At 29.5% G+C, this 57,671-nt stretch carries 56 protein-coding genes, 1 pseudogene and 1 riboswitch (2 of these 58 cut by a window edge); of the genes and pseudogenes, 39 read left to right on the top strand and 18 right to left on the bottom strand.

The genetic code is table 11. The features are described 5' to 3' along the window. Positions 1-889, bottom strand: the 5' portion of a protein-coding gene (locus tag KEC93_RS18685; protein ID WP_077868785.1) for a FecCD family ABC transporter permease. 134 nt of this gene lie to the left of the window's left edge; only the first 889 of its 1,023 coding nucleotides appear in the window; the start codon lies at positions 887-889; the stop codon falls past the left edge of the window. Continuing rightward, positions 882-1,796, bottom strand: coding sequence for an ABC transporter substrate-binding protein (locus tag KEC93_RS18680; protein WP_077868786.1), 915 nt, complete (start codon positions 1,794-1,796; stop codon positions 882-884). The genes KEC93_RS18685 and KEC93_RS18680 overlap by 8 nt, the downstream gene beginning before the upstream one ends. 330 nt (positions 1,797-2,126) lie before the next feature. Beyond that, a riboswitch (cobalamin riboswitch) is annotated at positions 2,127-2,343 on the bottom strand. Positions 2,344-3,124: 781 nt separating this feature from the next. Here KEC93_RS18680 and KEC93_RS18675 point away from each other — a divergent pair. Beyond that, a complete protein-coding gene (locus KEC93_RS18675; RefSeq protein WP_077868787.1) occupies positions 3,125-4,171 on the top strand; it encodes an FAD:protein FMN transferase in 1,047 nt (348 codons plus the stop codon). Positions 4,172-4,244: 73 nt separating this feature from the next. Continuing rightward, entirely contained in the window at positions 4,245-5,486 is a 1,242-nt protein-coding gene (locus KEC93_RS18670) for a DUF445 domain-containing protein (RefSeq protein WP_238892878.1), read from the top strand. 306 nt (positions 5,487-5,792) lie between these two features. Here KEC93_RS18670 and KEC93_RS18665 read toward each other — a convergent pair whose 3' ends face one another. Further along, the gene (locus KEC93_RS18665) at positions 5,793-7,238 is read right to left on the bottom strand and encodes a serine hydrolase (RefSeq protein WP_077868788.1); all 1,446 of its coding nucleotides are present in this window, start codon (positions 7,236-7,238) and stop codon (positions 5,793-5,795) included. A 26-nt stretch (positions 7,239-7,264) separates the two neighbouring features. Continuing rightward, a complete protein-coding gene (locus tag KEC93_RS18660) occupies positions 7,265-7,813 on the bottom strand; it encodes a MarR family winged helix-turn-helix transcriptional regulator (protein WP_077868789.1) in 549 nt (182 codons plus the stop codon). A 188-nt stretch (positions 7,814-8,001) separates the two neighbouring features. Here KEC93_RS18660 and KEC93_RS18655 point away from each other — a divergent pair, with 188 nt between their 5' ends. Beyond that, positions 8,002-8,397, top strand: coding sequence for a methyltransferase family protein (locus tag KEC93_RS18655; protein ID WP_168982553.1), 396 nt, complete (start codon positions 8,002-8,004; stop codon positions 8,395-8,397). Between the two features lie 93 nt (positions 8,398-8,490). Here KEC93_RS18655 and KEC93_RS18650 read toward each other — a convergent pair whose 3' ends face one another. Then, on the bottom strand, positions 8,491-8,913 hold the full coding sequence (locus KEC93_RS18650; RefSeq protein WP_077840974.1) for a DUF3842 family protein: 423 nt from the start codon (positions 8,911-8,913) through the stop codon (positions 8,491-8,493). Positions 8,914-9,256: 343 nt separating this feature from the next. Here KEC93_RS18650 and hypB point away from each other — a divergent pair, with 343 nt between their 5' ends. From hypB to KEC93_RS18610, 8 genes are all read left to right on the top strand, one after another. Then, positions 9,257-9,916 (top strand): hydrogenase nickel incorporation protein HypB, encoded by a 660-nt coding sequence (gene hypB, locus KEC93_RS18645; protein ID WP_077868791.1) that lies wholly within the window; start codon positions 9,257-9,259, stop codon positions 9,914-9,916. Between the two features lie 323 nt (positions 9,917-10,239). Next, positions 10,240-11,229 (top strand): cobalt transporter CbiM, encoded by a 990-nt coding sequence (gene cbiM, locus KEC93_RS18640; protein ID WP_077856777.1) that lies wholly within the window; start codon positions 10,240-10,242, stop codon positions 11,227-11,229. 167 nt (positions 11,230-11,396) lie between these two features. Further along, positions 11,397-12,191, top strand: a complete 795-nt coding sequence (locus tag KEC93_RS18635; RefSeq protein ID WP_077856776.1) for an energy-coupling factor transporter transmembrane component T — start codon at positions 11,397-11,399, stop codon at positions 12,189-12,191. Positions 12,192-12,195: 4 nt separating this feature from the next. Beyond that, on the top strand, positions 12,196-12,924 hold the full coding sequence (locus tag KEC93_RS18630; RefSeq protein ID WP_077868792.1) for an energy-coupling factor ABC transporter ATP-binding protein: 729 nt from the start codon (positions 12,196-12,198) through the stop codon (positions 12,922-12,924). Positions 12,925-13,623: 699 nt separating this feature from the next. After that, a complete protein-coding gene (locus KEC93_RS18625; protein ID WP_077868793.1) occupies positions 13,624-14,724 on the top strand; it encodes an ABC transporter permease in 1,101 nt (366 codons plus the stop codon). Positions 14,725-14,729: 5 nt separating this feature from the next. After that, positions 14,730-15,953, top strand: coding sequence for an FtsX-like permease family protein (locus KEC93_RS18620; RefSeq protein WP_077868794.1), 1,224 nt, complete (start codon positions 14,730-14,732; stop codon positions 15,951-15,953). Then, a complete protein-coding gene (locus KEC93_RS18615; protein ID WP_077868795.1) occupies positions 15,950-16,627 on the top strand; it encodes an ABC transporter ATP-binding protein in 678 nt (225 codons plus the stop codon). Before KEC93_RS18620 ends, KEC93_RS18615 begins: the two co-directional genes overlap by 4 nt. A gap of 14 nt (positions 16,628-16,641) precedes the next feature. Further along, complete coding sequence (locus tag KEC93_RS18610) at positions 16,642-16,983, top strand: hypothetical protein (RefSeq protein ID WP_077868796.1); 342 nt, start codon at positions 16,642-16,644, stop codon at positions 16,981-16,983. Positions 16,984-17,199: 216 nt separating this feature from the next. On the opposite strand, the gene KEC93_RS18605 is transcribed toward KEC93_RS18610, so the two are convergent. The 8 genes and pseudogenes from KEC93_RS18605 to KEC93_RS18580 form a co-directional block, all read right to left on the bottom strand. Continuing rightward, entirely contained in the window at positions 17,200-17,517 is a 318-nt protein-coding gene (locus KEC93_RS18605) for a hypothetical protein (RefSeq protein ID WP_023974571.1), read from the bottom strand. Positions 17,518-17,574: 57 nt separating this feature from the next. After that, the gene (locus KEC93_RS18600; protein ID WP_023974570.1) at positions 17,575-17,889 is read right to left on the bottom strand and encodes a hypothetical protein; all 315 of its coding nucleotides are present in this window, start codon (positions 17,887-17,889) and stop codon (positions 17,575-17,577) included. 348 nt (positions 17,890-18,237) lie between these two features. Then, on the bottom strand, positions 18,238-18,456 hold the full coding sequence (locus tag KEC93_RS18595) for a DUF2922 domain-containing protein (RefSeq protein ID WP_023974569.1): 219 nt from the start codon (positions 18,454-18,456) through the stop codon (positions 18,238-18,240). Positions 18,457-18,565: 109 nt separating this feature from the next. Next, positions 18,566-18,697 (bottom strand): annotated as a pseudogene (locus tag KEC93_RS18590) (DUF1659 domain-containing protein); the annotation flags it as partial. 108 nt (positions 18,698-18,805) lie between these two features. Beyond that, positions 18,806-19,600 (bottom strand): HNH endonuclease, encoded by a 795-nt coding sequence (locus KEC93_RS26960; RefSeq protein ID WP_474259556.1) that lies wholly within the window; start codon positions 19,598-19,600, stop codon positions 18,806-18,808. 11 nt (positions 19,601-19,611) lie between these two features. Further along, complete coding sequence (locus tag KEC93_RS26955) at positions 19,612-20,619, bottom strand: reverse transcriptase domain-containing protein (RefSeq protein ID WP_474259555.1); 1,008 nt, start codon at positions 20,617-20,619, stop codon at positions 19,612-19,614. Positions 20,620-20,905: 286 nt separating this feature from the next. Next, complete coding sequence (locus KEC93_RS26770; RefSeq protein WP_274597745.1) at positions 20,906-21,034, bottom strand: hypothetical protein; 129 nt, start codon at positions 21,032-21,034, stop codon at positions 20,906-20,908. Between the two features lie 278 nt (positions 21,035-21,312). Next, positions 21,313-21,438, bottom strand: a complete 126-nt coding sequence (locus tag KEC93_RS18580; RefSeq protein WP_077869949.1) for a DUF1659 domain-containing protein — start codon at positions 21,436-21,438, stop codon at positions 21,313-21,315. Between the two features lie 493 nt (positions 21,439-21,931). Here KEC93_RS18580 and KEC93_RS18575 point away from each other — a divergent pair, with 493 nt between their 5' ends. Beyond that, positions 21,932-22,477, top strand: coding sequence for a sigma-70 family RNA polymerase sigma factor (locus tag KEC93_RS18575; RefSeq protein ID WP_023974567.1), 546 nt, complete (start codon positions 21,932-21,934; stop codon positions 22,475-22,477). A gap of 1 nt (position 22,478) precedes the next feature. After that, positions 22,479-23,597 carry a DUF4179 domain-containing protein gene (locus KEC93_RS18570; RefSeq protein ID WP_077869950.1) on the top strand — a complete coding sequence of 373 codons (1,119 nt, stop codon included), beginning with the start codon at positions 22,479-22,481 and terminating at the stop codon, positions 23,595-23,597. A 218-nt stretch (positions 23,598-23,815) separates the two neighbouring features. Here KEC93_RS18570 and KEC93_RS18565 read toward each other — a convergent pair whose 3' ends face one another. Continuing rightward, positions 23,816-24,808, bottom strand: coding sequence for a bile salt hydrolase (locus tag KEC93_RS18565; RefSeq protein WP_077869951.1), 993 nt, complete (start codon positions 24,806-24,808; stop codon positions 23,816-23,818). Positions 24,809-25,333: 525 nt separating this feature from the next. On the opposite strand from KEC93_RS18565, the gene KEC93_RS18560 reads away from it, so the two are divergent. The 13 genes from KEC93_RS18560 (at position 25,334) to KEC93_RS18505 (ending at position 41,375) form a co-directional block, all read left to right on the top strand. After that, positions 25,334-27,799 carry a GxGYxYP domain-containing protein gene (locus KEC93_RS18560; RefSeq protein WP_077869952.1) on the top strand — a complete coding sequence of 822 codons (2,466 nt, stop codon included), beginning with the start codon at positions 25,334-25,336 and terminating at the stop codon, positions 27,797-27,799. A gap of 297 nt (positions 27,800-28,096) precedes the next feature. Then, positions 28,097-30,094 (top strand): methyl-accepting chemotaxis protein, encoded by a 1,998-nt coding sequence (locus tag KEC93_RS18555; RefSeq protein WP_012059837.1) that lies wholly within the window; start codon positions 28,097-28,099, stop codon positions 30,092-30,094. Positions 30,095-30,688: 594 nt separating this feature from the next. Next, positions 30,689-31,603: a group II intron reverse transcriptase/maturase gene (ltrA, locus tag KEC93_RS18550; protein ID WP_012059836.1), complete on the top strand. Its 915-nt coding sequence runs from the start codon at positions 30,689-30,691 to the stop codon at positions 31,601-31,603. A 180-nt stretch (positions 31,604-31,783) separates the two neighbouring features. Continuing rightward, entirely contained in the window at positions 31,784-32,032 is a 249-nt protein-coding gene (locus tag KEC93_RS26585) for a hypothetical protein (protein WP_238953652.1), read from the top strand. 800 nt (positions 32,033-32,832) lie between these two features. Next, on the top strand, positions 32,833-33,513 hold the full coding sequence (locus tag KEC93_RS18545) for a response regulator transcription factor (protein WP_065417733.1): 681 nt from the start codon (positions 32,833-32,835) through the stop codon (positions 33,511-33,513). A gap of 146 nt (positions 33,514-33,659) precedes the next feature. Then, positions 33,660-34,580 carry an ABC transporter ATP-binding protein gene (locus KEC93_RS18540; RefSeq protein WP_077869458.1) on the top strand — a complete coding sequence of 307 codons (921 nt, stop codon included), beginning with the start codon at positions 33,660-33,662 and terminating at the stop codon, positions 34,578-34,580. After that, on the top strand, positions 34,573-35,298 hold the full coding sequence (locus tag KEC93_RS18535) for an ABC transporter permease (RefSeq protein ID WP_077869459.1): 726 nt from the start codon (positions 34,573-34,575) through the stop codon (positions 35,296-35,298). The genes KEC93_RS18540 and KEC93_RS18535 overlap by 8 nt, the downstream gene beginning before the upstream one ends. 15 nt (positions 35,299-35,313) lie before the next feature. After that, the gene (locus KEC93_RS18530; RefSeq protein ID WP_077869457.1) at positions 35,314-36,048 is read left to right on the top strand and encodes an ABC transporter permease; all 735 of its coding nucleotides are present in this window, start codon (positions 35,314-35,316) and stop codon (positions 36,046-36,048) included. A gap of 24 nt (positions 36,049-36,072) precedes the next feature. Beyond that, positions 36,073-36,954: a sensor histidine kinase gene (locus KEC93_RS18525; RefSeq protein ID WP_077869456.1), complete on the top strand. Its 882-nt coding sequence runs from the start codon at positions 36,073-36,075 to the stop codon at positions 36,952-36,954. 301 nt (positions 36,955-37,255) lie between these two features. Next, complete coding sequence (locus tag KEC93_RS18520) at positions 37,256-37,945, top strand: M15 family metallopeptidase (RefSeq protein ID WP_077869455.1); 690 nt, start codon at positions 37,256-37,258, stop codon at positions 37,943-37,945. A gap of 20 nt (positions 37,946-37,965) precedes the next feature. Further along, entirely contained in the window at positions 37,966-38,655 is a 690-nt protein-coding gene (locus tag KEC93_RS18515; protein ID WP_077869454.1) for a response regulator transcription factor, read from the top strand. Then, entirely contained in the window at positions 38,645-39,748 is a 1,104-nt protein-coding gene (locus tag KEC93_RS18510) for a sensor histidine kinase (protein ID WP_077869453.1), read from the top strand. The genes KEC93_RS18515 and KEC93_RS18510 overlap by 11 nt, the downstream gene beginning before the upstream one ends. 982 nt (positions 39,749-40,730) lie before the next feature. Beyond that, on the top strand, positions 40,731-41,375 hold the full coding sequence (locus KEC93_RS18505) for a YidC/Oxa1 family membrane protein insertase (RefSeq protein WP_012059827.1): 645 nt from the start codon (positions 40,731-40,733) through the stop codon (positions 41,373-41,375). Positions 41,376-41,700: 325 nt separating this feature from the next. On the opposite strand, the gene KEC93_RS18500 is transcribed toward KEC93_RS18505, so the two are convergent. Next, positions 41,701-42,534, bottom strand: a complete 834-nt coding sequence (locus KEC93_RS18500) for a helix-turn-helix transcriptional regulator (protein WP_077829746.1) — start codon at positions 42,532-42,534, stop codon at positions 41,701-41,703. A 140-nt stretch (positions 42,535-42,674) separates the two neighbouring features. On the opposite strand from KEC93_RS18500, the gene KEC93_RS18495 reads away from it, so the two are divergent. The 6 genes from KEC93_RS18495 (at position 42,675) to KEC93_RS18470 (ending at position 48,303) form a co-directional block, all read left to right on the top strand. Next, positions 42,675-43,526 carry an NAD-dependent epimerase/dehydratase family protein gene (locus KEC93_RS18495; RefSeq protein WP_077829747.1) on the top strand — a complete coding sequence of 284 codons (852 nt, stop codon included), beginning with the start codon at positions 42,675-42,677 and terminating at the stop codon, positions 43,524-43,526. Between the two features lie 439 nt (positions 43,527-43,965). Next, positions 43,966-45,348, top strand: coding sequence for an NAD(P)H-dependent oxidoreductase (locus KEC93_RS18490; RefSeq protein ID WP_077869451.1), 1,383 nt, complete (start codon positions 43,966-43,968; stop codon positions 45,346-45,348). Next, positions 45,341-45,871, top strand: a complete 531-nt coding sequence (locus KEC93_RS18485; RefSeq protein ID WP_012059822.1) for a hypothetical protein — start codon at positions 45,341-45,343, stop codon at positions 45,869-45,871. Before KEC93_RS18490 ends, KEC93_RS18485 begins: the two co-directional genes overlap by 8 nt. Positions 45,872-46,145: 274 nt before the next feature. Next, positions 46,146-46,694, top strand: coding sequence for a LytTR family DNA-binding domain-containing protein (locus KEC93_RS18480; protein ID WP_077869450.1), 549 nt, complete (start codon positions 46,146-46,148; stop codon positions 46,692-46,694). A gap of 12 nt (positions 46,695-46,706) precedes the next feature. Further along, entirely contained in the window at positions 46,707-47,141 is a 435-nt protein-coding gene (locus KEC93_RS18475; RefSeq protein WP_012059820.1) for a hypothetical protein, read from the top strand. Between the two features lie 319 nt (positions 47,142-47,460). Further along, the gene (locus tag KEC93_RS18470) at positions 47,461-48,303 is read left to right on the top strand and encodes an ABC transporter substrate-binding protein (RefSeq protein ID WP_077869449.1); all 843 of its coding nucleotides are present in this window, start codon (positions 47,461-47,463) and stop codon (positions 48,301-48,303) included. Positions 48,304-48,617: 314 nt separating this feature from the next. Here the strand turns inward: KEC93_RS18470 and KEC93_RS18465 are convergent, their stop codons facing one another. Then, on the bottom strand, positions 48,618-49,862 hold the full coding sequence (locus KEC93_RS18465; RefSeq protein WP_077869448.1) for an MFS transporter: 1,245 nt from the start codon (positions 49,860-49,862) through the stop codon (positions 48,618-48,620). Positions 49,863-50,160: 298 nt separating this feature from the next. On the opposite strand from KEC93_RS18465, the gene KEC93_RS18460 reads away from it, so the two are divergent. The 4 genes from KEC93_RS18460 to KEC93_RS18445 all read left to right on the top strand — a co-directional run bounded on the left by KEC93_RS18460 (position 50,161) and on the right by KEC93_RS18445 (position 52,838). Next, positions 50,161-50,760 (top strand): TetR/AcrR family transcriptional regulator, encoded by a 600-nt coding sequence (locus KEC93_RS18460; protein WP_077869447.1) that lies wholly within the window; start codon positions 50,161-50,163, stop codon positions 50,758-50,760. A gap of 305 nt (positions 50,761-51,065) precedes the next feature. Next, the gene (locus KEC93_RS18455; RefSeq protein ID WP_077869446.1) at positions 51,066-51,533 is read left to right on the top strand and encodes a MarR family transcriptional regulator; all 468 of its coding nucleotides are present in this window, start codon (positions 51,066-51,068) and stop codon (positions 51,531-51,533) included. 26 nt (positions 51,534-51,559) lie between these two features. Then, positions 51,560-52,135 carry a methyltransferase family protein gene (locus KEC93_RS18450; RefSeq protein ID WP_077869445.1) on the top strand — a complete coding sequence of 192 codons (576 nt, stop codon included), beginning with the start codon at positions 51,560-51,562 and terminating at the stop codon, positions 52,133-52,135. A 247-nt stretch (positions 52,136-52,382) separates the two neighbouring features. Further along, the gene (locus KEC93_RS18445; RefSeq protein ID WP_077869444.1) at positions 52,383-52,838 is read left to right on the top strand and encodes a DUF1453 domain-containing protein; all 456 of its coding nucleotides are present in this window, start codon (positions 52,383-52,385) and stop codon (positions 52,836-52,838) included. Between the two features lie 260 nt (positions 52,839-53,098). On the opposite strand, the gene KEC93_RS18440 is transcribed toward KEC93_RS18445, so the two are convergent. Then, entirely contained in the window at positions 53,099-53,665 is a 567-nt protein-coding gene (locus tag KEC93_RS18440; protein WP_077869443.1) for a TetR/AcrR family transcriptional regulator, read from the bottom strand. A 116-nt stretch (positions 53,666-53,781) separates the two neighbouring features. Between KEC93_RS18440 and KEC93_RS18435 the strand changes: the two genes are divergently transcribed. From KEC93_RS18435 to KEC93_RS18425, 3 genes are all read left to right on the top strand, one after another. Further along, complete coding sequence (locus KEC93_RS18435) at positions 53,782-54,540, top strand: EFR1 family ferrodoxin (protein WP_077869442.1); 759 nt, start codon at positions 53,782-53,784, stop codon at positions 54,538-54,540. Positions 54,541-54,880: 340 nt separating this feature from the next. Then, complete coding sequence (locus tag KEC93_RS18430; RefSeq protein WP_077869441.1) at positions 54,881-55,459, top strand: TetR/AcrR family transcriptional regulator; 579 nt, start codon at positions 54,881-54,883, stop codon at positions 55,457-55,459. Positions 55,460-55,858: 399 nt separating this feature from the next. Then, positions 55,859-56,665, top strand: coding sequence for a nitroreductase family protein (locus KEC93_RS18425; protein WP_077869440.1), 807 nt, complete (start codon positions 55,859-55,861; stop codon positions 56,663-56,665). Between the two features lie 160 nt (positions 56,666-56,825). On the opposite strand, the gene KEC93_RS18420 is transcribed toward KEC93_RS18425, so the two are convergent. After that, positions 56,826-57,671 carry the 3' portion of a 2-oxoacid:ferredoxin oxidoreductase subunit beta gene (locus KEC93_RS18420; protein ID WP_077869439.1) on the bottom strand. 3 nt of this gene lie beyond the right edge of the window, so the window shows 846 of its 849 coding nt (coding positions 4-849); its start codon lies beyond the right edge, outside the window; the stop codon is at positions 56,826-56,828.

Here is a 57,671-nt window from a genome sequence, read left to right as displayed (position 1 = left end):
AACAGCCGCCTAAAATTACACAGACTGGAATTACATATTTATGCTTTGCTCCAATGATCCTTCTTACTAAGTGAGGAATTATTAAATCCACAAAACCAATAATTCCACTTAAGGCTACAGCAGAACCCGTTAATATAGCAGAGAAAATAAGAAGTCTAGTCTTTATTGTATTAACATCTACTCCAACTGATTTTGCTTGATCTTCACCAAAAGATAATATATCCATTTCAGTGCAGTAGCGCATAACACCAATTATTCCAACTATAAAGAAGGGAACTCCCATTTGTACATATGACCATCCCTTCATGGAAAAGGAACCCATCTCCCAAAGAGCTATGCTTTTTATATCTTCACTATATAAGGCTGTTACAGTTGTAAGTATTGCACTGCAAAATAAAGAAAAAACCATGCCAGATAAAATTATAGTTGAAGTTGACATACTGTTATCAACTTTGTAGGCAAATTTTATGATAATAAATACAGTCAAAAGCCCACATAAAAAGCCTGTTAAAGGAAGAGTAAGCCTGCCGAGCATAGGTATTGAAAAACCAGATATTATAAGAAATCCAACTCCAAGAGAAGCACCAGAAGATACTCCTAAGGTATATGGTGAAGCAAGTGGATTTCTAAGTAATGATTGAACCACAGCACCACTAACTGATAAGGAACTACCTACAAGAAAAGCTAAAAAAACTCTAGGCAATCTTAAATTCCAAATTATCGCCACATCATTAGGGTTAATCTCTTTAAGTAGTGGAATTCCTAAAACTTTATATCCAATTATCGATGCAATATGGATTAAGCTGGTATCAGAACTTCCAATAGAAGTCCCGATACATAAAATTAAAAATGTTAAGGGGATTAATAATATAATAATTTTCTTATACATTTGCATATTCCTCAGGATAAATAGCCTTTGCTATTTGTTTAAGTGCTTTCAGTATATTTTGTGATGGTCTGGAAGAGGGATTATTATCAATAGCAAAGACTTTATTGTTTTTAATTGCAGTAACCTCTTGGAAGCCTTCGCGAGTCTTTATATTATCGATAGCATTACTTGTAGGTTCATTTGTAAGTATTACATCAGGATTAGCTTTTACTACAGCTTCAGGACTTGGAGATATCCACGAATTTTCATTAGCAAAGATATTTTTGGCGCCTACAATTTCAATCATTTCATTTAAAAATGTATTATTACCAAAACTATATAAACCTGAAGTTGATCCTATTTCAAAATATACATTTTTCTTATCAGTAATAGTGTCTCCAATTTTCTTTATTGAACTTATTTCATCCTTTAAATTAGCTGTCATCTCATCACCTTTTTTCTCAGTGCCAGTGATTTTTGATATAAAGTCAATATCTTTATAAAGGTCTTCCATGCTTGAACTTGTAGGTATGTATACAACAGGAATTCCAGCTTCTTTAACAGCTGCAAAGGGGTCTTCACTCCCAGTTTTATTATGTCCTGAAGCTATTATTATGTCAGGCTTTAAACTCACAAGAGTTTCAGCATCTGGATTCTTAAAGTCAATCTTAGGTAAATCTTTATTGATACCATCCACATCTGACGAATATTTATCTATAGCTACTAGCTTATCTGAAAGTCCCAGCCCAACTAATATTTCGGTATTTGATGGGGCTGTAGATATTATAGTTTTTACTTTTTCAGGAAGCTTAAAGCTGTTACCTTCTCTATCTGTCATTGTTGCAGTCTTATTACCACAACCGAAAAGTGTACTCATAGCTAATATAACTATTAAAAAGAGTGATAAAAATTTATTTTTTAGTTTCATGATGCCCTCCTAAAATATATCGTATTTAAGGGTAACAAAAAAAGCATACCCATCGAGAGTATGCATAGAAGCATAATAAACATGCCTATAAAAATCAGAATAAAACTTAAAAGTCTTATTTTCATAAAACGCATGATTACTTAAGTCACATTCAAAAAATAACAAGTTCATTTACCAGCTTATTTTCAACTATCCTTCGGAAGTAGACTGACCTAATAGACCTGCTATGAGATCAATTTACTCTCTTATCTGGTGAAAAATATTCATGGTGGCGTTGTACTTGAAATTTATTTTCATGTGCCTAATATCCCACCCTCAGAGGATATTATCGGTGTATAAAACAAGGTATCCCGACTTAACTTCATCCTAATTTCAAGCCTTCCCAATTTCTCAGTGGCACTTTAGACACAATCAAAAAATAACAGATTGGACTTGTTAGTTTTTAATTGTGTCTTTGATTTCGTCAGTTTCACGGTTACTGGGGTAGTTGAAGAATTTCACTCCATTCCCTTATTACTTAAATGCAGACTATAGTTTGCATTTATTATAATTAAAGTATTTGACATAAAAAGATTATACTATTCATAGTAAGTTTTAGCAATAAACCACTTAAATAACTAAGGGGGACTAAGCCCTGAACTTATGCATATAACTCGCCGAAATAAGGATTATGCTGTTGTTCCAGTTTCTAAGGAATTATGATGGATGATCCCAAGATTACAAGTTGCACTCAAGATGCTAGCATCAAAGGCAAGCTTTGAACTAGCATACTTGAAACAACTTATAATCTAGGAATCAGAGCCATCAAATTCCTAATGAAACATTTCACAAAAGCATAATTCTTATTTCTAGTTGGGATATATTTCATAGTACAAATCTAACTTATAATTGGTTTATCTATATCGATAAACAAATCAAGAATTAGATTTATTAGATGAACATATTTACAAGTTTTCTAAAACTTTGAGTTCGTATCTTTACTAGAAATCATAAATATATTTGTGGAGAAAACATTTGAAAATGAGCTGTTAAAGGTTCTTAGCAGTAGGTTGTTCCCCTTTAGCTTGTCAAACTGAAAGTTGGAGCATGCTAAAGGGGATACAACCTGCCGCTTAGAACCTTCAGCGATATTTTCATAGCTTTTCGGAATCAAAATATTTATGATTTCGGTAAGTTACCACATAAATTTAGTTTTAGAGTTGATATCTATAAAATGCTAAATAAAAATATTACTTTATTGGAAAAAATTCTATAAAATCACTCTAAAATGATGTAAAATGTTTGATAGGTTAATAAATTTATTAAAATGAATTACGAGGGCGATTAAAGTGATTAAAAAAATATCTATGTTAATGACATGCATACTATGTATTCTTATTTTTTCAGGGTGTTCAAAGAATCAGGAGATTATTACTAAAACAGCATTGAAAATGGATACAGTTTTTCAGCTAAAAGCATATGGTCCAAAAGCTAATGAAGCTATAGAAGAATCTCTTTCAAGATTAGATGAGATTGAGCAAATGGCAAGTGTGACTATAGATAGCAGTGATATAAGTAAAATTAATCAAGCTTCAGGTAAAGAATATGTACAAGTACATCCTGAGATTGTTAAAATGCTTGAAACCGCAGTTAAGTATTCTAAATTGAGTAATGGTGTATTTGACATAACTGTAGGCCCACTTGTAAATCTTTGGGGAATAGGAACTGATAACGAAAGAATACCTACAGATGAAGAGATTAAATCAAAACTACCGCTAGTTGGATATAATGATATCAGTATAAATGAAGAGAATAATAGTATTAAGTTACTAAAAGAAGGTATGGCAATAGATTTAGGTGGAATAGCTAAAGGATTTGCTGCAGATGAAGTGTTAAAAATTTATAAAAAGTACGATATTAAAGGCGGTATCATAAGCCTTGGAGGTAGTTCTATATATACAGTTGGTCAAAAGCCAGATGGAACACCATGGAATGTTGGCGTTAAGCATCCTAGAAAAGACAGCGATCAAGATTATGTAGGTATAATTAATTTATCAGAACAAGCACTTTCTACTTCTGGGGATTATGAAAGATATTTTATAAAGGATGGTAAGAGGTATCATCATATATTAAACCCAAGCACAGGATATCCAACAGATAATGGTGTAATAAGTGTCACTATAGTTGTAGACAGCAGTATTCCTGATAGCAATATGCTTGCTGATATTTTAACCAAAACTGTTTTCATAGCAGGTGTAGATAATGGCCTGAAATTTATAGACAGTTTGCAAGGTGTTTCTTGCATGGCAATAACTTCTGATTATAATATTTATAAATCTTCAAATTGGAATATAAAATTAGATAAATTAGATCCAGACTTTAAATTTGCAAATTAATTTTTTTATTATGCCTCAGTCTAGTATAAATTTTACAATATGTTTACATACTGACAATATAGGAGGCTATAATATGAAAATGAAAACTAATCAAAGAGCCTTAATTTTATTAGTCATTATGTTTATAGGTTTTATAATTACTTTGTTTCCACAAAATACACCTATAATAACTATATTGCAAAGTGGATTTGAAGCTGGAGTGGTAGGTGGATTTTCAGATTGGTTTGCAGTAGTAGCACTTTTTCGGTATCCCTTAGGAATTCCAATTCCACATACTGCACTTCTGCCTAGGAATCGTAAAAGAATAACAGACGGTTTAGTATCAATAGTTGAAAACAACTTGCTCAATAAATCAAGTATTATAAATAAAGTACATGAATTAGAAGTAGTAAAAAAAATATTAAATATATGCAAAAAAATTATATGTTCTAAGCAAGGAATAGAAGCAGGAATGTATATTATTAAACGTGCTATAGAGCATATTCCTATAGAAAAAGTTTCTTCATCTTTGCTTAAACTAATTCAAAAATATTTGAATAAATTAGATTCTAAATACTTTCTTGAAAAATTAATTAGCATATTCTTAAGAAATAATTATGAAGAGAAAATTTTAGATAATTTACTTATTAAGCTTGAAGATATAGTAAAGCAAGAAAAAGTGAAAAATGAACTAGGAAATATAGTATTCAATTCTATAAATAAACTAAAGATAAGTGGAATAATGCAATATTCATTAAATACAATCTTAAATGTTTTAGGAAAAGATAAAGTAGGAAAAATAGCTCAAGATTTAGTCGTTGTAATATTAAAAGATTTAAAAAAACATGATAATACCAGTAGAATTACACTGCTTGAATTAATGCAGAGCAATATAAGAAACATAAGTAACAATGAAGAAGTTATACAAAAAATAGATGAGTATAAAATGAAATTAGGCAGTAATGTTGAACTAAATAACTTTACAATAAAAATATTAGATGAATTAAAAAATATAATATTGGGTTATGTTAAAGAAGATTACATAAGAAATAATATACTCCCAATGCTAAATAATTTAATTGACAGTATATCAGAAGATGTTAATTTGATAAATAAATTAGAGCAGCAGATACAGGAACGTGTATCAGGTTACATAAATTCCAATCATGAAAATATAGGCAGATTAGTTAGAGATAATATTGAAAGATTAGATACAGAAACTCTTATAAAATTGATTGAAGAGCGTGTAGGCGATGACTTGCAGTGGATAAGGATAAATGGTGCTATTTGTGGTTTTTGCGTTGGTCTAGTATTAGGGATAATTAGAGTTTTGTAAATATTAAAAACGCATGATCAGTATTTGTTAATCAATAATAGCATCTGTAGGTTGAAAATTTCACTGCTAAAAAATAGAGTTTCACAATGTTTTTTTAGTAGATTTTAGAGCAGATATTATTGCTGTAGAAGGCTGTAGAAGAATGTACTGAACTTATAAAAGAGAATTGCAAATAAAGAAGATCTATAAATGCAATTCTGTATTATTATATGTGTTGCAATGCACAATTCACAATTACAGCTAAAATTCTTACAATATTTTTAGAATTATGATGAAGAATTATTTTTGCAATATATATTATTATTATTATTTACATTTTATGAACAAAATTTCTTTTACAGTCTCCTCAAAAGGTATTGAAACACTTTTAATATTTCCTGTGCTATCATAATTAAAGGTCACATCAACCAAGTAATATTCCATTATTGTCATGGTAAAAATGTCATAGCATTTATGATTAAGCGTGTAGTCTATATTATTATAAATTAATTTTAAGCTATTATCTTTTACTTCGATTTGTAAAGAACCATATGCTGGATTTTCATATATGCCAGTATACTCTTCAAGGGAGTGAGATGGAGTTGAGTTATCTTTTTTGGAGTTTATTGTAGGTTTAGTAGCAGCTTCCATTGCTTTCATCATCTTTGCAGCTTCATCCTCTAGTTTTTCACAAAAATCACTATGGTCATATCCTAAAAGCTTGTCATATATATGGTATGCTATAGGCATTGCACAAACAGGATTATTTAAATTAGTAAGAATAACTACGCCAATATTCTCGTCTGGAAGAAAGCTTGTATAGGAGCAAAATCCATCTATATTTCCACCGTGGTTAACATGTTTTCTTCCTCTATAGGCTTCAACAAACCAACCTAAGGCATAAGATGAAAATTGTAATTCATCAAACTTTAAAGGGATTAGCTCACAAGGGAGTTGAGGTGAATGTAACTCACTTATAGTTCTTTCAGATATAATCTGTTTTCCGTTTACTTTACCTTTATTTAAATGAAGGCTAAGCCATTTTAACATATCAGTCAAACTTGAATTCATAGAACCAGCAGGAGCAACAGAATCTAGTTTTCTAAAGTCTATTTGATTAATTTCCTCGCCTTTTTGCGCATATGGCTTACTGTAATCAGAATACTCTTTTAAAGCTTCTACTGAGAAATTTGTGCTGTTCATACCAAGAGGCTCAAGAATTCTTAATTTCACGAATTCTTCCCAGGTCATTCCTGTAACTAGTTCAACAAGGTAGCCAGCTGTGGCATACATCAAATTATTATATTGCCATGTTTCTCTGAAATCTTTACTAAATTCTAAGTATTTAATTTTATCTACCAATTCTTTTCTGCTTAAAGAAGGATTTGTATACCATAAAATATCATGTCTAGGTAATCCAGAACGATGACAAAGCATGTCTCTTAATGTAAGATGTTCTTCAGCATATTTATTTTGCATTTCAAAACTAGGCATGTATTTTTTTATAGGAGTATCAAGATCTAGCTTACCTTCATCCACTAATATACCTATTGATAGTGAGGTAAAAGATTTACTTGCAGAACCTATAGCAAATAAAGTGTCTTTTGTTACATTTAAATTTTTGTTGACATCGCGCAGTCCTAACCCATTGCAATATATTATTTCATCATCTTTAATAATACCTACAGCCATTCCAGGAATTTTCCACTTATTCATATACTCAGATAAAAAGTCATTAAGATCTTGAGAGTTATTAGATAGAATATCATTCATAATATTGTACCGCCTTTATTTATTTTTTATTTTCCTTCATTTCTCGCTCTATCAAATTCATTTAATGCTCTCTTTTGTATTTCAAGTGTATCTTCACCCATGTCAAATTCAGCTTCTTCTTCAAAACCGTCTTGTTCTTCGCCATCAAATCTATATAATTTCTTTAATAACGTCCATAAGATTTCCATTTCTTCAATGGAAAAGCCTTTAGAAAGCATCCCAAAGAACTCCATCGATTTTTCGGCACCTATCATCATGGCATCTGTTCCAGCTTTAGTAATCTTTACATTAACTGCACGTTTATCATATTGGCTTGGCACAGTAAGGACATATCCTTTGTTCTCTAAATTAGTAATCAATTGTTTTACACTCTGTTTTGTTGTACCTAATTTTTTAGCAATATTATTTAGAGTTGTTTCATTTTCAGGTAAATGAATAATAGCAACCATTGCCATAAGCTGTCTGCTAGTTAAAGGCTCACAATATTCATCGCCTTTAATTTGAATTTTATTAGTAAGAGAAAACAGAGTTGCGTATATTTGTTGTATCAAAAAAAGCGCTTTATAGTTATCCATAAAATATCTCCTCCTTAGTTGGACAATATACTGTCTAAAGTTACAATAGCATATTATTCCAATATAGTCAATATACTGTCTATTTGTTTTCAGTCATACTTCATTATAAACAGAAAGGACTTGAATAAGAAAAAAGGAATAGGGGATATTGCTTAGTACTAGTAATTGGTACTATAACTATAATATTTTTGAATCTTTTTTGTAGAAAAAGTTATTTAATGATATTACCTGAAATAATGTTTTGGATAGGCTGTGCAGTTATCATTGTTGGAATTATATTGAGGTTGTATTCAGTATTGACACTTGAAAGATCTTTCACCGTATCAGTGCAAGTGGATTTAGACCAAAAAATAATTCAAACAGGTCCATATAGATACATTAGGCACCCTGCATATAGCGGAAGTATACTATCTTTAATTGGAATAGCATTAGCTCTCAGAAGCATAATTGTAACTATAACAATTATTGCTGTCATTTATAGATATAGAATTAAGATTGAAGAAAAGATATTAGAAAATAACTTCAGGACACATTATAAAGAGTATAAGAAGAATACTAAAAGGATTATTCCATTTATTTGGTGAAAATATAGTTTAATGATATAAAAGCAAGAATATATTTATTGGATATTAATTATAGGCGTGTTAATAAATTAATCTTAATCTATTAATACTAGATTAGAATTTTTCTATATTATTTTTTATATCAAGTACAATTTCTTCAATTATATCTTTAATTTGTAGATTTCTAGTTCCAGGAATATAAATGCCATGTTTTTGTAATGGGAGTATATATTTAGTACAATCCATATTAAATATTGCATTGGAAATCATAGTAGTAATTTCTCCGTTTATACCTCCACTACAGATTATTCCGATTGGTCCTATTATACCGTCTATTTTAGTTGTCTTGCAAAATGAACTGATCGCCCTTTCACCGCTTATACCAACATTTGCACCAGCTTGTACCATCTTTGAGGTAGCAAATGAGTTGGTACCAAGTGCAATAATATAAACATCATTATCTATTTCTTTACGAATCCTCTTTATGATGTTTTGACCAAGGCCTGCCCCTTGTGCATCTATTACTGCAATTTTCATATTAATGATCATTCCTTTCGCTATGATTAAGAGATATAATTTAATAAAAGTAGTTAATGTATAAATAAACTAGTGCTAAACTATAAATAAGATTTTTATTTATAGTTTATGATATTATTCTATACCTTTGAGTTAACTACAAGTCAAGTGCTTTTTAATAATATTAAGTGATTGGTGGTCACATATTTCATAAAAATACTATATAATTTTAAATTGACTGAAATTAATCTGTGATTTTGTTCTTAACATATATTATTATAGAATAAAGAGAAGAGATTTTATATTATTATTGGAAGCACAAAATAACAAAGTTATTAAAAAATTGCAGATATGAGGTGAATGGATGAAAATTAAAGTTGTAAAACAGCTGCTAGAATTAAACAAAAATTTCAACAATGATATTAAAGAAATTTTAAGAAGAAAAAATGTATATTTAGTAAATGTGATGGGTTCACCAGGGACAGGCAAAACAAGTTTGATTATAGAGCTAATAAAACAATTAAAGGATAAATTTAATATTGCTGTAGTTGAAGGCGATATTGCGGGACAAGTAGATGCTGAAAAAATTGATTCACTTGGAATTTCTGTCATTCAGCTTAATACAGAAGGAGAGTGCCATATAGAATCAAAAGCAATTTATAATATCTTAGGATACTTTGATTTAGATGAAATTGATTTGATTTTTATTGAGAATATTGGTAATCTTGTCTGTCCTGCTGAGTTTGAACTTGGTGAAGATTTTAAAATTGCTGTTTTAAGTATTCCAGAAGGGGATGATAAGGTTGAAAAATATCCATTACTATTTTCTAAAGCTGATGCAGTTGTATTAAGTAAGTATGATATGATGGAATACTTTGACTTTGATGACAATAAAGTAGAAGAAAATGTTAAAGAATTAAATCCATTGGCAGTCACCTTTAGAATATCATCAAGAACTGGACAAGGATTAAATTCATTTGTTACATATATTGAAGAAAAAATAAAAACAAGAATTCAAGGGTAATTTAATATTTACAATTTTGGAATTGTATAGTATCATAAAATTGTATACTACGAGGGTATACAGTTTTCATACAATATATATTGCAAAAATAATTCTTCAGCATAATTTTAAAAATATTAAAAGAATTTTAGCTGTAGTTGTAAAATGTGCATTGTGAATTGCAACATATATAAATTAATAGATTAATTTGGATTATTAATAACCACGAAGGTTGATTGCTTTATTTGTAATCAGTTTTTGTGGTTTTGTTTTTATTAAAAATTGGGCATATTGAGGAAATAACAAGTGTAATTATCTTCACATGCTTTAAAGGAGGAATTAAAATGCATATTCCAGACAATTATCTAAGTCCAGCTACCTGTGCAGTTATGGGTGCGGCAATGATTCCAGTTTGGACAAGAGCTGTAACAAAAGTAAAAAAAGAGGTAACTAAAAAGAAATTGCCGCTTATGGGAGTGGGGGCATCACTATCATTTTTAACAATGATGTTCAATGTTCCGTTACCAGGTGGAACCACTGGACATGCTGTAGGAGGAACATTAATTGCTATTCTTTTAGGCCCTGAGGCGGCATGTATTTCAGTGACGATAGCACTTTTGATTCAAGCATTACTATTTGGTGATGGAGGTATTTTAGCCTTTGGAGCCAACTGCTTTAATATGGCATTCGTCATACCATTTGTAGGCTATTATATTTATAAGTTTTTAAAAGAGAAATTTAAGACAGAGAAAGGAGAATATATTGGGACATTTATTGCATCGTATATTGGAATAAATTTGGCCGCTTTATGTGCAGCAATAGAATTCGGAGTACAGCCATTACTTTTTAAAGATGCAGCAGGTATACCGCTATATTGTCCTTATCCTTTATCAATTACTATACCTTCAATGCTTATTCCACATCTTGTAGTTGCAGGAGTATTAGAAGGAATTATAACTGTTGGCGTATTAAGCTTTATAAAAAAAGTTTCACCAGGAATTATTTATGAGGGAGCTACTACAAAATCAAAGCCTGTATATGGATTAATAATAGCGCTAATATGCCTCTCACCATTAGGGTTATTAGCTACAGGTACAGCTTGGGGAGAATGGGGAACTGATGAAATAAGTTCTGTAGTAACAGGTGGTAATACGTTAGGATTTATACCTAAAGGCATGGAAAATGGATTTAGCTTTAATGCCTTAATGCCAGATTATTCCGTTTCAGGGCTTCCAGATAATTTTGGATATATTTTATCTGCAGTTGCAGGTGTTGCAATACTATTGTTAGTATTTAGAATAATAGCAAGTATGAAAAAGACAACAAAAGTATAAAGTGAAACTTGATTCAGGTGAGGTGATTTAAATCTGAATCTTAGTTTAACTTATATGTGCTCCATCAATTCAGCAATATGTAGTGAAACAAAAGTGAGAGTCCAAATTTTATATTTGGGTTCTCTTTTAAATGTGCCTAATATACGTTATAAGAAAGGAAGTTATTAATGCCAGAATGGCTTTTAAAGAAAGACAATTATACACCGCTAAAAGACAAGAATTCTTTTATAGATAAGAGCATTCTGTCAATATTTAATGTGCTTGCTATGTTTAGGCAGCAAACTAAAATAAGAAACTCTAAATTTGGAATTAACCCATTAACTAAATTAATATCAACGCTCATACTAATTATTTTTGTTTCCTTAAGCAGAAATTTTCACTTTATTGTGATTACAACTGTGTTTATGCTTGTGCTAATAAATCTTTTAAGTATAAAAGAAATAAAATATGTTGTCAAAGCAAGTATGGCGGCGGCAATTTTTACGTTTATTATTTTGTTACCAGCTATTTTTTTAGGGTATAGTAATAATACTTTAATGATCACATTAAAAGTATTAGTTTCAGTTGCTTCTGTCAGTATATTAACTTGCACTACCCAATGGAATGAATTAATAATTACTTTAAAAATATTTAGAATACCAGATATATTTATTTTGGTACTTGATATTACTATAAAATATATTATAATTTTAGGCGAATTTTCATTAAATATGGTTTATGCTCTTAAATTAAGATCAGTAGGTAAAAACAATCATAAAAGCACTGCACTTTCCGGAGTCGTAGGAACTATGTTTATAAAGTCTAAAGAGATGGCAGAAGAGATGTATGGAGCAATGGAATCTAGAGGATTTACAGGAACATATAAAGTATATACGAAATTTAAATTTAAGCTAGTTGATTATGTTTGTTTTATTCTTACCATAATTTTTGTGTTAACATATTTTTATTTTGATAGGTTGTGATTTAATGATTGATATAAAAGATGCGAATTATTCATATGATGCTGAAGTTACCGCACTAAAAAATGTAAACCTACATATTGATGCAGGTGAAGCCATTGCTTTAATAGGTGTAAATGGAAGTGGGAAGTCTACATTAATGAAATTAATTAATGGATTAATAATTGCTGATAGTGGAAGCTATTTATTTGAAGGTGAAGAAATTAATAATAAAAAAATGCAAAATGAAGAGTTCTCAAAGGCTTTTCATAAAAAAGTAGGTTTTGTTTTTCAAAATTCAGATGTACAGCTATTTTGTTCAAATGTATATGATGAAATCGCATTTGGGCCAAGACAGATGGGGATGGATGAAGAAGAAGTTAGAAAAAGGGTAGAAGACACTTTAAAATTATTGAAAATTGAAGAATTAAGAGATAGACAGCCATATCATTTGAGCGGTGGAGAAAAGAAAAAAGTTTCTATAGCTACCGTAGTAGTTTTAAATCCAGACGTTTATATATTTGATGAACCAATGAATGGACTTGATCCTAAAACTAAGAGATTTTTAAAAGAATTCATGATAGCTATAAATAATGCAGGAAAAACTATTTTATGTTCTACCCATGACTTTGAATATGTGAAAGGGGTATTTAAAAGAGCAATTGTTTTTTCAAGTAATCATGCAATTATTAGAGATGGTAATTATGAGGAGATAATGAACGATAGTGACTTTCTATATGACAATAACATTATATAATGTTTAAGCTATACTGAAAATAATAATATGAAGAAAGAACAATACAAGTTAAGAAAAGCAATATTATTATATGGAATAAAAATTGCAACTAATCTTATCAAATTAGAGGAAGGGTTAACATCTCTTTAAAGTCATTTTTCAAATTAATTATGTCATTAAATTAAATAACATTATTGAATATTAGCTCATGAAAGATTCATAAAAGTAAAAAAGCGGTAGTTAGAAATGAGAAATCCAACTACCGTTTATTTTTGTATGTACAATTTATTCTATATTAATTTCTGTTACTTTATCATTTGTAGGTAAGGTAAATGATAAAACTTGTTGGATGGATTCGAATGCCCAAATTGAAGTAGAAGTACATTTGTCTAGAGGCAATAGAAATATAGAATAAGAAAAAATAAATCTTAGCAATAATGTTATATATGTTAAAATAGATATATGTAAAACATTAGACGTAAATACAATTTCAGGTAGTGATAATCATGTCTATGCTAGAGGGGCCGCAAGAACTCCACGATGCTAGGAAAGTGGACATACACTGCCTCATCACAAAACGTATGGAAGATGAGTTATATCTCAAACTCATAGGTTTAGAAAAAAGCGTATTTACGTGAAGGTAGGCTAGTTTAAAATCAAAATTTAGATAAGAATATTAGTAAAGATCAGTGCGTTACTAATATTCATGTGGAGTAATATATGAATAAATATACTAAGATAGAGCTATTTTTAATAATTGGTTTTTTAGTGTCAACTTTTGCATTTAGTTTAACAGTAAGTATTGTATATTCAAATTATAATAGAGTTACAGAACAAAACCGATTTAATAAAGATTATAAGTATCTAAAAATAGATATAGTACATGAGACTAAATATGTTGATGGAGCTGAAGTTGTAAATAAAGATGAGGATAAAGAAAATCCAAGCTTATCAGAAATAGTAGATGCTGTTCAAGAGGCAGGATATAAGAAAATTATTTTAAAGCCATTTGAAGATCAAATACAAGTTGATAATAAGTTTTATATTAATGATATATGGCCTTGCTCTAATGGGATTGACATAGAAAGTAGAAATTTAATTAAAGGAAGATACTTAAGTCAAGAAGAGTTAATGAGTGATGAAAAAGTTGCTATTATAGGTTTTGGTTTAGAAAGATTAGTTGAAGAGAAAAATGGAGAACGTTATATAAAAATATTTAATGAGGATTATAAAGTTGTTGGGGTTCTTGGAAATACTGAAGTATTTAAATATAGCAGTATAATTCCTATAAGATCTCTATATTTTATAAACACTAAGGTTCCTAATGTTATTTTTTATGAGAATAATATAGGTAATATAGACATCAAAGAAATTAACTTGAAAAATATTAATGCTTCTGAAAAAGAGATTTCGAGAATTTCGGTTATAGAGTATTTATTCAAAAATGTTTACGAACTTAAAAATAGTTTATATCAAATAATACTTGGTATAGCAAATTTACTTTTATTTTCATATTTCTTTGCTAAAAATATACGTGAAAAAGTTGCGATTATGAAAGTATTGGGAGCTAAAAATTCTCATGTATTTAAAGAGGTTTTTGCAAAATTCATAAGAATATCTTCGATTGGAATTATTGCTGGACTAGCTTTATCAAAAATTACAATAGATTTTATGATGAAGTCTTTCCCATCTCAATATTCAGCTGTTAACATTCCAAATATTATATTAAGTTCAATGCTAATATTTATAATATCTATAATTGTATCTATACTAGTGTTGTTTAATGTAATTAGATTTAAAATAATGAAAGAAATAAGGTAAGTAGTATGAAAAGCAAATTTATCTTTTTTGATATAAAAAGAAACTTGATAGTTAATGTATTGATTATATTGGAAGTAGCTTTATGGATATTTTATGCTGCGTCTTTGGTTTCTTTAATTAACTTTGATAGGTCATATAGAAATAGGTATAATAGATCAATTTCCATAGATAATTCTAAGTTCATGACATTTTATAAAATGATCCTTAAAGAAAATAAAGATATTGAAGATTATAAAAATGATATAAAGGAAAGTCTTAAGTTGATATCAAAAAATAATTATACTTATGGTTTTATTCAAAGGGATTTGTATACGGATATTCCAACTGATGTTTTGGGATTAAATTCCAAAGACTTAGAATCAGATTTTACAAAAAAAGATGAAATGGATGAGTTAATACATCCAATTGGATTTAATTATGGAATGATAGAGCATTATCAAAATAATATAGTTCAACAAATTTCAAAAGAAGAATGGATTAGAAGTGAGGACTATATATCGGTAATTGTAGGAAATGACTTGGCCAAAAAGGTTAAGGTTGGTACTAGCTATGTAGTTAATAATATAACTTATAAAATTGTAGGGCAATTTAAGAAGGATGTATTAGCATTTGATTATACAAATAGTGTAGATAGCTCATTTTTATTAAATAAGTCATTTGTTATTCCACTAAGTGAGGAAACATTCTTTCAAAATTTTGGATATCAACCTATAACAATATTTTTCAATGGTGACAAAGAAAATAATTCAACTGAATTAGAATCAAATATAAGAAAAATTTCGGATGACATAGTTATTTCAGATTTTGGTGATGATTTAGACAAATTCTTAGAAGAAATAAAATCAAAAAAGTATTATGAAATATTTAGAATAATTATAATTACTATTATTGCATCTGCATCAATAATTACTACAATTAATTATAAAATAGCCGAAGATGTAGATAGGATTGGAATTCTTTATTCTTTTGGAATTAGTAAAAAAGATATATTTAAAACATTTTCTTCTGAATTTCTTATAAATATACTTGTTGGAATTATAGGAGGAAGCTTATTTTATTTAGAGAACTGTGGAAGTGTTTATGAATTTTTTATTAATGAAAACTTATTATTCAATTTATATATTTCCATGGGGATATTATTATTAACAATTATTTTAATTATGCTAATAAGCTTTAATGAAATAAACAAGTTGACTCCGAAAGATATGATGGGAGGATTTACAGAATGAGTATATTAGATTTAAGAAATATATATAAAACCTATGGAAAAGGTGATAACGAAGTTATAGCTGTAGATGGAATAAGCATAAAGGTGGATAAAGGTGACATTATAGCTATTATGGGGCCTTCTGGTTGTGGTAAAAGCACATTGCTTAATATATTAGGATGTATAGATACCCCAAGCCAAGGTGAATATTATATTGACGATTTTCAAGTAGACTTTAAGAAGCTTAATCAGTTATCTAAAATCAGAAATGAAAAGATTTCGTTTATATTTCAAAATTTTGCATTGATAAAAGATCTTAGTGTACTAGAAAATGTAATGCTTCCTCTTAAATTCAGGGGGATTGCGCGAAAAGAAAGAGTAAATAAAGCAATAAAGTATTTAAATGAATTAGATATATTTAATTTAAAAAATAAAAGTATTAGGCAATTATCAGGAGGGCAGCAGCAAAGAGTTGCCATTGCTAGAGCACTTACTCAAGAAAGCGAAATTATACTAGCTGATGAGCCAACAGGTGCATTAGATCAAGAAAATAGCATTAAAATCATGAAAATATTGCAAGAATTAAACCAAAAACATAATAAGACAATATTAGTTGTTACACATGATAATCTTGTTGCAAGGTTTTGCAATAAAACTTTAAAAATGAAAGATGGAAAATGGGATAGTATTAAATAAAGGAGTTATAATTTATGAAAAAAGTACTTTCAACTATATTACCGAGTGTATTAACATTTTTGTTTATATTCATAGACTCTCATTTTCCATATAGTAAGTGGATTTTAATTGGAATTTATATTTTATTTCCAATAATGTTTATCATTCAGACTATTATTTCTTTCAAATCAATAAATAATATGTTGATTGGATTTTTGTTATTATCATTATCAATAATACTACCTATTAATCAATGGTATAAAATGGGCAGCATAATTCCAGCTATAGTAGTTTATTTAATATTGTCTTTAATAACATATTTACTGATAGTAGTTATGGATATTATTAAAAAAAATAAGAAAAGAACTAGAAATTAACGATGGTGTTTTTGTAGAAACAACTAAAAATAATAATTAGTGAGTTGGTATGAAGTTTGTTAAAAAATATAGATTCTAGATAAGCTATTAAGAAATTTTCGAGTTTAGAGATGGACTTATTTGTGGGAAGTATTTTATTTACGGGAAATGTTGGAGGAATGAAATGAAGGATACTTTAAAAGAACCGTATCATAAGAGACACTATAAAAGTATCTCTTATGATATGATTAGTTCACCATCGCCAGTTATTATAATTTTATATCCAGCTTTGAGAGGAAATAAATTAAATTTTTGCGATTGAGGCCATATGCGAATAGCTTGAACAGGAGTTTCAGTAGAATCTAAAATAAATATGTAAATCCGCTCATTAAAAGAATTATTTTGAACTGTATGTGTAGCATCTAGAGATAAATTTAAATCTTCAACTTTGTAGAAACCACGCTTAAGAATTTTACTTTCAGCCATACAAGGTGAAATTATAATATTAGAAGAAATAAAGAAGAAGAATAGTAATGCATAAATAAATTTTTTCATAAACATAATCACCTCTAAATTTTTATAGATAACAAGAAAATGAATTGAGCATTTTATCTAGTTTATAATAATGCTACCTTTACTAGATACAATTATTTCAAATTCAGATTCTAAAGGTATTAAAATATACTTGTCTGACTGAGGATCTAATCGCATATATTGCCTAGTTACTTGATTTGAATCGAAAATGGCAATAAAGGCATAATCACTGGTTGAAGTATTTTGTACAGTATGAATGCCGTGGGATAAATTTAAATCTGTAGCTTTATAAAATCCTTCGTGTAAGGTTTTTGGTTCAGCGCCAACAGGGATTGTAAAAATATGAAAGATTAATATTAAAAAAAATAAAAATGCCAGTGGGTACTTTTTCATTAGATCACTCACCTTTCTAAATCAAAATATTATGGAATTATAAACTTAATTTTATTATGTGAAAGTGATGAGAATATATTCTGAAATATTAAAAATAAAAATTAAACCTGAAGAGGGGATAAGACAAGATTAGTAGTTTACTATTTAAAATGTAAAAAATGAGTGTTAACGGAGAAAGAGGCGTTTATAGAATCTTGGCAAAATTTGAATCATGAGGGACGTAGAAATCTTAAGCATGGTTTTTCATGAGGTATTAACTTGAATGATTGAATCATTAGACAATGAAGATAATAAAAAAGGAAGCTTATCCACTATGAGATAAGCTTCCTTTTTTAGATTACTTAAGACTTAAGCTACATCAAATTTAGTAACTTGTCTTTGAGTAACTTGAGCACCAGATTTCTTAACTAAATCACCAGAATTAGTTTTGAAAACATTTTTAGCAATTACAGTATCCATAAGTGCATTAATCTCGTCTTTTGTAAGACTTGGTTTAACACCAGAAACACTTAAAGTACTTTTTTCACCAGCCGCAGTTAAAAAAGTCATAGATAAAGAATATTCCATTTAATTCACCACCTTTCTGTTTAGATTAGAGCTAAGGAAGTTAAATCATATACATGATTTAACTAAGTTCGAGAAACCAAATCATAGATTTGGACTCTCACTTATCTGCTTAAGAATTTGCTAAACTAGAAGATTCATTTATAAAGTAGTCTCTAGTATTAGCTTCCATAACAGCTTTAATTGCATCAGCAACAGCATAGATATTTTCTGGTGTTGCATCTGTTTTGATGCCTGAGAAAGTTTATACCAATAGGTAAGAATTTGAAGTTATCTCCATCTTTTCCCCTGGTTCACACCGTACATGAGACTTTCACCTCATACGGCGTTCCAACAATTTATACTTTTTTAATTAAATAACTGAATTTCCTACTAACTTTCTTAAAGAATTGACTCGTTTTAACCCTTTTTCGTCCAAGGACAATAAACCTAGATATTTAGTTATGGTATATTTTTCATTGCAATGTACAAGAACATGAGCTTCGGCGCATAGCCAAACAAGATTTTTATACTCATCTGTTCCACCATTACTTTTCGGTATCTTATGATGGCATTCCATATTATCAGTTTCTAAGTCTAGACCTGTTATGTAACATTTACCTTTTTGTCCTGCTATCAGAGATAGCATATTATCACAGAGTTCAGCAGTTCCAGTATAATTCGAAGATTTTAAAAGATATTTGATTAAATGATAATATCCTTTAAGTCTGTCATGAATTAACAATCGACCTCTTTCAGTATAATTACATATATTTTGATTAAAATTATTAGGTGGTCTGGTCTTACAACCATAAATAGGGAAGATAGTGACGTTATAAATAGTACGTATCTTACCATTATAATTTCCATATAACCGTTTATATGTTTCAGAAAATTTAGGTTTATTTGATATCCAATTCTTTAATCGCATTTCTAAGGTTCCTGTAACTAAGAAACTAATTTTCTTTACATCTTTACTTATATAGGTAGCAATATTATAGTAGTTATGAATACCTAGTATCATTGAGTTTAAGATTGATACTTCATTACTATTTTCTTGCTTTTGGATTTTCTTTATTTGGTCTTTAAGTTTATTAATGGCATTATTTTTAGATTTATCACACATTCGACTTTGACAAACATATTTATTTCTTTTAGGCTTAACCATAAGTTTAAATCCTAGAAATTCTGTATAGTTTTTCTTAAATTTGTTATTTTAGATTTGTCAGGACTTATATCTAAGTCCAATCTTTCTTTTAACCACAATCTTGTAGCATTATAAATCTTCTGTGCAGTTTTAAAATCTTTGCAAAAGATTTTAAAGTCATCAGCATATCTAACTAGACGTATTTCTTTTAAATTACTTGTTTTCATGGCTTTATATTTGTGTGATTGTTGGGTATATTTATATCTTGTTTCAAATGTTTCCCATTGAGAACTAATCCACCAGTCCAATTCATTTAGAACTATATTAGATAATAAAGGACTAATTATACCCCCTTGTGGTGTTCCTTTTGTTGGTATTCCAATTCCTTGTATTTCTGATTTTAGTATTTTACCAATTATACAAATCAAGTTTTTATCATGTATGCCAATGTTCCATAGCTGTTTTTTTAGTTTGCTATGATTGACATTATCAAAGAATCCCTTTATATCGATATCTACTACATAATATGCGTTACTAAAATTCATTATTTGCATACATCTAGCAATAGCATGTTTTGTTGACCTATTAGGTCTAAATCCATAACTATGCTTATAAAATTTAGCTTCACATATGGGTTCTAAAACTTGCTTAATACATTGTTGGAGAATTCTATCTTCAATACAGGGTATACCTAGCGGTCTGGTTTTACCATTTTGTTTAGGTATTTCAACTCGTCTCACACTTTTTGGAATATAATTATCGAATTTATTTTGGATACGTTCAATAAACTTTTTTGTTTCCATGTTTTTAAAGTAATTTATATTAAGATTATCGGTTCCAACTGTTGTTGAACCTTTATTTTTTTTAATGTTTCTATATGCTAGTAAGATATTATTGTCAGATGTTATATGTTTCATTAAATTAATGAAATTTTTATTATTGCAAGATTGTTTATACAAATTGTCAAATTCATTTTGCATTGCGTAATATTCATTATTTCTTAGTAACTGTCGTTTCTCTAATTTTAAGCTTTCCTCCAAGTCTGTTGCCTCCTCATTTGTATAAATACAAATTTAGATTAACATCTCTTAGTCTTACTCGAACCTTGAATTATTCAGTATTTAATTATCAAATAACAATTGTCTAGTGGCTATTGCATAAATTACTATTGCTGTAATTATTATAGCTTCATGCCACCACTTTCACTTGGATTAAGATAAGTTATAGAACTTCTTTTCCTTATCACTACTTCATGGGCAGTAAAACCTCCATATTCCAAGCTTACCTTGTTCCGTTATTACTATCTTTGCATATATCCTTAGGTCGTTAGTATAAGCCTGCAAGCTTGATAGTACCTGTAATACTATATGGATTTTCATACCAAGAATTTTTACTCATCCACACTTGCAACACATATGTGTTATATCCATTTCTAGATATTCCTACTTTAGACATGTACATTCCCAACTTCGTCAGCTACTTTAGTAGCATCCTAACCATAGATATTTTATAGACACCCGACCTATCACCACTCAACTACCTCTAGTTTGCATTTCGTGTAGAAAGAAATTCTCTACTTACGATGGCTCTCAGCCGACTTCACCGAGCTTTTAACCTTCTGCTATTTACTTAGCAAAACGCTAATCGGAGTATCAGTGTAAACCCTTCGGGACGTTACTCCGTCATTTGGTTTCTCATAATAACAGTTCTAATTTATGAATTTAATCATTTAATTAGGCTATTCTTTTCAAATAGCAACAAGTCGCACTCTTAGTATAAATTGGATCGCCAGTTTTATCTACTCCTTTTTCAACTTCAATACTAAGAGAAACAGAGTCAATAGTTTTAGTTACAGCCATATATTTTTACCTCCTTCATTTTGTTTTCGTATATGATATACGCATTAATTCCATGAGTTATATAAATATCCTAAAATTTTTTTAAGCAGCAAATAATAAAAAAGTTGAAGTAAAGACACAAAGAAAACTTTATGTAGATCTATAGGCGTTCTAAAAAGTTTAATCCATCAGAGTTTTAGTGGACTGCCAGGAACTATAAAGTAAATAATTTTATAAAAAATTAATGATGTTATTTAGAATTTATATATTAAAGGAAAGTCAATTAGGTAAAAAAGTATTTCTTAGATTCAGAGAAGGCATCACCATTTTACTAGGAGTCCTTACTTTGATTTAACACGAAGAGTTTAATAAATTTAATGAATGTGAAAATCTTTATATAGTAATAAAATAGAAATATGTAAAACAAATAAAAATAAAATGAGAGAAAACATTTTTATTTACGTTATATAAAGTGTAAGAGCTTTTACGAAAATAATGGATTGGAGAAATTTCAATGAGGTGTACCGAAAAAAATTATATCAGTAGGCTGAAAAAGAGGAAAGAAGATGCCATAGAATTTATAGTAGATAAATATCTGGCATTAGTTAAATCCACAGTATATAAAGTACTTTCGCCACTTAACAAGGATGGAATTATTGAGGAGTGTATAAATGATGTATTTCTTTCAGTATGGAATAATTCAGATAAATTTACAGGTGAAGAAGTTGATTTTAAGAAATGGATATTTAAGATAGCAAGATTTAAAGCTATTGATTATTACAGGAAAGAAGTTAAGAATTTGCATGTAAGCATAGAGGACGAGGAAATAAGCACAAATGAATTAGTGGAAGAAGAAATTATTAAGCTAGAAGAAAGAAATGAATTGATAAACTTAATTAACACTCTTGAGCCTATGGATAGGGACATATTTATTATGAAGTTCTTTCTAGGGGAAAAGTCTGAGGATATTGCTAGAAAGTTTGGACTTACCAGAGCTGCGTTAGACAATAGAATTTATAGGGGTAAGAAAAAACTTAGACTAAATTTGGAGGTAGTATAATATGAAAGATATTTATGAAATTCTAAATGATATAGAAATAGATGAAGATGAAATGGAGATAATAGATGCAACTGATATTGAAAAAGCAAAGGTAAAAAAGTATTTAAAGAAGTCTATAAATAAAGATAAGTCATATAGAAATAAGGGAATAGCTATAGCAGTTTTGTGTTGTTTGTTAATTGGAGGTGCAGGAACTTTGGGAGTAGCCTATCCATCTTATGCAGCAGAAATTCCGATAGTTGGAGATATATTTAGGTTTATAGATAATGGTAGAACAGGTGCATATGATAAATATAAGGAATATGCAGATGTGGTAGGGGCTACACAAGAAAGTAATGGTATTAAAGTCACAATAAAAGAAGCAATATTTGATGGAAAAACCTTAACTTATACTTATGAAATAGTAAGTGATAAAGATTTAGGCGATAATCCATTTTTTAATATGAATGGACCAAGGATTACTATAAAAGATTATAATGGTGGGACAGGAGGAAGTTCTGGAGTAAAAAAAGTCGCTGAGAATACTTATGTAGGTGAAGAAACTATTACTATAGATGAAGAAAGAAAGGCTATAAACTTTGAATTAAATTTCACAGATATAGGCGATATGAGCTCCGAAAATTCTAAAGAAATAAATGGAAATTGGAAGTTTAAAATTAATTTAAAAGCATTAGATAATGTTAAACAAATGGTAAATAAGACAACTGAAAAAAATGGAGTTCAATTAAATATAGAAAGTATTTCTAAAACGTCAGCAACATTTACGTTAAATTATTCTCAAGAAATTTCAAAGGATTTACAGGAGAAATACTTTATTGTAGATATTCCTATAGAAGAAGTAAAAGATGATTTAGGAAATGTTTATAAAGCAACAAGTGTTTCAACAAATGAAGGTAGTGAAGGAAGATATGCCGGAAAATCCATGTCAAGTTTTGGGGAGTTAAATCCAAATGCAACTAAATTAATAATAACTCCTAAAGTGCATTTATCAAATAATGTACATCAAGAATCAGGTAATGGAGAGGGAAAAGCTGTTGATACAAGTCCTGCTATAGATGAGAATCACCCTAAAAATAATGAATTTGCATTAGATGATATAGTAATTGAATTAAAAAAATAGATACACCTTTTCTTATCAGAAATAGTTCAACTAAGATATAAGTAGATTTAAAGGTAGTAAAAATAAATTAATAGTAGAGTATAATAGATACTAAAAAAAGTTCATCATTGTTGTATGGTGAACTTTTTTATTCTTCATAAAATTATAGTACGGTCAAACCTATGGATATTGTGTCATTCGTAAGTGTAGCTTATATATTTTAAATGGTAGAATCAATACTATATTTTCTCAAATTTAATTGGACGCCTTAACTTTCCTAGAGAGATTAGCTCAGTATTCTTTTTATAGTTATCCCAAAGGCTGGCCCTTTTAATATTAGGATTATCATAAGTTTTAAAGAAATATTCACAAGTATTTGTATTAACAAAGGCAGTATATTTTGTATAATCATAAGTATCTCTATTTGTTATTACTATCCCTTTTGGAATAGAAACACTTTCCATAATATGAAAGCATGTATTTATTGCTTCTAAACTGTCACTAGGTGCTTTAATATGTGTTTTTTGATATGCTGTTCTTACGAATCGTTCTGGAGATGTGTAGCCTCCAGGTAACTGCATAGTTCCTCCAGCCTGACCAAATGGCCTTAAATGAATGTTACCCCAGCATGCATCACTAGTCTGAGTTGGAGATACATTCATGTAATTTCGTAAATTAGTCATGTGCCACTGAAGATCAGGACTATTGGCCATAACTCCAATTGAATTTTTGTATAAAGTTAGACCTCTTTCTGTTTGTTCAATGACGACACATTCTCCACTTTTATCTGTAGCAATCCAATGCAAAGGAGCTACTGTTTGCGTTACTGGATCTTCAAGACCTACAATATCTATTTCCATTAATATTTCTTTAAGATCTTTTACTGATTCACATCTTCCTAAAATATAATGAAGAAAATCTAATGAGGAAACAGCTTCCCTGGTAATGGAATCTTTATGAGTCTTGTATTTAGCATAACCTGCAAAATATAATGCTGCAGCCGCAAATCCTTTTTCATTTACCCCATCAAAGAAACCAAGCATTTCACCTGCTTCTTGTCCAATTCCTATAAAGCTATAGTAATCGCAAATTTTACTCATGTTGAGAGTATTATTCCATACATAATTTTTAGGTACAACATAAAGTTCTGGCTCAATATCATAAGAAAAATCCATTGTTCTGCCAAAAAAATTCTCCATCTTTTTAGATTGTAGTGTTATTGCTGTGCACATTTTAGTTCTTATCCTCCTTATACTTTATTAACTTAGCACTTGAAATTTATCACTAATGTCAACTTATATTTAATCAATCTAAACCATAAACTGCATGCTGCTTAGAATCTTCAACGATATTTTCATAGCTTTTTTGAATCAAAATATTTATGGTTTCGGTAAGTTACCACATAAATCTAGTCTTAAATTTTGATATCTATATAAAAGGTCTATAATTTATAGATATACTTAAACATGGCATAAAGTTCCACTTATTAATGTTAAACTATGAATGGTTTAGATTTAATATCTTATGTTTTGAGGAAGGATAAAAGGTATATAAAATTACAATAAACTTTGTAATGTATTGATTCTAGATAAATACAAATAAAGTAAATACAATATTAAAATATAGATTAAGGTTCAAGAAGAAATATATGATATTTTGAATTTATATGATTTTAAATTACTATTTTGAATAAAAATTATGTTCCTATCGGATACTATCATTATAACTAATGATTATCTAAAAATAGGAGGAACAATATGAATAAAAATTTTAAAAGGATTACAATCTTAACGATGCTGATAGTCAGCATTTTCTCATTTGCAGTGAACAACAATGCAATAGCGCAGGTACCGTCGGATAAGGATAATGGAGTACATCTAATTTTAGACTCAGTTAATTATAATAATGTTTTACCAAAGCACTTCCGAAAAACTACTGATTTAGCAGTTGTAAAGGACAATAAAGATTTGGATCTTAAGGGGTTAGATAAGCTGAATATTTCTGGCAGTCAACAATTTTCAGGGAATAATATAGATCTTTTAACAAAGGCAATTGATACTTCTCTGCCTATGACAGTAATAGATTTAAGACAGGAATGTCATGGATTCATAAATGGATTTGCAGTTAGCTGGGCAGATGCAAGAAATAATGCTAATGTAGGACTTACAAGAGATCAAGTTATAGCTAAAGAAAAAGAGGATTTAAAAAGTATCAAATTAAATGAACCTATAACTTTTTATAATAACTCTAAACAAACCATGGATGTTAAAACAGTTCAAAGCGAAGAAGAACTTACTAAATCAAAAAATTTAGGATATGAAAGAGTAACAGTTAGAGATGGTGGAATACCTACTGATGATATGGTTGATTATTTTATGGAATTCATAAAAAATAAACCAAAAGATTCTTGGCTTCACTTTCATTGCAAAGAGGGTATAGGAAGAACATCTACTTTCATGATAATGTACGACATGATTAATAATTATAAAGATGTCAATGCTGATGGCATAATTAAAAGACAATTGGCATTAGCAAATTTTGAGGATACTACATTAAAGTCTTTTTATAATAACGAAAGAATGGGATTCTTAAATAAATTTTATGATTACTGCAAAGCTAACGGAGACTCATTTGATACTAAATGGAGTGAGTGGAATAGTAAAGCTTCGAGTATGGATGAAACAGATAAATCTAATGCTATCCAGGTATCAAATGTAAATTCTGTTTATATGAAAAATAATATAATGCCTAAATCTTTATATGCGATTTCTTTAGATTCTATGACACCTGGTGAAAGAACAATGATAACTAGCCTTCAGGGGCTAGTTAATAATCATTGTTCTTTTCAAATATATACACTTAATTCTTCTCAGCCTGATTATAAAATATGGTTGGAAGATTTAAAAAGTAGTCATAATGTACCTTATGAAATGATATCAGATCCTTGGGAGCTAATAAAAATATATAAAGACTATATAAAAGGGTACGTGCTTTATAATGGTGAAACTAAAGATCCTTCAATAAATAATGCTTGTTCCTTAGCAGGCCTTAAAAACGCTATAGTTATTGATGAAAAGCTGGAACCTAAAATAAAGGAACTTGGCATAGAAAGTAAAGGAGATTGCAGAAATACAGATGAAAATTGGGCCTATGATAATTTGTGGAATAAAGGACTAAATCATTCCATGGTAATGGAGCTTTCTCCTGATAGAATTGATGCATTAAGGGACTATGCCATAATGACTAAATCTTTAATATTTTACGAAGGAAGTGTAGATAAAACAGCTCTTAGAGATAAAATATTTTCTTCCGTGGATGATAACGCTACATGTTTGGGCTGGGGGCCAGATGAGTTTATTAATGTAAGTACGGCTTCAAAATATGGTGTAAGCATGGTTGCAGCAGATTGGTCCTATAATTTAACTACATTAAGTGCTTTCAAAGAACCTCATATTAATAAAAACTCTTCATTAAAAGTTCCTAAAGAAGAAAATGTTCACTATGTTACTTTTATAATGTCAGATGGAGACAACCAGCAGTGGAATCTTGGAACTAATTATGGTTCACCTAAGTGGTTTGGTTATGAAAATAGAGACAAACTTTCTTTAGGTTGGTCTATGACTCCAGCATTATATTATTTAAGTCCTACTGTATTTGATTTATATAACAAAAGCATAAGCAATGAGGATCCAAGGAATAATTTCATAGTAGCTCCATCAGGAAATGGATACATATATCCAAGCAAATTTCCTCGTAATAAGTTAGGTTCATATGTTGACTTATTAAATAATTACATGGAAAGAGTAAATGAAAATTGCGTATCAATAATAGATGATTCTGCGTTTCATGATATTGAGCTTTGGAATGAGTTTACTAAAAAATCAAATATCAAAGGTTTATTTTATCTTGACTATCATAGACACGATAATTATAAAGGAGAAATTTTATGGTCTAATAATAAACCTTTAGTGTCTTGCAGAGATCTACTTTGGAATTCACTTGAAGACGAAGAAGAGCTAGTAAAAAAGATAAATGACAGGGTCAGCTTAGGACAAACAAATATCCATGATCCAGAAGCATACACCTTTGTTTATGTTCATGTATGGACAAAAGAGACAAGTAACGTGGAGAAAGTTACGAAGATGCTAAAAGAAAACAAAAGCGTAAGAGTCGTTCCACCTGAAACTTTTATGGAACTCATAAGTAAGAACATTAAGCATTAGTGTACAAAGCTAGATAAATATCTTATAAATTTATTATAAAAATCTCAAACCTATTTAAAATGTACCCTTTGTCAAGGACAGTTTAATTTGGTTTGGGACTTTTTTTATTCTCAATAAATTTATAATAAAATCAAATTTATAAATAGATTATGGGATAATATTACTTACAAATATATATTTGGAAAGGAAATAAAAAAGGAATTTGATAATTAATGACGAAATCAAGGAATATAGAGTTAATATGATTTAACACCTAGAGAAGGTTAAAATTTTTTAGAGGGTAGGAGGGAGATAAGTATGAAATTAAATTCAATAAAGTTCAAATTGATTCTATTTATTTTTGGACTAACAATTTTACTGTTTAGTGCAAATATAGTTATCAGTACAATTAGCTTTAATTCTTATTCAGATCGTAACAATAAGACGGAAGTAATGAATGCTAATGAAACAATAAGCGAAAAAATTAAGGAATTGAAAAATGAGTCTTTAAGTATTGGAAGTCAATTGGCCTTAAATCCTAGAATAATAAAGGGAATTGAGAATAAAGATAGTCAGGAGATTTTTAATGATTTAAAAGATATATTAAAAGATCTAGATGTAGAATTTGTTACAATAACTGATGAAAAAGGTAATGTAATTGTAAGATCTTATGAACAAGATAAAAAGGGAGATAGTATTTTAAATCAGGCAAATATAAGAAATGCTCTTGCTGGTAAATTAAACTCTCAAGTTGAAAGTGGAACTCAAATTAAACTTGCAGCTAGAGCAGGTGCGCCAGTAAAGAACGAAAATGGAGATATTATTGGAGTTGTGTCTGTAGGGTATAGATTAGATTCTAATAATCTAGTAGATTATGTTAAAAGTAAATTTGGGTGCGATGCTACTATTTTTATGGGAGATGTAAGAATTGCAACAAGTATAATGAAAGATGGCGAAAGGGTTGTTGGAACTAAACTTGATGAAAAAATTGCAAAAGTTGTTTTGAGTAATAATGCATATTCAGGAGAGGCTAATATTTTAGGAAGTAAATTTGATGCATACTATTCACCAATTACTGGAGATAACAATGAGACAGTTGGAGTTATATTTACAGGTAAAAGCAAGGCTGAAAGTCAGCTGTTTATAAGAAAATTTGTTATAAATAATATTATATCTTCTATTATAGTGTTAATCTTGGTTGGGATAGCAATATATTTATACATAGATAAAAAGGTATCAAAACCATTAGCAAGTGCAGTGACTCACTTTAAACACTTATCAGAAGGTAATTTTACTGAAAAGACATTAGAAAAAGATTTAAAACGCAAAGATGAAATTGGAGATATGTCCAGAGGAATTGAGCATATGAGGCAGGATTTAATAAATCTAATTAAGAAAATAATGAACAATTCACAAGATATGAGTGCAGCGAGTGAAGAATTATTTGCTACAGTTGAAGAATTTTCAGCAATGTCTCAAAATATTAATTCCGGAATTGGTAATATTAATTTTGGTATTCAAGAAACTAGTTCAGCGGCAGAAGAAATAAATGCTTCAGTAGAAGAAGTTGAGGCAAGTATTAATGTATTAACAAATAAGGCAGTAGAAGGAAGTTATAATGCAAGTGCTGCAAAAACTAGAGTAGAAGATATGCAAAATAGATCTTTGGAATCCATTAGAGAAATAGAAATATTGTTTAGTGAAAAAGAAGAAAAAATACTTCAAGCAATAAAAGAAGGACAAGTAGTAGAAAATATAAAAGTTATGGCGGACACTATTGCAGAGATATCAGAGCAGACAAATCTATTAGCACTAAATGCAGCTATAGAGGCGGCAAGGGCTGGCGAACATGGAAAAGGATTCTCAGTAGTTGCTGAAGAAGTAAGAAGGCTTGCAGAACAATGTTCAGATGCCGTAGAATCTATAAAAAGTACAATCTTCAAAGTTCAAAATGCATTTAGAAATCTTTCCAACAATAGTGACGAGGTACTAACTTTTATGAAGGAAAGAGTAAATCCTAAGTTTGAAGATATGATTGAAATTGGAAAAGAAAATTATAAGGATGCAGAATTTGTAAGTAAAATGTCAAATGAAATAGCTGAAATGACTAAAGAAATTTCAATTACAATGGAACAGGTTACTAAAGCAGTGGAGAGCATGGCTGATACAGCACAAAAATCTTCACAAGAAACTGATGAAATAGTAAACAATATTGATGAAGTTAATAGAGCAACAGATGAGATAGCAAAAACGGCTCAAGAACAAACACGTCTTGCTCAGGATTTAAATGAAATGATACAGAAGTTTCAGGTTTAGTATACGGCACAATGTAAATATAGATATTCAACTTTAAATCTAGATTTATGTGATAACTTACCGGTACGCCAAGCAAGGGCGTAAAAGATAATGAGGGCTAACCTTCCTCATTATTACTATATAGCAGGTGGGAATCCTGCATGACAAAGGCCATCAACCAGTCATTAGTTAGTCTTGGGCTTATTATGGCGATGTAATAAGTTAAGTGTAGACAAACAAGGTACCAGGCCGCAAGCGAATGCTGAAACTACTAGCCACGAAATTATCACAAAGTCAGAAAGGACGATAATATCGGTAAATTAGAAGTCAGAACATAGATAATCATTATTGCAAGAATATCTGTGCTTTCTCGTGGTTTTAAGGTGTAGCATGGTATACATTGATATAGTACGTCAACTTGGGAGGACTCATTATTCTCTGACTTCAGAGTATGGAAAACAATGATTAGAAATCAGAGGTATTCAAATGATAATGAGTAGTCGGATTACACCATAGTACTGAAGAAATGAGTAATGACCATGGAGGGAAGGGTGTAACATATTATAGACCTTGAAAAGAGAAACAGAAATTCTCACACAGAGGAGGAAAAAAAAAATGTACACAAAACTTGAGAGGATAGCAGAAATAGCTGGAAATAATCCTAAAGAGAAATTTACATCACTAATGCATTTAGTTAACAAGGAAATGCTAATTTTATGCCATTATGAACTGAGCGGAAATAAGGCTACAGGAGTGGATAAGGTAACAAAGGAAGAATATGAAACTAACTTAGAGAATAATATTGATAATCTACTAATTAGAATGAAGACTTTTAAATATAGACCGCAGCCTGTAAGGAGAGTATACATAGATAAGTCTGGTTCAAACAAGAAAAGACCTCTAGGTATACCGGCATATGAAGACAAAGTTGTACAATTAGCCATTAATAAAATATTAAAATCAATATATGAACAAGATTTCATTGATAGTTCTTTTGGGTTTAGACAAAATAGAAGTTGTCATGATGCTCTTAAAATCTTAAATGTATATTTATCTGAAAAGAATGTGAATTATGTTGTAGATGCTGATATTAAAGGATTCTTTGATAATGTTGACCACAAGTGGTTGATGAAATTTCTTGAACACAGGATTGCAGACAAGAACTTACTTAGATATATAGGTAGATTTTTGAAAACTGGAATAATGGAAAACGGAAAGTTTTATAAAGTATATGAAGGAACTCCACAAGGGGGAATAATATCTCCAACATTAGCAAACATTTATTTACATTATGTTTTAGATATATGGTTTAATAACTTTATCAAAAAGAAGTGTAAAGGACAGGCGTACATAGTACGCTATGCGGATGATTTTGTTTGCTGTTTTCAGTATGAAGACGAAGCGAAAGCTTTCTATGAAGCATTGAAAAACAGATTAGACAAATTTAACTTGCAGGTAGCTGAAGATAAAACTAAAATATTATATTTCGGTAAGAATGCCTACTATGATAGAAAATTCAAGAGAGCATGAAAGTTAGAATCATATAAAGATAGAACTTTTGATTTTCTAGGATTTACACACTTCTGCAGTTGCAGAAAGAATGGAAGTTTTAGAGTTAAGAGGAAGACTAGCTCAAAGAAATTTGGAGCTAGCATAAAGAGATTGAATGAATGGTTAAAGAATAATAGAACAGTGCCGCTCACATTATTAATGGAGAAACTGACACAGAGACTAATAGGATATTATAGGTATTACGGAATCACTGACAACAGTTTAAGTCTCGCAACTTTCAGATATTTAGTAAGAAAACTAACTTTTAAATGGCTAAACAAAAGAAGTCAGAAAAGAAGTTATAACTGGAGAAGTTTTGACACTATGTTTGAGTGCTTCAAAATACCTAAAGCTAAAATATATGTTAATATTTTCAACTTAAAAGAAGATATATCATATATACTGTGAATTATAATGTGGGGAGCCGTATGCGGGAAATCCGCACGTACGGTTCTGAGAGGGGTTAGGGAAGTGATTCCCTAGTCTACTTACCAAATCATAAATATTTTGATTCCGAAAAGCTATGAAAATATCGCTGAAGGTTCTAAGCAATAGGTTGTACCCACTTTAGCATGCTCCAACTTTCCTAGGGAAGCTCGACTCATTACATTCGCTGAGGAAGTTCGAGAACCCAAAATAAAATTTTGGACCCTCACTTCACAAGCTAAAACGGAACAACCTACAGCTAAGAACCTTTAACAGCTCATTTTCAAATGTTTTCTACACAAATATATTTATGATTTCTAGTTAAGATATAAGCTTAAAGTTCTAGCAATTTTGTAAATATGTTAATTTAATAAGTTGAATTCTTAAATTAGCTATCTATACACAAATTACAACTTAAAAATTAAAATAATTAAAGAGAATCAAACTCAGAATGAGGTGATTCTCTTTTTTCCATATTAAAGGAAACTAGTTTCATTCGCTTTATTATCAAACTAGTAGATTTAGGAAATATGCTGGTCTACCAGTTGGATAGTAATTGTTTATTGTGATAAAACATTTGATGATTTTATAGTTATCCATAAGATTTTCCCATGTAATATTAGTGTTATCTAAATAAAAGATAACAATTAAGCGTTTGGTAAATTGACTATTTTAAACCAATATGGATTTGAAACAATATTAAAAGAATGATACTATTGTATTTATAGTTAAATTCATTATACAGGTTTAGTTAAATAAGTAGTAATTTGGTTGGTGATGATATGCAACAAAGGATTTCAATTATAGAAGATGATTTAGAAATTTGTAATCTACTTAAGGAATTTTTAAAGGAAAGTGGATATGAAATAAAGATATCTAATACTGGAATAGATGGTATGAGAGAATTAAGAACTTTAACGTATGATTTAGTTATTTTAGATTTAATGCTGCCATATAAAAGTGGAGATGAGATTTTACGGGAACTGCGCAGCTTTTCTAATATACCTGTCATCGTATTATCTGCAAAGGATATGGTACATACAAAGGTAGATTTATTACGTTTAGGTGCTGATGATTATGTGACCAAGCCTTTTGATTTAAATGAAATATTAGCAAGAGTAGAGAGTAATTTAAGGCGCTGTAGTTCAGATTCAAATATAAAAAAATCAATTTTAACTTATAAAGATATTATATTATATGAAGAGGAAAAGAAAGTAATAGTAAACGGAAATACACTTGTATTAACTTCAAAGGAATATGGTATTTTATTTTTATTATTAAGTCATCCACAAAAAGTCTTTTCAAAGGCAAATTTATTTGAAAGTATATGGAATGAAGAATATTTTAGTGAAGATAATACACTAAATGTCCATATAAGTAATATTAGAAATAAGCTTAAAAGCGCAAATCCCAATGAAGAATATATAGAAACTATATGGGGAATGGGTTATAAGTTAAAATAACAAATAAAAAGAAATATATAAGCAGGAGTAAAGCCTGCTTTTTTGTTATGGAGAAAATATTTAAGGTTTTCTTTAGAATTGATTTAAGATTTTCTTTAAGTACGATTTTTACAATGTAAATATGGAAAAGCAAAGGAGATGTTATTATGACTTATGTTTTAGAAACTAAAAACTTAACAAAGAGATACAAAAATACACAAGCCTTGGATAATATAAATATAAAATTAGAAAAAGGAAATATATATGGTTTTGTTGGACAAAATGGTGCGGGAAAAACAACTTTAATAAGGCTTATTACTGGCTTATCATTTCCTACATCTGGTGAACTTTATTTATTTGGACAAACTGGGGAAAAGAAATTACAAGAACAAAGAAAGCGACTAGGTTGCATGGTAGAAACTCCTGCATTATATCCTAATATGACAGCATATCAAAATTTAGAGATTCAACGCATTCAAAGAGGAATTCCCGATAAAAAGGTTATTGAAGATACTTTAGAATTAGTTGGATTAAAACATACAGGAAAAAAGAAAGCAAAGGATTTTTCTTTAGGAATGAAGCAGCGATTAGGAATTGCTCTAGCACTGATCAATGATCCAGAGTTTTTGATTTTAGATGAACCTGTAAATGGACTTGATCCTGTGGGAATTGTTGAAATAAGAGAACTTATTAAAAGATTAAATAAAGAAAAAGGAATGACTATTTTAATCTCAAGCCATATTTTAGAGGAACTTTATCAAACTGCCGATCATTATATTATTATTTCTAATGGAAAGATATTGGAGTCATTAACACAAGAAGAACTTAATGAAAAGTGTAAAAAGCATATTGCAATTAATATAGATGATGTATCTATTGCAGCTACTATATTAGAAGAAGAGCTTCATACAAATAACTATCAAATAATGCCAGACAAAACAATTCGTTTATATGATTATTTAGATGATATTAAATCTGTTTCAATAGCATTATCAAGAAATAATTTAATAATAACCGGAATTTCTTTGGCGGGAGATAGCCTTGAAGATTACTTTATTAGAAGAATTGGAGGCAGGAAATATGATTAATCTGTTTAGAACAGAGGTTTATAAATTATTTTTAAGTAAAAGCTTTTGGCTAGTGTTTATCATGAGTACACTTTTTGGAATTACAATGACTCCAGATAGCAATACATTCATAACTGGATATGAAAATATAGGTGTAAGCTTTTATTATGCATGTTTATTAATGATATTTCCTATATTACTTGGGGCAATTTCTTTTGGAAGTGATTTTGGAGATAGGACTATAAATAACGGAATAAGTGCAGGTCATAGTAGGCTTAAAATATTTGTTTGCAAGGTGTCAGCATATTTTATTGGAGTTAATTTAGTTATTTTGTTTAGCCCAATTGTAAATGTGATTCTTAACATTATCTTACATAGATATACTACAGGATATTTTATAAATGAGGGAAATATTTTAGCTAAAACAATAATAATAACATCGTTATTAGGGATGGCTATGTCAAGTGTAAGTGTGTTCATAGCTTTTATGTTTAGAGATATTGGAAAAGCAACAGGAATTTCAGTTGTAATATATTTTATAAATATCTCTCTATTAAACTCAACAAATGATATAAGAACAACTATATTTAGGTATCTACCATTAGCACAGGCACGCCTTATCTTGTATAGGCCTTTAATTCCAAATCAATTTAAAGACGCAGGACTAATTGGTATTTGTGCAATATTATTTTTCTTGAGCATATCATACGTCCTCTTTAAAAAAGCAGAGCTAAAATAAAAGGAAGTGTAGTAAATGAGAAAGTTATTAAAAATGGAAATCTATGAGGTTAGACATAATTATATTTGTTTGCTCATGATAGGAATTGCTATTATTTATGGAGCATATTCAGGTTATGGAGATTTAGAAATGAATTATTATAATTTACCTATAGGAGGATATGAAGTGTTACTAGCAATGCTCCATGATGCTCCAGGAACCTGCATGTTAATTTCAGCTTTTCCAGCATTGCTAATAGGAAAAAGTTTTTCAAATAGGACTTTAATTACTAAAGTTGCATCTGGAAATAGTAGAGGTATTATTTTTTTTACAAAAGCTGTTTCAATACTTATTATTACAACTGTATCAATGCTTATCTTTTCTTTTTCTGGTGCATTCGCTGTTACTATAAAGTATGGCTTTAATGCACCAAGTGGAGTAAATGTAATTACACTAATGAAAATTTTAATTTGTACAACATTATTATATTTAGCTATTTTTTCTGTAATAATACTTTTTGGAGTAATATTTAGAGATAATTTAAAAACTATTATAGTATCAGTTATTACAATTCTTATGAATGCTATATATTTATTTGTTGCCAGAAGTATGAATTTGCCATTATATAGGCATCCAATGAATTTGCTTAGAGTGATTTTAAACAATAACTCAGCATTTGAATTTATATCATTTTCTTTAGAAGGTATAATTTTATTAGGGTTTATAATAATGTTAAGTTATAATATATTTTGTAAATGTGAATTAAAATAAACTTATTATATAAGGATGGGTATAATGCTGATTATATTGATATTAAGCCTTACTGTTATTTTATTAATTTCTTATGTATTTCATTTAAAGATGCAAATAAAAAGTATAGGAAAACAATTAGAAAATATTTCAGAAGGCAAAACAGAAAAGAAGATAGATGTATCGTTGCTTGACAAAGATATTGAATACCTTGCAGGTAACATTAATAGAAATATAAATTATCAAAAGCAGCTAAGAATAGAGGTGTTGAGAAATGAGCAAAAGCTTAAGGATTCTATCGCAAATATATCTCATGATTTAAGAACTCCTCTTACTTCTATAATTGGTTATCTACAATTACTAGAAAAAAGTGAATTGTCGGAAAATCAAAAAGAAAAAATAAGTATTATAAAAAAGAAATCTGAGATTTTACATAATCTCATTACTAGTTTTTTTGAAATAACTATTATTGAAAATGATAGAATGCATATAAATTTAGAAAAAATTAATATGAATAATTTTCTTTCAGATGCAATGCTCCAAAATATAATGCCATTTAAAGAAGCTGGAATTGAGCCCATTTTTGATTTGCCAAATACAACAATATTTATTGAAGGAGATAAAATAATTCTACAGCGTATTGTTCAAAACTTAATATCAAATATATTGAAATACGGTTCAAGTTATGTCAAAATATCACTTGTGAAAAAGGAACATGTTGAGCTTTGCTTTGCCAATAAAATTGAAGATCCTAAAAAAATAGATGTAAATTTATTATTTGAAAAGTTTTATACAGGGGATAAATCAAGAAGTTCTGGCAGTACAGGTTTAGGCCTTTCAATTGTGAAGCTATTAGCTGAAAGAATAAATGCTAAAGCATTAGCAGAAATTAAAGAAGATATTTTAACATTGAAAATTGTATTTTAATAAAACAATTTTATGGAATTAAAATGAAGGAACTAATATAAAAATTAATTTAATAGTATAATTGTTCATTTAAATTAGATACAATTACACAAAAAATTATATTATGTAAGTAAAATTGGGTATCTTATATTCTGTTAAATTTGTATATGATAAAAAATGCTAATGCTATTCGAATAGTATTGGCATTTTTTTTAGTCAAGGTAAGTTTTTTAAAACTTAAGATTTCGTAAGGTTTATTTATAATTCTTGTAAAGTCTATCTTCTACAATGAAATTATGACATTTGAAAGGAAGTAGAAGATATGAGAAAAGTATATAAAAAGATATCAGGATTTATAATAATGACGATGATAATAATTTGCGGATTTTGGTATATTGAAGGAAATACAAGTAATTATGGTTCAAATGATAAAGACAAGTTGTTTGAAGTAAACACAGCTAATGGAAGCGAAAAAATACTATTAGTAAATGAGAAGCATGGATTAAGTGGGAATTATGTACCAGAAGGATTAAGCATACCTAACATACCATTTTCAAATGGATCAGATGATGAAGAAAAACACGTAGCAGGAACTGTTGTAAAGCCATTAGAAGAATTAGTAAATGCGGCTAAAAAAGACGGGATAATATTACTTGGTAATTCGGGTTATAGATCTTATGAGTCACAAGAAGATATTTATGAAAATCGTGTGATATCTCAAGGGAAAAAGCTTGCAGATGCATATGTAGCTAAACCTGGATTTAGTGAGCATCAAACAGGGCTGTGCATTGATATTACTAATAAAAACGGATATTTTGCAAAGGGAACTAAGGAGGCAGATTGGCTTGCAAAAAATTGCTATAGATTTGGTTTTATTATAAGATATCCTTATGGAAAGAAAAGTGTAACAGGAATTGAATATGAACCATGGCATATTAGATATGTAGGTAAGGAAGCTGCTAAGTATATTCATGATAATGGAATTACATTAGAGGAATACTTACAAAAATAATTATAAAAATGGAGGAATAAATGAATAATATTCTTGTAGTAGATGATGAAAAAGAAATAAGAAATTTGCTAGAAATAAATCTTAGAAATGAAGGATACAATGTATTTAAGGCAAGTTGTGGAGAGGAAGCCTTAGATATTTTGGAGAAGGAAGAAATTCATTTGATAGTTTTAGATATAATGATGCCCCACATGGATGGTCTGGAGGTTTGCAGAAGGGTAAGGGAAAAGTATAACATACCAATTCTTATGCTAAGTGCAAAATCAGAAGATATGGATAAGATTCAAGGGATTATGACTGGTGCAGATGATTATGTATGCAAACCTTTTAACCAATTGGAACTTATAGTTAGAGTTAAGGCATTAATGAGAAGATCATATTTTTTAAATTTAAAAATGCAAGTTTCAGAGGATATAATAAGAATTGAATCAATGGTTATAGATAAGAGTAAGCATAAGGTGACTATAGATGATAAAGAAGTAGATTTAACGGCTAGAGAGTTTGAAATATTATATCTGTTAGCTACAAATAGAGGAAGAGTTTTTAGCGCGGAGGAAATTTTTGAAAAGGTATGGAAGGAAAGATATTATCAATCTAATAATACTGTTATGGTACATATGAGCAGATTAAGGGATAAAATAGAACATCATATGGAAGGAAATAAGATAATTCATACTATATGGGGAGTTGGATATAAAATTGAAAAATAAAAGATTCTATAAATATTGGCTATCACCATTAGGTGAGATTGGAACTACATTATTATTAACTTATATAAGCTTAATGATAGTTAGTAAAATATTAATATATTTATATTTAAATACTAAAATTCAACTCATTAATTATATTTTTAAATTTCGAAGACTCATTGACTCTATAATGTTTGAAGGTGCAACCTATGTGATTGCCGGAATTTCATTATTTGTAGGAGTATATTTACTTATTACTTATAGAAAAACTAAAAGTTTGGTAGCTATTATAGATCAAACTGAAATAATGGCAAGTGGTGACTTGGACAGATTAATAGAAGTTGATGGAGAAAATGATATTAGGAATTTAGCAGAAAATATTAATAATATCTCAAGGCAACTTAAGGAGATAACAATAGTAGAAAGAAAAGCTCAACAAACTAAAAATGACTTGATAACTAATGTTTCTCATGATTTAAGAACTCCATTAACGTCTATAATAGGTTATTTAGAAATAATTGATGCTGATAAGTATAAAGATGAAGTAAGACTAAGATATTATGCTAATATAGCATTTGAAAAGGCAAAAGCATTGAATTTACTTATTAATGACTTGTTTGAACTCACTAAAATGCAAAATAACACCATTAATTTAGATAAAGTTGATATTAATTTGGTAGAATTATTAGGTCAGGTAGTTGCGTATTTTGAATATCAATTTAAAAATGCAGAAATGCAATCAAGAATCAACTTTTCTGAGGATAAGCTAATAGTAAATGCAGATGCAGGTAAGTTAGTTAGAGCATTTGAAAATTTGCTGTCCAATGCAATTAAGTATGGCCGAGATGGTTTTTATGTTGATGTAACAACAAAAATGGAAGAGAATATGGCAGTAGTTCAAGTTATAAACTATGGCCAGTCAATATCAGCAATAGATTTACCATACATATTTGATAGATTCTATAGGGTAGAAAAATCAAGAAATAGCGATATAGGTGGTTCTGGATTAGGGCTAGCTATCACAAAAAATATTATAGAGTTGCATCAAGGAACGATAAAGGCCTATAGTGATGATAATAGAACTATTTTTGAAGTAAGATTACCAGTTAAATGAAGAAATTGCATTAAAAGCTTATAAAGTTTTATGGGAAGTAAAATAATGCATTTTAAAAATGTATGTAGGGTTGACTCAAAGCGAAATTTTTATTTTAAGAAGTTATATGGTAAGTTACAATTTAAAATATCAATTCTATATGTATTTTTCTAAAAGAATTTGATATAATATAAATAAGAAAAGCTTAGTGCGTCAACACCAAGCTAATCATTAAAACATTTATTTTGTTTTAGGGCTATTGGACCTAAATTACAAATTTATGAAGAGACTAAAGCACTATTCTTGGTCGGATGGGTGCTTTTTCTCTTTGCTATTAATTTCTATGTGAATTCCAAGAAAATTAATCTTAATTATCAATTTAGAAATAAAAAGATTATGTTTTAAAACTAATCTAATAATATAAAGAGTAGCAAAACATTTTATAATCAATTCTAGCATATCCAATACCACCCCCTCAGCTACAGCGAAATAATTCACCAATAGCCCAAGGAGGAAAAAATGTTCAAAACCTCCACAGCCATCCATCTATGGTTGTTAAATTTTACTTGGATATTGTACCATAATTATCCGATTTTATATAGTAGAATATATTGGCAATAGTTGGAGCTATGAAATGTGTAACCTAATATTATATATGAACTAGGATCATTGTAAATAAATTCTAAAGTGATATACTATATGCATATATAGAATTTCGTGAGGTAATTTTATGAGAGCAGAGTTAATGAATACTATGCATTTGTTTTTTGTTCTAGTGTTTCTTATAAGTATTATTACTTGCACAATTACATATTTAAGAAAATATAGAAAAAAGCTAAATTATAATGTTGTAAGTAGGATTTATATTAAATACTTGGATTATTCAAGATTTATGATAATAAATGATTATATATCATATGAAAAATATGATATTTGGCGGTATTGTGTACAGTTTTAAATGAAATGGTGTTTTTTATTTATTTTAAATTTTAGGAGGAAGAATATGAACATCATTTCAAATTTACTAAACGTATCACTTAATTATTTTTTTAATATTACAGGAGACTTAGGAATAGCAATTATACTATTAACTATATTGGTTAAGCTAATTCTTATGCCAATATCATTTAAGCAAAAGTTAAGCATGTATAGTCAGCAGGAGTTTTCTAAGGGGCTTGAAGAAATAAAAGAGAAATATAAAAGTAATAAGGAAAAGCTAGAAATTGAGACTCAAAAGTACTTTAAGCAAAATGCAAGGGGAATGATAGGTATTTTATCAAGTTTACTTCAGATACCTATAGTTTTTAATTTGTATAGAGTGATTTTAAATATGCCTATGCAGGTTGGAACTGCGCTTATACCTTGGGTAGTTAGCTTGAAGATGTCAGATAGTTTATTTATAGTGCCTGCAATATATGCAGTTTCAATGCTTAGTCCCAATATATTACCTTATATACCTTTTCTTAGATTAAAAGCTCAAGCTAAACTAAGCAAAACCAACATCATAATAACAACTATAATAAGTGGATTGGTTACTTTTAAAGCTCCTATTGCTTTAGGAATATATTTTATAACCACAAGTTTATTCTCATTTGTTGAAGAAGTAGCTTTTAGGCTATATGCCAAAAGAAGAGGTTTGGTAGTTTAAAAAATTATGTTTGATACTACTAAGTAAAATTTATTTTAAAATTATAGATAAATTAAAAAGGTAGCTGAATCTAAATTAGATTTAGTTACCTTTAATAATTTATAATATGTATTTTTCAATTGAATTCTCATATTCTAATCCTGCACATATTTAAACAGTAGGGGCGCAGGTTATAGACTTAAAGTTTAAAATGAAAGGTAAATAAATACGCAGAAGGAAAGTGGCTTTTGCGTATTTATTAAGGAAATGTGCGAAAATGATCTACACAGTAAATTGATAATGTAAAGTATCTTTTATTATTGAGCTGTCAATTATGATGTATTATTCATTTGGTAGAATATATTTTTTGTTTAAGCTTTTCTAATGTAGAAGGTGAAGCAGTATAAATCATCAATTTAAAATCAGGACAGTTTGATACTTGCAAATTCACATGTTCAAATTCCAATTCTCCAATCTCAGGGTGATTCCATAATTTATGACAATCAGTAACAGTTTTAACTTCATAACGAGGCCACCACTTGCTGAAGAATTCATTTTCTTGCTTAAATTTCTCAATCATTTCATTTAATCTTGCATCCTGGGGATACCTAGCACAATCTGCTCGAAATCTTGCAATCATGATTTTAGCTCGTTCTTCCCAATCTGGATTAATTTCTTTTTTGAATGGATCAATTAAAAATTGATGTAATACGTTTGGTTTTGAATCTATGCTGGTAGAATATGAAGGAAATCGAAATAAAAATTCTGCTGCACGATTCCATAATAATACATCCCAGTATTTATCCATTATATATGCAGGATTAGGTTCTAATGCGAAAACAGTTCTTTCTAATCCTGTACTAATTTCTTTATAAATTTTTGATTCTTCTATCTCATCAGATTTAGATAATAAAAAAAGATATCGGCGTTCATCTTCGGATAATCTTAAGGCAGTAGCCAAGCTTTCCAATATTTGATAAGAAGGGTGTACATCTTTTCCTTGTTCTATAGATGTGTACCAAGAAACTCCCACATTAGCAAGCTGAGCCACTTCTTCACGACGAAGTCCAGGCGTGCGGCGACGTCCATGTGAAGGTAATCCAACCTGCTCTGGAGTAAGGCGTTCTCTAGTAGCACGCAAAAATTCACCTAACGACTGCTGAAATGTAATTTCTTTCATTTATTTTCCTCCTCTTATCCTACTACTCTCAATCGTAGGATAACCACAATATGGTTGAATTATTTTAACTCTGATATATTAGCAATATAACATAAAAATAACTGATGAACAAAACTATTTAGATTGGAGTGAATTAATTTATGAAAATATTTGTAACAGGGGCAACAGGTAAGGTTGGAAGTCGATTTGTACCGTATTTACTTAAGCAAGGCCATGAAGTTCGTATTCTTGTAAGAAACTTAGAAGGTGCATCCACTTTAAAAGAACAGGGGGCAGAAGTAGTATTAGGAGATCTTTTAGATAATGAAAATCTAATTGAAGCCGTACGAGGTGTTGATGCTGTTGTACATATAGCAGCTCAATTTCGAGGTGGTATTAGTGAAGAAATGGCTAAAGCCATCAATATAGATGCAACTATTACACTCGCTAAAGCAGCATTAGATGCAGGTGTCACAAGATTTGTTTTTACAAGCACAGGCAATGTATATAACAATTCTCTAGTAAATAGACCATGTATGGAAGATGATGTTCTTACAGCAACGGCATTATATCCTAAAACAAAAATGGCTGCAGAAAAAGCTTTACTTGGATTATATCATGAACAAGGACTAGATATTCGTATTATGAGACTAGGATTTGTTTATGGCGATAATGACCCACACATTCAAGAAATTTTACCGTTTCTAAGTAACTGGAACCCTTCAAAAGCGATGTCAGTAGTGCATCACCAAGATGTCAGTCAAGCATTACTGCTCGCTGCTAGTACACCTGGTATTGGGGGGCGTATATATAATGTTGCTGATGATAATCCTATTACTGTAAGTGAATTTTATAAGCTACAAGGTGAATCAGAGCAGGTACCTCCAAATGGTGGGTGGCCAAGTTTTAACCAATGGGATATGATATTAGATACATCGCGTATTAAAAGTGAACTAAATTTCAATACTAAATATCCTTCTCTTTATATTGCTAGAGATATGGGAGCATTATAGTTGGATTTTGAAAAAGTGTGATGTTAAGCTATGCGAGCAATGATAAATTCAAATATTAGTTTCTTATATAAAAACATGGCAGATTATTTATGTTACAATTATAGATTGTAAATTTTTTATATACCCAAATTAAGAAAAAATAGTTATATCAAAGCCTTTAGTTCATGACTTTGTAGAAGTTATTGCTCTAGCAGAAGATTCGATATAACTATTTTTTTATACATAATTCTCTTACACTTATAGCTGTAAGTACAATTAATCCTCCTATAAAGGCATAAGTTCCGGGTATTTCACCAGTGAATAGAAATACCCAAAAAGGATTGAGTAGAGGTTCTATTTTGTATCTTATTTTATTTAAATTGCATCTTAAGCAAAATCTATGGTTTTAATTCATGTTTTCTAATAGAATGAAAATATAAAAAAAACGGAGGTATTGGTTATGAAAATAGTTGTTTTAAATGGGAGTCCGAAGTTTGAGAAAAGTGTTACAATGCAATCAATGAAGTATTTGGAACAAAATTATGAAAAACATGAATTTCAGTATATCCATATTGTTAAAGAAGTAAAAAGTTATGAAGAAGATACTGAAAAGTTAAAAGCTTTATGCACAAAGGTTCAGGAAGCAGATGCAGTTATATGGGCATTTCCACTATATCATGCTTTAGTGCATTCTAATTATAAGAGATTTATTGAACTGATATTTGAAAATAAATTAGAAAGCTATTTTAAAGACAAGTATACTGCTGCATTTTCTACATCTATTCATTATGCAGATATTCATGCACATAATTATATCAGGGCAATTTCTGAAGATTTAGGCATGAATTATGTGGAATATTTATCTCATGAGATGCAGGATTTAACTAAGGAAAGTAGAAGAAAAGAGCTTAAAGTGTTTTTTGAAAATTTGCTTGATTTTGTAAATGAAGGTTTAACAACTAGTAAATTGTATAATTCATTAAGTAAAAGTAACTTTGAATATAGTGCAGGAGTAACGGATAAAGTAATTGATACAAATAAAAGAATAATTATAATTACAGATGCAGCTAAAGAAGATAATAATCTTAATGAGATGATTGACAAGTATAAAAGCTTTGTAAAAGGTTCTGTAGAGATCCTTAATCTTAATGAGGTTGATATAAAAGGACCATGCCTTGGTTGCTGCAAATGCGCTGCTGAAAATAAATGTGTTTATGATGGTAAAGATGGTTATAGGGAGTTTTTAGACCATATCATTAATAATGCAGATGTAATCATTTTTGCAGGAAGTATAAAAGATAGATATTTATCTTCACGTTTTAAGCTTATTTATGATAGAAGTTTTCGCTATAACCATGTTCCTATATTCAGAGGTAAACACATAGGTTATATAATTTCAGGGAAACTAAGTGAAGAGCAAAATTTAAGACAGATATTAGAGTTTCATACACAGGGGGGCAATTTAATCGGATTTGTCACTGATGAAGCTGAAGATAACTCTCTTATAGATAATCAAATATATGCTTTTGCTAAAACGAGTATAAATTATGCTGAAAGAAACTATTTCAAGCCTGAAACCTTTTTAAATATAGCTGGAAGTAAACTATTTGCAGATGCAATAGAAGGAGGGCTAGGAGCTATTTTCTTAGAAGATTATAAATACTATAAGAAAAATAGGCTAATTAAAAAAGTTCCTTTAAAAGAAAAAGCTCAAGGGAAAGTTATGAGATATCTTATGAAAAGAAAAAAATTCAAGGAGCATGTACAGAAAAATATGGTTGATTTCATGATCACAGGTCATAAAAAGGCACTTGAGAAAGATAGAGGGAAAAATAATGGGTAGTAGTTCAAAAGCGTTTCTCAATGTAACATTAAGTTTTCTGCCACTAATGCTCTTTTGGAGTATTTCGAGTAATTTATGCCTTGTTTTGGGATTTGCTTCTATACTGATGCTTTTTATAAGAGATATAATTAATAAAAATATAGGAATCATGTCGATAGTATTAGTAGCTTATTTTACTATTTCTAATATATTATATTTCTATTTAGGAATTAATTCCATTATGGAATATAAATATTTAACTTCATATACAGTATTAGCTTTAACGGGTTTCATTTCTATTATGATGGGAAGACCTTATACAATGTATGATGCTAGAAGAGGATATGAAAAGGAATTTGGAAAATCTTCTTTATTTATAGAAGTTAATATAGTAATAACAAAAATATGGGCTGTAATTTATTTAATTAATGCTATTATAGAATTATCAGGGCATAATATTATGACTGTTATAATTATGAATGGGCTGGTGATTTTAGGAATTATGCTATCAATTATAATTCCAGGGGTATTGCCTGAAGTTTAAAGTAGGGGATGTGAAGGAAAATAACAAGTAAAAGATGCAATGAGAAGTTCTTATATGCAGCATAACTGCTATTTTTAAGGTGTATATTTTGTGTTAGACAAGGAGCTAAAGTTGCAGGCTATTAGTGAGATTTATAGGCGAATTATAGCACAAAATAGACTAGCATACTGATTTGTTATTTTTTTGAACATCCTCGAGAGGATAGAGTTTAAGTTTTTAATATATCCTTGTCAGAAAGGCATTGCTTAAAGTTTAAAGCAAAAGGGGAAATTACATGGAGTTAGATTTAATTTGCAGCGAAAATCTAAAAAGAATGCTGGAAGAAATCCTTACAAATCGCAAAATAAAGATTAATGAAAATGCTGATGTATGTTTAATCGAAAAAGGATTTGATTTAAAGAGCGGCAAAATAGGGGTATACTTTGATATAGAAACCATAAATATTTTGATTGGTTATTTAGATTCTATTTCAGGCAGCAAAGAAGAAGCTAAAAATATAATCACAGGAAGATGTGACGAGGATGAGCTTAAAGTATTAAATTATGACGAGATATATTATTTCGAAGCTATGGGAAATGAGGTTTTTTGCATGACCAAGGATAAAAAGTATAAAGTAAAAGAAAAGCTTTATGAACTTGAAGAAAGATTGGAATCAAAAGGTTTCATAAGAGTAAGCAAATGTTTTGTTGTAAATATAGTGAAAGTAGATAGAATAATTTCATGGTTTAACAGCAAGCTTATATTAAAGCTCATAGATATGGATGAAGAAGTATATGTCACAAGAAAATATCTAAATAACTTTAAGCAATATCTCGGATTGTGAGGTGCGTAAATCATGAAACAGAATTTAAAGGATTTTTTATTTAATCTTATTATATCCATGCTATGTGGTATAGTTGTTGGTATGACTCAGATGATTGTTAAAAATATAAATGTAGGAATTATAGAAGAATTAATTATGTTTTCTATTATTGGAGGAGTTATTGGTACTATTTCTAGATCTGTTTTTATTTATCTGGTTGGAATAAAACAAAAAAGTGCATTACTAGCTTTTGTTTGTGTATTTATAGTAATAGGGGGGATTTCCTGCTTACCATCTATTTACTACTATTTTGTATATAAAAAAATTGCTTCAATTATAGAGCTAATATCTATTTTAATAACTGCAGAGTTTTTGGGGATGAGTTTTTGCTATTATTCATATAAAAGAAATTTAGAATTTAATTCAAAACTTATGAGCAAAAAAAATCAGCTATTAAGAAAAAACTAAATATAAAATTGGGAGAGGTCGCAATATTCTGAGTGAAGTTGCGATCTCTCCAATTTTTTATTTGAAAAGTTGCATTTTATATGTAGATTTGACGTAGTAAATAAAAGACATGCTCTTTGGAAGTTGAATAATATGTGATGGCTACTACTCAATTGTAAAGTAAACTGATCATTGATCTCGCTTTAAAGGTTAACATAAAAGGCAAAGTATTATTTCTAAAGGTTTGAATTTTTTTCAAATGAGGATAATTTAAATTTAAATTTAAATTCCAAATAATAATTTAAAGATATGTTTATCGTTTTAAAGGAGATTTTTATTTATGAAAAAAATATTTACTTCAATTGTTATTGTAAATATTATTGGAATAATAATTGGATTTATGATAGCGCCTACGAAAACTATAATGGCAAATAGCTCAATAGAAAAAGATAGATTGGAAATGATAAAAGAAAAAGGAATAATAACTATTGCTGCACCATCAAAGGAAATTCCATTCTTTTGGATAAATACCGAAACAAATAAGATGAGTGGAATTGATGCGGATATCATAACTGAAATTACACGGCGGCTTGGAATTAATAAGGTTGAAATTAAGGAAGTAACATTTGCAGATTTGTTAGATAAATTTAATGCCGATGATAGCATAGATATAGCAGTTGGTGGAATATTTATAACTCCTGAAAGTGAAAAACTAGTAGAGTTTACTAAGCCATTGTATAAAGAATCAGAAACTGTTATTGTACCAAGATTTTCAAAAATTAATTTTATGAGTGATTTAAAAAATGCAGTAATTGGAGTAGAAAAAGGAACAATATTTGAAGATCTAGCGAAAAAGTGGAAGGAAAATAACTTGATAAAAGATGCATTAAGTTTGGATAGTACAACTGATTTATTTAATGCTATAAGTAGTGGGAAAATTGATGCGGGCTTAGCTGATTCTATTATTATAAACTACTATATAAAGGAAAAAGATCCTTTGCTAAGGCAGTTAAAAGGCTATATGCCTGAGTTACAAGGAGTAATGGGAATAGCAGTTAAAAAAGATGATGTTTTCTTATTAAACGCATTAAATAAAGCAATTAATGATATGAAAGCAGATGGTGCGTTATATTCTATTCTTGTAAAGAATGGATTAGATAAAAATAATATGATTAGTAACTAAGTACATAATTCTAAAATATTATTAAGAAGATATATTCTTAACAATATTTATTCTTCAGAATACTAGAATATATATTCTAATATTCTGAAGAATATGCTTGTATAATGCGGGTTTGAAGATTATTTGCTTGAGAAAGTCCTGGGTTTTTACATAATTTTAAGATGGAAAAACAGATCTTCAGATTAGGAAAGAAAAATCTTTGGGTGATAATAAAATTATGGCGTTTTTTTTATTGGCTAAAATGTAAATCATTAAGATCAAATTCTCATTACTTAGAACATGTAGATAGAAACTTAAAATATATTGATACTTAATTATTGATCATTTGAGTGTAGTTTGTTAACTTCATTTGTATATCTACTTAAATATAAAGTATTTTTGTATCGTAGCCAATAATTCGTAAAATACCCTATTGTAACTAAAACGCATAGAAGCATATCAAAACCAATGAGTAGTTGATAGCTCTTACTGATATCAAAGGAAACACCTCCGATTAAGCTACCAATGATCCCGCCTGCTTGATGGAATAGAAGGAGACTTCCAATGAACTTTCCTTTTTCTTTTGTATTCTCGTTAGCAATTAACATTCCTCCTGGTACAGCACCTAGGTAAGTAAATCCGAAGAAGACTGCAAACACAATTGGCGACCATGGCGAATGTACAAACAAAATTATAAACGCTAAGATGCGTATCCCGTACAACAACGACATCGCTGTAAATTTATTGATACGATCCAAAAGATATCCGAAAATAAAGGAACCGATTATTTCCATAATTCCTAAGGTACTCATGGATACGGCAATCAAAGCAGGTTTTACGCTAGACAATTGATAAATAGCCACTAAATTCATTTCTACAGTACCCATATTAAACCCACATGTAAATAATGCAAAACCAATAAATAGAAATAATAACATATGAGGACCTTTGAAAAGTATTTTCACTTTTGGTTGTTCGGATTCTTTTGCTTTCTTCTGTGGATTTTCAGGATTCCGAATAAGAAACTGAATAACTGGCAATGCAACAAAAAGGCTGAGCAGGCAAGAAATCAGAAATGCGTCCTTCCATGTTAACCAAGTGTTCGAGATAAAAATTGGAGTGCAAACGGCGAGACCAATAGATGATGAGCTTGCCAGAAGTGCAGTAGCTTTTGCTCGATGATGCTTAAACCAGTCAAATATTAGAATATATGTGGCAGAGGCTCCTATACCGTAAAAACCTGATATGACTCCATATCCGATAAAAAACAAAGTAGAATTATGCCCCACAAAAACGATACTTGTCCCTAAGATACTAAACATTGTACTTAGTAGCATTAATTTCTTAGGTCCATAGCGGTCCGCAATCCATCCTCCTATTGGGGTGCATAATGCTGCAATTAGTAGGTTGGTTGACCATGCCATAGAAATCAAACTTCTACTTATATTCAAATCTTGAGAAATTTGAACTTGATAAGTAGCCATAATGAAACGCAATAATGCGCCAATAAAGCCGATAATCCACAAAGCAGCCAAGCCGATCCAAGCATACTTACGTTCTTTAAACCATGTGTCGTTCATTTTCTTCACCTCATTTTAATATAATAAAAAGATACTGAACGATATCTTTTTTACTATGTTAACACAACCATTAAGAAAGTGCAAATTTATATTCGTATTTCTGGTGCTTGGAATATTTTTTATTATTTATAATTATATAATTGGCATTTTGGATTAAAAGATCAGGTTCATCAAAGAAATAAACCCCGGCTTGCAATAACTATTTAAATTTTTGGAGATATGCTATAATAATTAAAAAAATAACATGTGCAATGAGGATGAAATTACGAAGAATTACATTCCTTGGAGGATAGATACTATGACTAAAGGAGAAAATACACGCAAGTATATAATTAAGAAATCGGCTGAACTTTTTAACCAGCGAGGTTACGCAGGATCTTCGCTCTCTGATATTACTGAAGTAACTGGAATCAAGAGAGGGGGGATTTATCGTCACTTTGCATGTAAGGATGAGATTGCGCTTGAGGCATATGATTACGCAGTAGGAATTGTTAATGAAAAATTTACCGAAGCTGTGGATAATCAACAGTCAGCGATTGATAAAATTCTAGCTATATTTAGGGTATATGAACAAGTTACGGAACATCCCCCATTTATCGGAGGATGTCCTTTATTGAACACGGCTATTGAAAGTGATGATACTCATCCTGAGTTACGAAAAAAAGCCCAAAAAAGCCTTGAAAGGATGCTGCAATATATTAAGGAAATTCTTTATCAAGGTATACAGAACGGTGAGTTAAAGCCAAATCTTGACACCGACGCTCTTGCTACTTTCATTTTTTCCGCCTTAGAAGGTGGGATAATGCTAAGTAAACTTGAGGGGAATAATCGTCATATGCAATTTAATATTGAAAGTTTATCCAAGTATTTAGAACAATTTTCATTACAATCATCTTAGTTCTTTAATTCTAAATTGTAACGTTAGTGAATATGAATCAGAACCACCGGTTAAGCCGGTGGTTTTTTAGTTCTTGCTTAAGACATGTTATTTTTAACTACAGGTATTAGGGGATGATCAATTAAATTCTCAACATTTAGTCTAGAATGATTATATTTTTTAATAGTGGAATTTGTTCATTAGGTATTACAAGTGATTAATTGAATCTAGGAGTAAGTCTTTAAAGTGAAAATTGTTGACATGGAAGAAATAATATTATAATATAATATTACTTCCGAGGAAGAAATATTAAGGGGGAAATTAATATGGATATTGTTAATGAAATTATATTTTCACTAAAGGAAATACAAGAAAATAATGAAATAGATGTTCCTAATATAAAGAATAAACTTACTTTTTCACAAATTCATTGTATTGCAGCTATAGAATATATCGAAGATGCAAATATAACTAAGCTATCACAAGAATTAGGAATGACAACAGGTGCTATAACTAAAATGTGTAAAAAGTTATTAAACGAAGGCTATGTATTGAAGTATCAAAAGGAAGGGAATAATAAAGAAGTATATTATGATTTAACGGAATTAGGATTAAATGTGTCTGAAATTCATAAAAAAATTCATGAGAAATCATATAATAAGAAAAAAGATATTATAGCTCAATATAATGATGAGGAGAAAGCTACCATATTAAAATTTTTACATGACATGAATTCAGTGACAAAGGATACGTTTATAGAAATTGCAGAAAAATATATTAAAAGTGATGATTAAATCTAATAAAATGTGAGGAGGGCTTTATGAATAATATTACTGTAGTTAGTTATATTTGGGGTATATTTTGGATTTACTGGATATTAGCAGCGATAAAAACTAGGTCAAATGTAAAAAAAGAATCAAGTGGTCAAAGGAACATACCAAGAATAGTACATTTAATATTAGTAATAGTCTCTTATGCCATTACCTTTTTTCAGTTTAAAAATATATTCTTATGGAATAGGATATTGCCTAGTTATGAATATGTTGAATATATAGGTATCGCAATCTTAGTAATCTCTCTTTTATTTGCAATATGGGCTAGAATAGTATTAGGTAGAAATTGGAGTGGAGCTATCCAAAAAGTAGAGGAGCAAAGATTAGTTCGTAGTGGCCCATATAAATATATAAGAAATCCTATTTATACAGGAATAGTATGTGGCTTTTTTGGAATTTTTCTTACATTTGGAAGTTTAGCTTCTATCATAGGATTTTGTATTATTTTAACTACTTATATTATAAAAATAAATAGGGAACAAAGATTTTTAGTATTAGAATTTGGTAAAGAATATGAGAAATATATAAAAGAATCATGGGCGTTAATTCCATATGTATTCTAAATTTATAATATTTATTACAGCGAGCTTAACTAAGTGAAATTCTTATGGTTAGTAAAGGTGTCATTATTAGAGATAGCTGTATCCAAGGTAGGTATAAAAATTAGGTTTACAATTACTGTTAATAATTAGACTTTAAAAGATAAGATATTGAGAGATTGTTATTATCTATAGTTCCAAAGTGTTTGTATTATTATATTAGAAAATTTTGAGGAATAGAAAATAAAGTTTAGAGGTGGAATTAGTGTCAATGGTTTATATTTTATTGATTTTTATAGTATTAAAGTTTTTAAGGATACTTAATGGAAAGAATAAAAGAATTAAGTTCCCTAATTTATGGGTGTTACCTATACTACTTATTCTAATGATTGTTGAAGATTATGCAAAAACATTAAGTTTTTCATTGAAAGAGATTATGATAATAATTATTTGTTCAATTATTGGTATAGGAGTGGGAATAATTCGTGGAAGAACATTAAAATATAGTAAGGATGAAGCTAAAGGTGAGGTTTATTATAATGAATCGTACTTAAGCCTTGGAGTCTATGTTTTCCTTATCGTTGTAAAATCGGCTTTTAGATATATTGGCGGAAATATAACTAGCTTTATAGGTATAGGAATTCTCGCATTTGGGTGTGCTTCAATGGTAGGAAGAAGTTTATGGCTATCATATAAGTACTTTAAAATATTAGGGGATGTTCAATAGTTATTTTATGAAATTAGGAGTATCCAGTTCTTGAAATAAACAAATGAGAAATTATGTTTAAGGAAATGTATCAACTAAAGTCAGCTCAGACTAGAAAGTGGGGAACTTTTTATGTAAATGCATTTCTATGATAATATTTTAGACATTGTATGGGAGGATGACTCCAATAATGCATTATTAATATATTCTTAAATTAGAGTTAAGTCAGTAGCGAATCTTTTTTATCCATTTCCCATACTTCGTATATATCTTGGATTTAATCAGAAATCTGTTAAGGTGATTCCAGCAATATGATTTGAAAGCCTATCATGAACAATTTCTGCCATCTTCTCGTCACTCTCTGTCATACCACTTTTGCACCAAATCATCAATACATTAAAAAATCCGCCTGCAATGAATCCAATATTATATTTTTCAAATTCAGGAGAGCAATCCATGGTGCATGTTATAGTTTTTGAGTATATATCAAGAAATTCAATAGATCGTTCAAGTATTAAGTGGGTTAATTTAGACCTTAGTAGGTTTTCAATAAATTTTTGATGTTGTCTAAAATAGTAAAAAAATAAACGTGTCATTTCATAATTACTTATTTCTTTATGATTTAAAAGGGTTGAATACTCTCTAAACATATCGTCTAGATGATCAATAAGGATATCTTCCATTATGCTGTAATTACGATAAAAAGCCATCCGTGATACACCAGCTTTTTGTGATACTTCTGTAATAGATATATTCTTGAAGTCCTTTTTCTCCATTAAAGACATAAGAGCACCTAAAATACTCTCTTTTGTAATCTTATTCTGTTCAGCATTGTATTTATTAGTCATAAACAATATTCCTCCTTTTGTAACAGCTAGCCTATATTCACTTGAATTATTTATGTTATCAAATTATACTATAGTCCATAAGGAGTTACAAGTGAAACATCTGAAAGGAGCGCATTATGAAAATATTTTATTTTACAGGAACTGGCAACAATTTATATGTGGCAAAGAGAATTGGAGGAGAAAGTTATTCTATTCCTAAGTTAATGAAACTAGGACAGTTTGAGTTTGAAGATGAAAAGATTGGTATTGTATTTCCGAGTTATTATGGAGGAGTTCCTAAAATTGTTGAGGAGTTTCTAAATAAAGTTGAACTAAAAAGTAAATATATTTTTGCCGTAGTGTCTTTTGGATCTTTTTCAGGAGCAGTCATACCTGAGCTTTTAGAAATTGGAAAAAGAAATCAAATCCAGTTTTCATACATTAATGAAATACTTATGGTTGACAATTACCTTCCAGTGTTTGATATGGCTAAAGAGATAAAAAAAGAGCCGAAGAAGAATATAGAAGAAAGTCTTGCACAAATAATTAATGATATCCAAGTTAAAAAAGTATATATCAAGAGACACACTGCAGTTATAAGATGTATTGAAGCAATATTAAAAAAGTTTCATTCTAAGACTAAGGCTAACGCTCAATATGATAAGAATTTCTATGTAGAAGATACCTGTAATAGCTGTAAAGTTTGCGAGAAAGTTTGCCCAGTAAATAATATTAATGCAGATACTAAACCTGTTTATAAAGGAAATTGTGAGCAGTGTTTAGCCTGTATTAATCATTGTCCACAGAATGCTATACGACTTAAGCAGGAAAAAAGTAAAGCTAGATTTATTAATCAAAATGTTAAATTGAAGGAAATAATAGAGGCAAATAATTGATCTGTTTTAAGATGTTAAGAAAATGTTTAATTAAAAGGGAAAAGTTATCTTGGTTACAGAAGCGTTATCTGGTATTGGAAAAGCATATGCAGAAGAATTGGCTTCAAAGGGATGGCGTTATATTAAGATCAAGATAAAAAGAGAAATTAGATATAAACTCATTTAGTGAAGTGTCTTAGGCAGAAAATTGTAGGCTAGGGTAGGGGCTCTTGTGTTGTGCCAGGTAACTTTTCTTTCCAGCATGTAATGTGCGAAAATATAGATATGATTAAGTATGTAAATAATTCTTGACCGATCGTTCTCAAAATGCTAATATTAATTCTATAAAGGAGGGAACTTGATGGGACGAAGCAGAGAATTTGATGAAAATGTAGTTCTTCAGAAAGCAATGGAACTATTTTGGAAGCAAGGTTACGAAAAGACATCTTTAAATGATTTAGTTGAGCACATGGGAATCCATCGCAGAAGTTTATATGATACCTTCGGTGATAAGCACACATTATTTTTAAAAACCGTAGATTTTTATGCAGAATTAATAAAAAATAAAATGCAGGCAGGAATTTCAAATGCAGAAACAGCAAAACAAGCTATAAGATTTATCTTTGATTTTACTATAGAAGGATATGAAGATAAACAATGGGGCTGCTTAATTGTAAATTCAGCAACGGAGATGGCTCTTAGGGATAAAGAGATAGAAGAAAAAATAGAAAAGATATTCATGCAAACAGAACAACTACTTGCTGATCTTGTTCGAAAAGGCATGGAAACAGGTGAATTTTCTTGCAAGTATGATCCAGAAGTTTTATCAGAAATACTTCAAAATACATTGCTTGGAATTCGTGTGCAGTTAAGAATGTCAGCGAGCAAAGAAAAATTACATCGTGTGGCAGATTTTTTTATGGATTTATTAAATAACTAATTTTTTTATACTAATTAGAATGAGCGTTCTCAAAAAATATGTTCTGCTGAGCCATTTTACATAGTAGAAAAGTATAACCACTACTCAAATCAATAATATAAGAAATTTAGAGAATAAAGAAGAGTGCATGATATAGTGGATTTTTCTGATTTATTGAATATATAATTTTTTTATATCAATTAGAATGATTGTTCTCAAAAGGGTACTAAGCATAGCTAAGGGAGGTGATAATAAGATGTGATGCGTTCATAGGAAAGTATTGGAGATGATTTAAAATGAAAAATTAATGAGAAAAAGCAAGTTCTGGGAAAATTTTTTAACATGTATTATAAATCAAATAAAAATTAAGTGTATTCGTATTATTATGCGAGTGCAAAAATTAATAAGGAGTGAATAAAAATGAGTTTAATAACTGTAAGTAAAGAAAAATGTATAAAATGTGGAATGTGTGTGGTGGAATGTCCAACAGGAGTATTAAAACTAGAAGCGGACGGCCCAAAAGAAGTCAATCCTAATGCATGCATAGAATGTGGTCATTGTGTGGCTGTATGTCCAAAAGAGGCTATAGATAATAAGAAATCTCCATTAGCTATGCAAAGTGAGATAGGAGAAATCAAAAAGCTAAATTCAGAAGAAGCAAAGAATTTTATTAGATCACGAAGATCTATTCGTTCATATAAGAATATACCAGTTGAAAGAGAAAAGTTATTGGAACTTGTTGAGGTTGCACATTTGGCACCAACTGCAAGTAATTCACAAGGTATATCATATCTAATAGTAGACGATAAAAAAACAATTCAATTAGCAGTTGAGGAATGCATTAACTGGTTTGAAAATAATGAAACTTTGAGTAAGGTATTAGCAGGAATGATTAGTGGCTACAAGAATACTAAAGTTGACACTATCTTAAGAGATGCACCTAGTATAATTATAACTTTGGCTGATGAAGATTTTCGTAATGGTAGAGAAAATTCAATTCTTTCATTATCGTATCTTGAATTATATGCGCCATCTCTTGGGCTTGGATCATGTTGGGCAGGAGTATTTGAAATTTGTGCTCGTAGTGATAATTCACCAATGCACAAGATCTTTAACATTCCAGAGAAAAAGAAAATAACAGGAGTTGTAATGGTAGGATATCCTAAACATAGCTTTAAAAGATTTACAGAAAGACAACCGCTATCAGCTTCCTTTTTTGAAAACTAAATTATTAAATAGACCAAATAAGTGAAATTAGTTTTATTTCCTTTGGTTATATTTGTAATTATTCAAAAAGGATAAAAGAGCAATAACAAATTTATTATTGCTCTTTTATATCAAGTTTGTTTGTTGAAATAATCTTTAATGCTCATAACTATAAATTAAATTATACAAGCTGAGAAATAAGTTCTTCTATAATAGAAGGATTGAAAGGTCTGTCAATAAGAGCTGTATCTTTATTTAAAACAACATTTCTTTCACTAAAGCTTTCCTTATCTTCTCTATATAGAATTCCAGTTGGAATCTTATCTCCAAACTCCATAGCTTTTTCTAGTGCAGCAAGTTTATTGCTAGGGTCGTAGTTTTCATCTAAAGAATAAACTCTATTTTTATAGAAGGAGAAAGTGTTAATATGATTAAAAGTTACGCAAGGTTGAAAAATATCCACCATAGCATATCCTTTATAAGAAATTGCTTCCTTCATAATTGAAACAAGCTGATCCATATCTCCACTAAAGGCTCTGGCAACAAAGCCTGCTCCAAGTGTTATAGCTAAAGCTACAGGATTTAATGGGGCATTGATATTTCCAGTAGTTTGAGCCCCAGTTACTAAACCTATTCCAGAAGTAGGAGAGGCTTGACCTTTTGTAAGACCATATATTTGGTTATCATGAACAAAATGAGTTATATTAGTGTTCCTTCTTATATTATGGATAAAATGATTTCCGCCTTCTCCATAGGTATCACCATCACCAGAATCTACTATAACTGTTAGCTTATCATTTGCCATTTTAGCAGCAACTGCAACAGGTATTGCTCTACCGTGTAAACCACAGAAACTATTAGCACTTATATATTGAGGCAACTTAGCGGCTTGCCCAATTCCTGCAACCATTAAAACCTCATAAGGGTCCTTTCCTAATTCAGTTAACGCTCTTTTTAAACTTTCTAATATATTAAAATTACCACAGCCTGGACACCAAGCTGTTTCGTAAGTACGAAATTGTTCACT

Source organism: Clostridium beijerinckii (genome assembly GCF_018223745.1).
Taxonomy (GTDB): Bacteria; Bacillota; Clostridia; order Clostridiales; family Clostridiaceae; genus Clostridium; species Clostridium beijerinckii.
The sequence above is the reverse complement of the archived record's forward strand: the minus strand, read 5'-3'. Positions and strand labels throughout refer to the sequence as shown.

Excerpts from the sequence above, each read along its gene's own strand:
- KEC93_RS18525 (WP_077869456.1), top strand. The coding sequence starts at position 36,073 with ATGCTGATTATATTGATATTAAGCCTTACTGTTATTTTATTAATTTCT.
- KEC93_RS18545 (WP_065417733.1), top strand. The coding sequence starts at position 32,833 with ATGCAACAAAGGATTTCAATTATAGAAGATGATTTAGAAATTTGTAAT.
- KEC93_RS18540 (WP_077869458.1), top strand. The coding sequence starts at position 33,660 with ATGACTTATGTTTTAGAAACTAAAAACTTAACAAAGAGATACAAAAAT.
- KEC93_RS18450 (WP_077869445.1), top strand. The coding sequence starts at position 51,560 with ATGAATAATATTACTGTAGTTAGTTATATTTGGGGTATATTTTGGATT.
- KEC93_RS18605 (WP_023974571.1), bottom strand. The coding sequence starts at position 17,517 with ATGAAAAAATTTATTTATGCATTACTATTCTTCTTCTTTATTTCTTCT.
- KEC93_RS18495 (WP_077829747.1), top strand. The coding sequence starts at position 42,675 with ATGAAAATATTTGTAACAGGGGCAACAGGTAAGGTTGGAAGTCGATTT.
- KEC93_RS18680 (WP_077868786.1), bottom strand. The coding sequence starts at position 1,796 with ATGAAACTAAAAAATAAATTTTTATCACTCTTTTTAATAGTTATATTA.
- KEC93_RS18500 (WP_077829746.1), bottom strand. The coding sequence starts at position 42,534 with ATGAAAGAAATTACATTTCAGCAGTCGTTAGGTGAATTTTTGCGTGCT.
- KEC93_RS18600 (WP_023974570.1), bottom strand. The coding sequence starts at position 17,889 with ATGAAAAAGTACCCACTGGCATTTTTATTTTTTTTAATATTAATCTTT.
- KEC93_RS18470 (WP_077869449.1), top strand. The coding sequence starts at position 47,461 with ATGAAAAAAATATTTACTTCAATTGTTATTGTAAATATTATTGGAATA.
- KEC93_RS18615 (WP_077868795.1), top strand. The coding sequence starts at position 15,950 with ATGAGTATATTAGATTTAAGAAATATATATAAAACCTATGGAAAAGGT.
- KEC93_RS18480 (WP_077869450.1), top strand. The coding sequence starts at position 46,146 with ATGGAGTTAGATTTAATTTGCAGCGAAAATCTAAAAAGAATGCTGGAA.
- ltrA (WP_012059836.1), top strand. The coding sequence starts at position 30,689 with ATGTACACAAAACTTGAGAGGATAGCAGAAATAGCTGGAAATAATCCT.
- KEC93_RS18485 (WP_012059822.1), top strand. The coding sequence starts at position 45,341 with ATGGGTAGTAGTTCAAAAGCGTTTCTCAATGTAACATTAAGTTTTCTG.
- KEC93_RS18565 (WP_077869951.1), bottom strand. The coding sequence starts at position 24,808 with ATGTGCACAGCAATAACACTACAATCTAAAAAGATGGAGAATTTTTTT.
- KEC93_RS18670 (WP_238892878.1), top strand. The coding sequence starts at position 4,245 with ATGAAAATGAAAACTAATCAAAGAGCCTTAATTTTATTAGTCATTATG.
- KEC93_RS18560 (WP_077869952.1), top strand. The coding sequence starts at position 25,334 with ATGAATAAAAATTTTAAAAGGATTACAATCTTAACGATGCTGATAGTC.
- KEC93_RS18465 (WP_077869448.1), bottom strand. The coding sequence starts at position 49,862 with ATGAACGACACATGGTTTAAAGAACGTAAGTATGCTTGGATCGGCTTG.
- KEC93_RS26585 (WP_238953652.1), top strand. The coding sequence starts at position 31,784 with ATGGAGAAACTGACACAGAGACTAATAGGATATTATAGGTATTACGGA.
- KEC93_RS18665 (WP_077868788.1), bottom strand. The coding sequence starts at position 7,238 with ATGAATGATATTCTATCTAATAACTCTCAAGATCTTAATGACTTTTTA.
- KEC93_RS18515 (WP_077869454.1), top strand. The coding sequence starts at position 37,966 with ATGAATAATATTCTTGTAGTAGATGATGAAAAAGAAATAAGAAATTTG.
- cbiM (WP_077856777.1), top strand. The coding sequence starts at position 10,240 with ATGCATATTCCAGACAATTATCTAAGTCCAGCTACCTGTGCAGTTATG.
- KEC93_RS18445 (WP_077869444.1), top strand. The coding sequence starts at position 52,383 with ATGGTTTATATTTTATTGATTTTTATAGTATTAAAGTTTTTAAGGATA.
- KEC93_RS18555 (WP_012059837.1), top strand. The coding sequence starts at position 28,097 with ATGAAATTAAATTCAATAAAGTTCAAATTGATTCTATTTATTTTTGGA.
- KEC93_RS18535 (WP_077869459.1), top strand. The coding sequence starts at position 34,573 with ATGATTAATCTGTTTAGAACAGAGGTTTATAAATTATTTTTAAGTAAA.
- KEC93_RS18505 (WP_012059827.1), top strand. The coding sequence starts at position 40,731 with ATGAACATCATTTCAAATTTACTAAACGTATCACTTAATTATTTTTTT.
- KEC93_RS18570 (WP_077869950.1), top strand. The coding sequence starts at position 22,479 with ATGAAAGATATTTATGAAATTCTAAATGATATAGAAATAGATGAAGAT.
- KEC93_RS18610 (WP_077868796.1), top strand. The coding sequence starts at position 16,642 with ATGAAAAAAGTACTTTCAACTATATTACCGAGTGTATTAACATTTTTG.
- KEC93_RS18575 (WP_023974567.1), top strand. The coding sequence starts at position 21,932 with ATGAGGTGTACCGAAAAAAATTATATCAGTAGGCTGAAAAAGAGGAAA.
- KEC93_RS18475 (WP_012059820.1), top strand. The coding sequence starts at position 46,707 with ATGAAACAGAATTTAAAGGATTTTTTATTTAATCTTATTATATCCATG.
- KEC93_RS18635 (WP_077856776.1), top strand. The coding sequence starts at position 11,397 with ATGCCAGAATGGCTTTTAAAGAAAGACAATTATACACCGCTAAAAGAC.
- KEC93_RS18530 (WP_077869457.1), top strand. The coding sequence starts at position 35,314 with ATGAGAAAGTTATTAAAAATGGAAATCTATGAGGTTAGACATAATTAT.
- KEC93_RS18580 (WP_077869949.1), bottom strand. The coding sequence starts at position 21,438 with ATGGCTGTAACTAAAACTATTGACTCTGTTTCTCTTAGTATTGAAGTT.
- KEC93_RS18455 (WP_077869446.1), top strand. The coding sequence starts at position 51,066 with ATGGATATTGTTAATGAAATTATATTTTCACTAAAGGAAATACAAGAA.
- KEC93_RS26960 (WP_474259556.1), bottom strand. The coding sequence starts at position 19,600 with ATGGTTAAGCCTAAAAGAAATAAATATGTTTGTCAAAGTCGAATGTGT.
- KEC93_RS18435 (WP_077869442.1), top strand. The coding sequence starts at position 53,782 with ATGAAAATATTTTATTTTACAGGAACTGGCAACAATTTATATGTGGCA.
- KEC93_RS18630 (WP_077868792.1), top strand. The coding sequence starts at position 12,196 with ATGATTGATATAAAAGATGCGAATTATTCATATGATGCTGAAGTTACC.
- KEC93_RS18660 (WP_077868789.1), bottom strand. The coding sequence starts at position 7,813 with ATGGATAACTATAAAGCGCTTTTTTTGATACAACAAATATACGCAACT.
- KEC93_RS18425 (WP_077869440.1), top strand. The coding sequence starts at position 55,859 with ATGAGTTTAATAACTGTAAGTAAAGAAAAATGTATAAAATGTGGAATG.
- KEC93_RS18460 (WP_077869447.1), top strand. The coding sequence starts at position 50,161 with ATGACTAAAGGAGAAAATACACGCAAGTATATAATTAAGAAATCGGCT.
- KEC93_RS18625 (WP_077868793.1), top strand. The coding sequence starts at position 13,624 with ATGAATAAATATACTAAGATAGAGCTATTTTTAATAATTGGTTTTTTA.
- KEC93_RS18430 (WP_077869441.1), top strand. The coding sequence starts at position 54,881 with ATGGGACGAAGCAGAGAATTTGATGAAAATGTAGTTCTTCAGAAAGCA.
- KEC93_RS18650 (WP_077840974.1), bottom strand. The coding sequence starts at position 8,913 with ATGAAAATTGCAGTAATAGATGCACAAGGGGCAGGCCTTGGTCAAAAC.
- KEC93_RS18620 (WP_077868794.1), top strand. The coding sequence starts at position 14,730 with ATGAAAAGCAAATTTATCTTTTTTGATATAAAAAGAAACTTGATAGTT.
- KEC93_RS18595 (WP_023974569.1), bottom strand. The coding sequence starts at position 18,456 with ATGGAATATTCTTTATCTATGACTTTTTTAACTGCGGCTGGTGAAAAA.
- KEC93_RS18440 (WP_077869443.1), bottom strand. The coding sequence starts at position 53,665 with ATGACTAATAAATACAATGCTGAACAGAATAAGATTACAAAAGAGAGT.
- KEC93_RS18520 (WP_077869455.1), top strand. The coding sequence starts at position 37,256 with ATGAGAAAAGTATATAAAAAGATATCAGGATTTATAATAATGACGATG.
- hypB (WP_077868791.1), top strand. The coding sequence starts at position 9,257 with ATGAAAATTAAAGTTGTAAAACAGCTGCTAGAATTAAACAAAAATTTC.
- KEC93_RS26770 (WP_274597745.1), bottom strand. The coding sequence starts at position 21,034 with ATGTCTAAAGTAGGAATATCTAGAAATGGATATAACACATATGTGTTG.
- KEC93_RS18490 (WP_077869451.1), top strand. The coding sequence starts at position 43,966 with ATGAAAATAGTTGTTTTAAATGGGAGTCCGAAGTTTGAGAAAAGTGTT.